This window comes from Pseudomonas sp. UME65 (assembly GCF_014170225.1).
In the GTDB taxonomy this organism is placed as follows: domain Bacteria; phylum Pseudomonadota; class Gammaproteobacteria; order Pseudomonadales; family Pseudomonadaceae; genus Aquipseudomonas; species Aquipseudomonas protegens.
The window spans coordinates 573,325-630,995 of the sequence record NZ_LZZQ01000016.1; the positions used below are offsets into that span (position 1 = coordinate 573,325).

The 57,671-nt window shown below is 66.4% G+C and carries 47 protein-coding genes and 1 pseudogene (2 of these 48 only partly in view); 21 read left to right on the plus strand and 27 right to left on the minus strand.

All coding sequences use genetic code 11. The annotated features are described in order from the left end of the window. Window positions 1-1,413, plus strand: partial view of a phenylacetic acid degradation bifunctional protein PaaZ gene (gene paaZ, locus A9971_RS27720; RefSeq protein WP_183000230.1) — the 3' portion only. The gene continues 642 nt to the left of window position 1, outside the view; only the last 1,413 of its 2,055 coding nucleotides appear in the window; its start codon lies beyond the left edge, outside the window; it ends in the stop codon at window positions 1,411-1,413. Window positions 1,414-1,916: 503 nt separating this feature from the next. Beyond that, window positions 1,917-3,419 (plus strand): sodium/proton antiporter NhaB, encoded by a 1,503-nt coding sequence (gene nhaB / locus A9971_RS27725; protein ID WP_019093618.1) that lies wholly within the window; start codon window positions 1,917-1,919, stop codon window positions 3,417-3,419. Window positions 3,420-3,509: 90 nt separating this feature from the next. Here the strand turns inward: nhaB and A9971_RS27730 are convergent, their stop codons facing one another. From A9971_RS27730 to gnd, 3 genes are read right to left on the minus strand one after another with little or no spacing between them, the layout of a single operon-like run. After that, the gene (locus A9971_RS27730) at window positions 3,510-4,346 is read right to left on the minus strand and encodes an HAD family hydrolase (RefSeq protein ID WP_183000231.1); all 837 of its coding nucleotides are present in this window, start codon (window positions 4,344-4,346) and stop codon (window positions 3,510-3,512) included. Continuing rightward, window positions 4,328-5,845, minus strand: a complete 1,518-nt coding sequence (gene zwf / locus A9971_RS27735; RefSeq protein WP_183000232.1) for a glucose-6-phosphate dehydrogenase — start codon at window positions 5,843-5,845, stop codon at window positions 4,328-4,330. Before zwf ends, A9971_RS27730 begins: the two co-directional genes overlap by 19 nt. Then, window positions 5,842-6,822, minus strand: a complete 981-nt coding sequence (gnd, locus tag A9971_RS27740) for a phosphogluconate dehydrogenase (NAD(+)-dependent, decarboxylating) (protein WP_011061431.1) — start codon at window positions 6,820-6,822, stop codon at window positions 5,842-5,844. Before gnd ends, zwf begins: the two co-directional genes overlap by 4 nt. Before the next feature lie 407 nt (window positions 6,823-7,229). Here gnd and A9971_RS32795 point away from each other — a divergent pair, with 407 nt between their 5' ends. The 5 genes from A9971_RS32795 (at window position 7,230) to A9971_RS27760 (ending at window position 12,324) form a co-directional block, all read left to right on the plus strand. Then, on the plus strand, window positions 7,230-7,406 hold the full coding sequence (locus tag A9971_RS32795; protein WP_174395770.1) for a DUF6026 family protein: 177 nt from the start codon (window positions 7,230-7,232) through the stop codon (window positions 7,404-7,406). A 244-nt stretch (window positions 7,407-7,650) separates the two neighbouring features. Then, entirely contained in the window at window positions 7,651-9,393 is a 1,743-nt protein-coding gene (locus A9971_RS27745) for a phosphoethanolamine transferase CptA (RefSeq protein ID WP_053151775.1), read from the plus strand. A gap of 292 nt (window positions 9,394-9,685) precedes the next feature. Continuing rightward, a complete protein-coding gene (locus tag A9971_RS27750) occupies window positions 9,686-9,910 on the plus strand; it encodes a hypothetical protein (RefSeq protein ID WP_015635710.1) in 225 nt (74 codons plus the stop codon). Window positions 9,911-10,228: 318 nt separating this feature from the next. Further along, entirely contained in the window at window positions 10,229-10,903 is a 675-nt protein-coding gene (locus A9971_RS27755) for a heavy metal response regulator transcription factor (protein WP_011061434.1), read from the plus strand. Next, window positions 10,900-12,324 (plus strand): heavy metal sensor histidine kinase, encoded by a 1,425-nt coding sequence (locus A9971_RS27760; protein WP_183000233.1) that lies wholly within the window; start codon window positions 10,900-10,902, stop codon window positions 12,322-12,324. The genes A9971_RS27755 and A9971_RS27760 overlap by 4 nt, the downstream gene beginning before the upstream one ends. On the opposite strand, the gene chrA is transcribed toward A9971_RS27760, so the two are convergent. From chrA to A9971_RS27800, 8 genes and pseudogenes are all read right to left on the minus strand, one after another. After that, window positions 12,321-13,508 (minus strand): chromate efflux transporter, encoded by a 1,188-nt coding sequence (gene chrA / locus A9971_RS27765; protein ID WP_183000234.1) that lies wholly within the window; start codon window positions 13,506-13,508, stop codon window positions 12,321-12,323. The genes A9971_RS27760 and chrA overlap by 4 nt on opposite strands. Next, window positions 13,508-13,999, minus strand: coding sequence for a GNAT family N-acetyltransferase (locus tag A9971_RS27770; RefSeq protein WP_183000235.1), 492 nt, complete (start codon window positions 13,997-13,999; stop codon window positions 13,508-13,510). The genes chrA and A9971_RS27770 overlap by 1 nt, the downstream gene beginning before the upstream one ends. Before the next feature lie 158 nt (window positions 14,000-14,157). Continuing rightward, window positions 14,158-15,285: a cell division protein ZapE gene (gene zapE, locus A9971_RS27775; RefSeq protein WP_183000236.1), complete on the minus strand. Its 1,128-nt coding sequence runs from the start codon at window positions 15,283-15,285 to the stop codon at window positions 14,158-14,160. A 176-nt stretch (window positions 15,286-15,461) separates the two neighbouring features. Beyond that, the gene (locus A9971_RS27780; RefSeq protein ID WP_011061439.1) at window positions 15,462-15,791 is read right to left on the minus strand and encodes a ketosteroid isomerase; all 330 of its coding nucleotides are present in this window, start codon (window positions 15,789-15,791) and stop codon (window positions 15,462-15,464) included. A gap of 52 nt (window positions 15,792-15,843) precedes the next feature. Then, on the minus strand, window positions 15,844-16,560 hold the full coding sequence (locus A9971_RS27785; RefSeq protein ID WP_015635716.1) for a YafY family protein: 717 nt from the start codon (window positions 16,558-16,560) through the stop codon (window positions 15,844-15,846). Window positions 16,561-16,810: 250 nt separating this feature from the next. Then, window positions 16,811-19,288, minus strand: coding sequence for a TonB-dependent receptor (locus tag A9971_RS27790; RefSeq protein ID WP_183000393.1), 2,478 nt, complete (start codon window positions 19,286-19,288; stop codon window positions 16,811-16,813). A gap of 122 nt (window positions 19,289-19,410) precedes the next feature. After that, window positions 19,411-20,370, minus strand: coding sequence for a FecR domain-containing protein (locus A9971_RS27795; protein WP_183000237.1), 960 nt, complete (start codon window positions 20,368-20,370; stop codon window positions 19,411-19,413). Window positions 20,371-20,377: 7 nt separating this feature from the next. Further along, window positions 20,378-20,875 (minus strand): annotated as a pseudogene (locus A9971_RS27800) (RNA polymerase sigma factor); the annotation flags it as partial. 258 nt (window positions 20,876-21,133) lie between these two features. Here A9971_RS27800 and A9971_RS27805 point away from each other — a divergent pair. Both A9971_RS27805 and A9971_RS27810 read left to right on the plus strand, forming a co-directional pair. Continuing rightward, window positions 21,134-22,573 carry a nucleobase:cation symporter-2 family protein gene (locus tag A9971_RS27805; protein WP_011061444.1) on the plus strand — a complete coding sequence of 480 codons (1,440 nt, stop codon included), beginning with the start codon at window positions 21,134-21,136 and terminating at the stop codon, window positions 22,571-22,573. Between the two features lie 168 nt (window positions 22,574-22,741). Then, window positions 22,742-23,203: an LEA type 2 family protein gene (locus tag A9971_RS27810; protein ID WP_011061445.1), complete on the plus strand. Its 462-nt coding sequence runs from the start codon at window positions 22,742-22,744 to the stop codon at window positions 23,201-23,203. Here the strand turns inward: A9971_RS27810 and glsB are convergent, their stop codons facing one another. The 9 genes from glsB to A9971_RS27855 all read right to left on the minus strand — a co-directional run bounded on the left by glsB (window position 23,204) and on the right by A9971_RS27855 (window position 33,578). Continuing rightward, window positions 23,204-24,079: a glutaminase B gene (glsB, locus tag A9971_RS27815; RefSeq protein ID WP_183001985.1), complete on the minus strand. Its 876-nt coding sequence runs from the start codon at window positions 24,077-24,079 to the stop codon at window positions 23,204-23,206. Window positions 24,080-24,459: 380 nt separating this feature from the next. After that, window positions 24,460-24,918: an REP-associated tyrosine transposase gene (locus A9971_RS27820; protein WP_183000238.1), complete on the minus strand. Its 459-nt coding sequence runs from the start codon at window positions 24,916-24,918 to the stop codon at window positions 24,460-24,462. Window positions 24,919-25,104: 186 nt separating this feature from the next. Further along, a complete protein-coding gene (locus A9971_RS27825; RefSeq protein ID WP_183000239.1) occupies window positions 25,105-26,895 on the minus strand; it encodes an ABC transporter ATP-binding protein in 1,791 nt (596 codons plus the stop codon). Beyond that, window positions 26,892-27,737: an ABC transporter permease gene (locus A9971_RS27830; protein ID WP_052470412.1), complete on the minus strand. Its 846-nt coding sequence runs from the start codon at window positions 27,735-27,737 to the stop codon at window positions 26,892-26,894. Before A9971_RS27830 ends, A9971_RS27825 begins: the two co-directional genes overlap by 4 nt. A 23-nt stretch (window positions 27,738-27,760) precedes the next feature. Further along, window positions 27,761-28,822, minus strand: coding sequence for an ABC transporter permease (locus tag A9971_RS27835; protein ID WP_015635723.1), 1,062 nt, complete (start codon window positions 28,820-28,822; stop codon window positions 27,761-27,763). Then, window positions 28,815-30,386, minus strand: a complete 1,572-nt coding sequence (locus tag A9971_RS27840; RefSeq protein ID WP_183000240.1) for an ABC transporter substrate-binding protein — start codon at window positions 30,384-30,386, stop codon at window positions 28,815-28,817. Before A9971_RS27840 ends, A9971_RS27835 begins: the two co-directional genes overlap by 8 nt. A 10-nt stretch (window positions 30,387-30,396) precedes the next feature. Next, the gene (locus A9971_RS27845; RefSeq protein WP_011061451.1) at window positions 30,397-31,596 is read right to left on the minus strand and encodes an LLM class flavin-dependent oxidoreductase; all 1,200 of its coding nucleotides are present in this window, start codon (window positions 31,594-31,596) and stop codon (window positions 30,397-30,399) included. 179 nt (window positions 31,597-31,775) lie between these two features. Beyond that, window positions 31,776-32,507: a class II aldolase/adducin family protein gene (locus tag A9971_RS27850; RefSeq protein WP_123430718.1), complete on the minus strand. Its 732-nt coding sequence runs from the start codon at window positions 32,505-32,507 to the stop codon at window positions 31,776-31,778. A 15-nt stretch (window positions 32,508-32,522) separates the two neighbouring features. Then, a complete protein-coding gene (locus A9971_RS27855; RefSeq protein WP_123430717.1) occupies window positions 32,523-33,578 on the minus strand; it encodes an ABC transporter substrate-binding protein in 1,056 nt (351 codons plus the stop codon). A gap of 572 nt (window positions 33,579-34,150) precedes the next feature. On the opposite strand from A9971_RS27855, the gene A9971_RS27860 reads away from it, so the two are divergent. From A9971_RS27860 to A9971_RS27910, 11 genes are all read left to right on the plus strand, one after another. After that, window positions 34,151-35,398, plus strand: coding sequence for an acyl-CoA dehydrogenase family protein (locus A9971_RS27860; protein WP_183000241.1), 1,248 nt, complete (start codon window positions 34,151-34,153; stop codon window positions 35,396-35,398). A 241-nt stretch (window positions 35,399-35,639) separates the two neighbouring features. After that, complete coding sequence (locus A9971_RS27865) at window positions 35,640-37,421, plus strand: ABC transporter ATP-binding protein (protein ID WP_183000242.1); 1,782 nt, start codon at window positions 35,640-35,642, stop codon at window positions 37,419-37,421. Further along, the gene (locus A9971_RS27870) at window positions 37,414-39,321 is read left to right on the plus strand and encodes an ABC transporter ATP-binding protein (protein ID WP_183000243.1); all 1,908 of its coding nucleotides are present in this window, start codon (window positions 37,414-37,416) and stop codon (window positions 39,319-39,321) included. Before A9971_RS27865 ends, A9971_RS27870 begins: the two co-directional genes overlap by 8 nt. A gap of 271 nt (window positions 39,322-39,592) precedes the next feature. After that, window positions 39,593-40,750: an LLM class flavin-dependent oxidoreductase gene (locus A9971_RS27875; protein ID WP_183000244.1), complete on the plus strand. Its 1,158-nt coding sequence runs from the start codon at window positions 39,593-39,595 to the stop codon at window positions 40,748-40,750. Window positions 40,751-40,769: 19 nt separating this feature from the next. After that, window positions 40,770-41,822, plus strand: a complete 1,053-nt coding sequence (locus A9971_RS27880; RefSeq protein ID WP_011061459.1) for an ABC transporter substrate-binding protein — start codon at window positions 40,770-40,772, stop codon at window positions 41,820-41,822. 37 nt (window positions 41,823-41,859) lie between these two features. After that, a complete protein-coding gene (locus tag A9971_RS27885; protein WP_011061460.1) occupies window positions 41,860-42,918 on the plus strand; it encodes an ABC transporter substrate-binding protein in 1,059 nt (352 codons plus the stop codon). A gap of 503 nt (window positions 42,919-43,421) precedes the next feature. Then, window positions 43,422-45,692 (plus strand): TonB-dependent receptor, encoded by a 2,271-nt coding sequence (locus A9971_RS27890; RefSeq protein ID WP_183000245.1) that lies wholly within the window; start codon window positions 43,422-43,424, stop codon window positions 45,690-45,692. A gap of 189 nt (window positions 45,693-45,881) precedes the next feature. Next, window positions 45,882-48,353 (plus strand): TonB-dependent siderophore receptor, encoded by a 2,472-nt coding sequence (locus tag A9971_RS27895; RefSeq protein ID WP_174395782.1) that lies wholly within the window; start codon window positions 45,882-45,884, stop codon window positions 48,351-48,353. A gap of 365 nt (window positions 48,354-48,718) precedes the next feature. Continuing rightward, window positions 48,719-49,486 carry an ABC transporter permease gene (locus A9971_RS27900; protein ID WP_019094960.1) on the plus strand — a complete coding sequence of 256 codons (768 nt, stop codon included), beginning with the start codon at window positions 48,719-48,721 and terminating at the stop codon, window positions 49,484-49,486. A 10-nt stretch (window positions 49,487-49,496) separates the two neighbouring features. After that, entirely contained in the window at window positions 49,497-50,258 is a 762-nt protein-coding gene (locus A9971_RS27905; protein ID WP_015635737.1) for an ABC transporter permease, read from the plus strand. Window positions 50,259-50,267: 9 nt separating this feature from the next. After that, window positions 50,268-51,065 (plus strand): ABC transporter ATP-binding protein, encoded by a 798-nt coding sequence (locus tag A9971_RS27910; protein ID WP_011061466.1) that lies wholly within the window; start codon window positions 50,268-50,270, stop codon window positions 51,063-51,065. A 165-nt stretch (window positions 51,066-51,230) separates the two neighbouring features. On the opposite strand, the gene A9971_RS27915 is transcribed toward A9971_RS27910, so the two are convergent. The 5 genes from A9971_RS27915 to A9971_RS27935 are packed head-to-tail and all read right to left on the minus strand — an operon-like array spanning window position 51,231 to window position 55,676. Continuing rightward, window positions 51,231-51,995 (minus strand): ABC transporter permease, encoded by a 765-nt coding sequence (locus A9971_RS27915; protein ID WP_011061467.1) that lies wholly within the window; start codon window positions 51,993-51,995, stop codon window positions 51,231-51,233. Continuing rightward, entirely contained in the window at window positions 51,995-53,194 is a 1,200-nt protein-coding gene (locus tag A9971_RS27920) for an ABC transporter substrate-binding protein (RefSeq protein ID WP_183000246.1), read from the minus strand. Before A9971_RS27920 ends, A9971_RS27915 begins: the two co-directional genes overlap by 1 nt. Continuing rightward, window positions 53,160-53,999 carry an ABC transporter ATP-binding protein gene (locus A9971_RS27925; protein ID WP_011061469.1) on the minus strand — a complete coding sequence of 280 codons (840 nt, stop codon included), beginning with the start codon at window positions 53,997-53,999 and terminating at the stop codon, window positions 53,160-53,162. Before A9971_RS27925 ends, A9971_RS27920 begins: the two co-directional genes overlap by 35 nt. After that, a complete protein-coding gene (locus tag A9971_RS27930; protein ID WP_183000247.1) occupies window positions 53,996-55,066 on the minus strand; it encodes an acyl-CoA dehydrogenase family protein in 1,071 nt (356 codons plus the stop codon). Before A9971_RS27930 ends, A9971_RS27925 begins: the two co-directional genes overlap by 4 nt. Window positions 55,067-55,115: 49 nt before the next feature. Further along, on the minus strand, window positions 55,116-55,676 hold the full coding sequence (locus tag A9971_RS27935) for a carboxymuconolactone decarboxylase family protein (RefSeq protein WP_125062341.1): 561 nt from the start codon (window positions 55,674-55,676) through the stop codon (window positions 55,116-55,118). A gap of 104 nt (window positions 55,677-55,780) precedes the next feature. Between A9971_RS27935 and A9971_RS27940 the strand changes: the two genes are divergently transcribed. Further along, window positions 55,781-56,692 (plus strand): AraC family transcriptional regulator, encoded by a 912-nt coding sequence (locus tag A9971_RS27940; protein WP_053151810.1) that lies wholly within the window; start codon window positions 55,781-55,783, stop codon window positions 56,690-56,692. Between the two features lie 18 nt (window positions 56,693-56,710). On the opposite strand, the gene A9971_RS27945 is transcribed toward A9971_RS27940, so the two are convergent. Together A9971_RS27945 and A9971_RS27950 are read right to left on the minus strand one after the other, a co-directional pair. Continuing rightward, on the minus strand, window positions 56,711-57,382 hold the full coding sequence (locus A9971_RS27945; RefSeq protein ID WP_015635740.1) for a methionine ABC transporter permease: 672 nt from the start codon (window positions 57,380-57,382) through the stop codon (window positions 56,711-56,713). Further along, a protein-coding gene (locus tag A9971_RS27950; RefSeq protein WP_011061473.1) for a methionine ABC transporter ATP-binding protein crosses the window boundary here: on the minus strand, window positions 57,379-57,671 show its end. 685 nt of this gene lie beyond the right edge of the window; 293 of the gene's 978 nt are visible here — the last part of the coding sequence; its start codon lies beyond the right edge, outside the window; its stop codon occupies window positions 57,379-57,381. The genes A9971_RS27945 and A9971_RS27950 overlap by 4 nt, the downstream gene beginning before the upstream one ends.

The window sequence follows — 57,671 nt, forward strand, 5'->3', positions numbered from 1 at the left end:
GGCGCTACCGGCGACCTGCTGGACCGCCTGCAAGGCCAGGACCTGGTGACCTTCACTGGCTCTGCCAGCACTGCCGGCAAGCTGCGGGCCAACCCCAACCTGATCCGTCATTCGGTACCCTTCAATGCCGAGGCCGACTCGCTGAACTGCGCGATCCTGGCCCCGGACGTAAGCCCGGACGACGAGGAATTCGAGCTGTTCATCAAGGAAGTGGCACGGGAAATGACGGTCAAGGCTGGGCAGAAGTGCACCGCCATCCGCCGCGCTATCGTCCCTGCCAAACAACTGGATGCGGTGGCCACCAGGTTGCGCGAACGCCTGTCGAAGGTGGTGGTGGGCGACCCGGCGGTGGAAGGCGTGCGCATGGGCGCCCTGGCCTCCCATGAACAGCAGCGGGACGTGGCCGAGCGCCTGCAAAGCCTGCTGCACAGCAGCGACCTGCTGTTCGGTGCCCGGGACGGCTTCGAGCCCCGAGGCACAAACGTCAGCCAGGGCGCGTTCTTCGCCCCGACCCTGTTGCTGGCGCGCGATCCCATGGCCGAGGGCGGCGCCCACGACATCGAAGCCTTTGGCCCGGTCAGCACCCTGATGGCCTATGACGACCTGGACCAGGCACTGGAGCTGGCCTCTCGCGGCAAGGGCAGCCTGGTGGCCAGCCTGGTCACCAAGAGCCCGGCCATTGCCGCCCAGGTCATTCCCCGGGCTGCGGCCTGGCACGGTCGCTTGCTGGTGCTGGACCGCCACTGTGCTGGCGAATCCACCGGCCACGGCTCGCCCCTGCCACAGCTCAAGCATGGCGGCCCGGGCCGCGCCGGGGGTGGCGAAGAGCTGGGGGGCCTGCGGGCGGTCAAGCATTACCTGCAACGGGCGGCGATCCAGGGCTCGCCAAGCATGCTGGCGGCGGTAACCGGCGAGTACGTGCGCGGTGCCCAGGTGATCGAAACCGAGGTCCACCCCTTCCGCCGGCACTTCCAGGACCTGCGGATCGGCGAATCCCTGCTGACCCACCGGCGCACTGTGACCGAGGCCGACCTGGTGAACTTCGGTTGCCTGTCGGGGGACCATTTCTATATGCACTTCGACGAGATTGCCGCCAGGGAGTCGCAGTTCGGCAAGCGCATCGCCCATGGCTACTTCGTGCTCTCGGCGGCGGCCGGGCTGTTCGTTTCCCCGGGCCCCGGCCCGGTGCTGGCCAACTACGGCCTGGACACCCTGCGCTTCATCACCCCGGTGGGCATTGGCGACACCCTGCAGGCGCGCCTGACCTGCAAGCGCAAGATCGACCAGGGCAAGCTCAGCCCCCAGGGCACGCCGCAAGGAGTGGTGGCCTGGGATGTGGAAGTCAGCAACCAGCTGGGCGAGGTGGTGGCCAGCTACGACATCCTGACCCTGGTGGCCAAGCGTACTGAGTGAAACCGTTGAAGACCGCGCAAGACTCGAGGCCCTCTTCGCCGGCAAGCCGGCTCCTACAACAGTTTCGCGCCGCCAGCCCCCCGTAGGAGCTGGCTTGCCAGCGAAGGCGTGCTTGAGGACTGCGCAAGACTCAAGGCCCTCTTCGCCGGCAAGCCGGCTCCTACAACAGTTTCGCGCCGCCAGCCCCCCCGTAGGAGCTGGCTTGCCAGCGAAGGCGTGCTTGAGGACTGCGCAAGGCTCGAGGCCCTCTTCGCCGGCAAGCCGGCTCCTACAACAGTTTCGCGCCGCCAGCCCCCCCGTAGGAGCTGGCTTGCCAGCGAAGGCGTGCTTGAGGACTGCGCAAGACTCGAGGCCCTCTTCTCCGGCAAGCCGGCTCCTACGGAAGGTCGTGCACTGGCGGCCGCTGGGGCGCTGGCGAAGTTTGTCGCAAAAGATTTCATCAATTCTTGATTCTCAATCCGCCATGGGGCAAGTTGCGCGCTTCTCACTACAAGGAGCCGCCAATGTCCGGTTCAATGGCCCAGGCGTTCGCCCACAATTTTCTCGGCCAATCACCCCGCTGGTACAAGGCAAGCATTGTCGCGTTCCTGTTGCTCAACCCTCTGCTGTTCTTCGCTGTCAGCCCGGCCGCCGCCGGCTGGTGCCTGGTGATCGAATTCATCTTCACCCTGGCCATGGCCCTCAAGTGCTACCCCTTGATGCCCGGCGGCCTGCTGCTGGTGCAGGCACTGGTGCTGGGCATGACCACGCCCCAGGCGCTGTATGACGAGCTGGTGCACAACTTCCCGGTGATCCTGCTGCTGATGTTCATGGTGGCCGGCATCTACTTCATGAAGGAGTTGCTGCTCTACCTGTTCTCCCGGCTGCTGCTGGGGGTGCGCTCCAAGGCGCTGCTGGGCCTGCTGTTCTGCTTTCTCTCGGCCTTCCTCTCGGCCTTTCTCGACGCCCTGACCGTCACCGCGGTGATCATCAGCGCCGCGGTAGGCTTCTATTCGGTGTATCACCGGGTGGCGTCCGGCAATGACCCGCGCCAGGACAGCGCCTTCGCCGACGACCAACAGTTGCCTGCCCTGCATCATGACGACCTGGAACAGTTCCGCGCCTTCCTGCGCAGCCTGCTGATGCATGGCGCCGTGGGCACCGCCCTGGGCGGTGTGTGCACCCTGGTAGGGGAACCGCAGAACCTGCTGATCGGCCATGAAATGGGCTGGCACTTCGCCGATTTCTTCAGCAAGGTGGCACCGGTTTCGATGCCGGTCCTGGCGGCTGGCCTGGTGACCTGCGTACTGCTGGAGAAGCTGCGCTGGTTCGGCTACGGCACCCTGCTGCCGGACAACGTGCGCCAGGTGCTGGCCAACTACGCCGCCGAGGACGATGCCCAGCGCACCTCGCGCCAGCGCGCGGCCCTGCTGGTGCAGGGGCTGGCGGCACTGATCCTGATCGTCGCCCTGGCCCTGCATGTGGCCGAGGTCGGGCTGATCGGCCTGCTGGTGATCGTACTGATCACCGCCTTTACCGGGATCACCGACGAGCACCGCCTGGGCAACGCGTTCAAGGACGCCATGCCTTTCACCGCCCTGCTGGTGGTGTTCTTTGCCGTGGTGGCGGTGATTCACCAGCAGCAGCTGTTCACCCCGCTGATCCAGTGGGTGCTGGCGCTGCCGGCGGACCAGCAGCCGGGCATGCTGTTCATTGCCAATGGCCTGCTCTCGGCCATCAGCGACAACGTGTTCGTGGCCACCATCTACATCACCGAAGTGAAACAGGCCTTCATCTCCGGGCAGATGAGCCGCGAGCACTTCGAAACCCTGGCGATCGCCATCAATACCGGTACCAACCTGCCGAGCGTGGCCACGCCCAACGGCCAGGCGGCCTTCCTGTTCCTGCTGACCTCGGCGATTGCGCCGCTGGTACGCCTGTCCTACGGACGGATGGTGTGGATGGCCCTGCCCTACACCGTGGTGATGGGGCTGCTGGGCTGGTACGCGGTGAGCTACTGGTTGTAACCGCCGCTTGGGGCGCCCCGGGACTGCAGATGGGGCGCAATGGGTGCAGGACTGGGGGCCGTGGCCCGGCGCGATGCCGGGCCACGGCCCTCAGCGCATGAGGATATAGCGCTCGATGGCTTCGGCGGCGCCGTCTTCCAGGTTGCTGCCGGTGATCACATCAGCCTGGCGCTTGACCTGTTCTTCCGCCTGGCCCATGGCAATCGACAGGCCGGCACGCTGGAACATCGCCGGGTCGTTGCCGCCATCGCCCAGGGCCGCGGTGCGCTCCAGCGGCACCCCCAGGTATTCGGCCAGGGTCACCAGGGCCTGCCCCTTGTCCGCCTGCAAGGCAGTGAGATCGAGGAACCTGGGTTGGGAACGGGACGCCTGGGCCTGCCCTGCAGTGGCGGCCTGCAAGCGGGCCTCCAACTGCACCAGCAAGCGGTGATCGCTGCTGGCGGCGACGATCTTGTCGATGCGCGGCAGGTATTCCTCGAAGCTGTCCACCACCTTGGGGGCGTAACCCAGCGCCTGGCGCTCCAGGGGCATCAGGGCACCGTCCAGGTTGCGCAGCAGCCATTCGTTGTCGGCAAACACCCAGGTCTCGACCTGTGGGCAGGGTTCGAACAGCAGCAAGGCGGTGACCGCCGCTTCCACCGGAACATGGTAACGAGCCAGGAAGCTGCCATCGGGCTTGACGATGCTGCCGCCGTTGAAGCCGGCAGTGGGCAGGTCGACGCCCAGGGCCTCGATCTGCTGCAGCATGGCCCGCGGCGGCCGTCCGGTGGCCAGGCTGAAGGCCACCCCGGCCTCGCGCAGCGCACGGACCGCATCCAGGGTGCGGGGGCTGAGGCTGTGGTCGGGGCGCAACAGGGTGCCGTCCATGTCACTGAGGAGGAACTCGATAGGCCGCGCCTGCACGCCACTCACCCCAGGGGTCGCCATACGCGGCCATCCCGGGCCAGCAGTTCATCCCCGGCTGCCGGGCCATCCACGCCCGCCGGGTAGCTCTGCAAGCTGGCGTCCTGTTGCCAGGCATCGAGGAAGGGTTGCACCGCGCGCCAGCCGTTCTCGATGTTGTCGGCGCGCTGGAACAGGGTCTGGTCGCCGATCAGGCAATCGTAGATCAGGGTTTCGTAGCCGGTGGAGGGCTGCATCTCGAAAAAGTCGCGGTAGGCAAAACCCAGCTCGATGTTGGCCATGTCCAGGCTCGGCCCGGGCTTTTTCGCCAGCAGGTCGAACCACATGCCTTCGTTGGGCTGGATCTGGATCCGCAGGTAGGTCGGCAACAGGCGCTCGACCTCGGTATCGCGGAACTGTGCATAGGGCGCCGGCTTGAAGCAGATGACGATCTCGGTGTCACGCACACTCATGCGCTTGCCGGTGCGCAGGTAGAACGGCACCCCGACCCAGCGCCAGTTGTCGATCATCACCTTCAGCGCAACGTAGGTTTCGGTGCTGCTGTCCGGCGCCACGTTGGCTTCCTCGCGGTAGCCCGCCAGGGCCTTGCCGGCCACTTCACCGGCGCTGTACTGGCCGCGCACCGAGTTGGCCCGGGCCTCGTCCACGGACCAGGGGCGGATAGCCCCCACCACCTTGGCCTTTTCGCCACGTACCGCATCGGCGCCAAAGGCAGCGGGCGGCTCCATGGCCACCATCGCCAGCAACTGGAACAGGTGGTTGGGCACCATGTCCCGCAGGGCACCGGTGTGTTCATAAAAGCTGCCACGGGTTTCCACGCCGACGGTTTCCGCCGCGGTGATCTGCACGTGGTCGATGTAATGGTTGTTCCAGAATGCCTCGAACAGGCTGTTGGAAAAACGGCTGACCAGGATGTTCTGGACCGTTTCCTTGCCCAGGTAATGGTCGATGCGATAGATCTGCTTCTCGCTCATGACCCTGAGCAGGCAGCCGTTGAGGGCTTCGGCGGTCTGCAGGTCGGAGCCGAAGGGTTTTTCGATCACCACCCGGCGAAAAGCCTGCGGCCCCTCCTCCAGCAACCCGGCACTGCCCAGGCGGCGCACCACTTCACTGAAGAAGCGCGGTGCGGTGGCCAGGTAGAACACCGCGTTGCCGGTGCCGCTGGCAGCAATCCGCGCCGCCAGTTCGGCATAGGTGGAGTCGTCGAGAAAATCGCCCTGGACATAGCTGATGCCCCGGGTCAGGCGGGCCCAGACGGCGGCATCCACCGCCGCCCCCTGGCCTTGCTTGTTGAGCACTTCATCGCGAAGGAAGTCTTCCAGCAGGGTGGCGAACTCGGCGTCGCTCACCGCGTTGTGGTCAACGCCGACAATCCGCAGCCCCTCATCCAGCAAACCGTCGCGGCTGAGGTTGTACAGCGCCGGCATCAGCAGGCGCTTGACCAGATCACCGCGGGCGCCGAACAGGAACAGCGTGGTCGGCGGCGCCGGCAACGCCTTGGACTTCTTTCGCGTGGTGGTCATTTTTTCCCGGTCTCCACATGGCCGCCAAAGCCGAAGCGCATGGCCGAGAGCAGCTTGTCACCGTAGGTGCCCTGGCCGCGGGAGCGGTAGCGGGAGAACAGCGAGTTGGACAGTACCGGCACCGGCACCGATTGCTCCATGGCCGCTTCGATGGTCCAGCGCCCTTCGCCACTGTCGGCCACCGAGCCGGAGAAGCCGTCGAGCTTCGGATCGCCCGCCAGGGCATCGGCGGTCAGGTCCAGCAGCCAGGAGGACACCACGCTGCCACGGCGCCAGACTTCGGCGATATCGGCGACATTGAGGTCGAAGCGCTGGTCTTCCGGAAGGCTTTCCGAGGCCTTGGTCTTGAGGATGTCGAAGCCCTCGGCGAAGGCCTGCATCATGCCGTACTCGATGCCGTTGTGGATCATCTTGACGAAGTGCCCGGAGCCGGCCGGGCCGGCGTGGATGTAGCCGCGTTCGGCACGGTCGTCATCGGCGACCCGGTCCTTGGTCCGCGGGATGGTGCCCATGCCGGGCGCCAGGGCGGCGAACAGCGGGTCCAGGCGCAGCACTTCGGCGGCATCGCCGCCGATCATCATGCAGTAGCCACGCTCCAGGCCCCAGACGCCGCCGGAGGTGCCGACGTCGATGTACTTCAGGCCCTTTTGCGCCAGGTCGCGGGCGCGGCGGATGTCGTCTTTATAGTAGGTGTTGCCACCGTCGATGATCACATCGCCCGGCTCCAGCAACTGGCTGAGGGTGTCGATGGTGTCTTCGGTGGGTGCGCCCGCGGGCAGCATGACCCAGACCGCCCGGGGCTTTTCCAGGCCCGCCACCAGGGCCGGCAGGTCGGCGACGCCCTTGGCGCCTTCAGCGGCCAGGGTGCTGACGAAGTCGGTGTTGCGGTCAAAGACTACGGTCTCGTGCCCATTGAGCATCAGGCGCCGTGCAATGTTGCCGCCCATGCGGCCCAGTCCAATAATCCCCAGTTGCATGTGCTGATGCTCCTACTGCAAAAATTCTGATCAAAAAAAGTTATAGCCCAGTGGGCCGGGGCAAAATCCCGAGGGGCGCAACTATACAAGGCAAGAAGCCCCAAGACAGCGCAATCTTCAGGTAGATTCCGAGTTTTTACCCCCGACGGCGCGAATTACCCATCGACCGGCCCCAGCCAATTCCCCTGACGGGCAGCAGAGCAATGAAGATTAGTCCTGTGCCAGCCCCTGAAGTTTCCCTGGCCCTGGGTGGATAACGCTGCAAATCTGCGCGAAGACACAGCGACCGCGAAAAATAAAAAAGTTCCCTTTGCCCGAAAAAGAAATAAAATTGTCACCGATAGTGTTTTGCGCAGGGATGCGGCCAGCGAAGCATAGTTGAGACACGCCATTTGCGAGGTGAAGCAATGGGCACAGTACTACCGGCACGACCAACACAAACTCTGTACGTCAGCATTCGTCGTGACGAATTGCGTCAACTCAAAGACGAACGCGATCAACTGCAACGGGAGCTCGCACAATTGCGCCTGCAGTTGCAAAGCCAGGGTCAACCGGCGCCGCTACACCTCTCCTCCGCGAGCTGAGCCTCGCCCCTGAACGCAGGCCCGACCTGCGTTCAGCCCCGCTGTAGGTCCCGGGCCAAGCCGCCTTCCCTCGCCATACCGCCATAGCCCCCCGTTGCAGACCACAAAATAGCGACGTTCAGCTGACAAAGTTTTCACACTTGCCTGTCGATACTCCCGGCCATTGTGGCCGTCTTGTTACAAGACGGCGCTCATTCGCGACGCCCTTGGCGCGCAATGAATCTGGATCCCTGGGGAGCGCTCAATGGCATTGTTCAAACGCAGTAGTGCATCTGCGAAAGGTTTTGACTGGATGGGGCTGCTCTGGCTGTTCCTGTTCTTCTGGTATTTCTCCGGCATCACCCAACTGCTGATCCAGCTGACCGACACCTCCGGCTTCACCGGTTTCCGCCAGGCGTTCTTCATGAGCGCCATCTGGCTGGCACCGATGCTGCTGTTCCCGGCGCGCACCAAAGTCATGGCCGCCGTGATCGGCGTGGTGCTCTGGGCCTGTTCCATGGCCAGCCTGGGCTACTTCTTCGTCTACCAGCAGGAGTTCTCGCAAAGCGTCATCTTCATCATGTTCGAGTCCAACCCCTCGGAAGCCGGTGAATACCTGACCCAGTACTTTGCCTGGTGGATGCTCCTGGCGTTCCTCGCCCACAGCGCATTCGCCTTCTTCCTCTGGACCCGCCTGCGCCCGGTCTACCTGCCTCGGGGCCAGGCCCTGGTGGCGGCGACGGCTATCCTGGTGGCCATCGTCGGCTACCCGCTGGTCAAGCAGATCTCCCGCGCCGATACCCTGGCCGCCGGCCTGGAGAAATTCGAAACCCGCATCGAGCCCGCCGTGCCCTGGCAGATGGTGATTGCCTATCGCCGCTACCGCGAGCAACTGGACGGCATGCAGGGCATGCTCGCCAGCGCCAGCAAGATCGCCCCCCTGACCAACCTCAAGGACAGCATGGCCAACCAGCCGGCGACCCTGGTACTGGTCATCGGCGAATCCACCAACCGCCAGCGCATGAGCCTGTACGGCTACCCGCGCCAGACCACCCCGGAGCTGGACAAGCTCAAGGACCAGCTGGCGATCTTCAACAACGTCATCACCCCGCGCCCCTACACCATCGAGGCGCTGCAGCAGGTACTGACCTTCGCCGACGAAGAAAACCCCGACCTGTACCTCAAGAGCCCGTCCCTGGTCAGCGTGATGAAGCAGGCCGGCTACAAGACCTACTGGATCACCAACCAGCAGACCATGACCAAGCGCAACACCATGCTCACCACCTTCTCCGAACAGGCGGACGAGCAGGTGTACCTGAACAACAACCGCAACCAGAACGCCCGCCAGTACGACGGCGACGTGCTCGAACCGTTCTCCAAGGCCCTGGCCGACAGCGCACCGCGCAAGTTCATCGTGGTCCACCTGCTGGGCACCCACATGAGCTACCAGTACCGCTACCCGCCCAGCTTCGACAAGTTCAATGATCGCCAGGGCGTACCGGCCGGCGTGCGCGACGACCAGTTGCCCACCTACAACAGCTACGACAACGCCGTGCTGTACAACGACTTCGTGGTCTCGAACCTGATCAAGAACTACGCCAAGACCGACCCCAACGGTTTCCTGCTGTACCTCTCGGACCACGGCGAGGACGTCTTCGACTCCGCCGGCCATGACACCCTGGGGCGCAACGAAGCCCGGCCGACGGCGCCGATGTACACCATTCCGTTCATGGCCTGGGCCTCGCCGAAATGGCGGGAAACCCATGACTGGAGCTTTGCCTCGGACCTCAGCCGCCCCTACATGAGTTCCCAGCTGATTCACACCTGGGCGGACCTGGCGGGCCTGAGTTTCGATGAGCTGGACCACAGCCGCAGCCTGGTGAGCGACAGCTTCAAGCCACGCCCGCTGCTGATCGGCGACCCCTACTCGCGCCAGAGCAGACCCTTGATCGACTTCAGCCTGATGAAACCCAAGGCCCCGGTCGAAGCCACGGTGGTACAGAAGTAAGCCCCCCGCCACGCCCGCAGGATCCGGCTTGCCGGCAAACAGCCCCGAGAACCCTGGCCGGTTCCCGGGGCTTTTTTTTGCACCAGGCCGCGTCCGCAGGCGGCGCCTTCAAGGAGGTGCCCTTGCCGGCCAGCGCGGCCAAGCGCCGGCAAAGACACATGATGTCGAAATTGTAATCAGCACTTCAGGCTGACGTTAACCCTCGCTTAATACACTTCGGTGAAACTTTCGCCCATCACTTCTTGTGCAGGGACGTAACAAGTACCGAACATTCTTAAGCAGGAAAAACAGCATGAAACTTTCAACTTTGGTATTAAGCGGCCTGATTCTGGTAGGTTCCAGCGCGGCCTTTGCCGAAGGTGGCTCGGAAAATATGCAGCGCTTCTATGACAACTTCCGCGTTAGCCAGCAGCAACTTCACGGCGACAAGACCGAAAACACTGCAAAAGCCGAAAAGCAGAAATCCGAGCCCAACTATTCCGCCTCGGATGCCAAGCAACAACAGCCTGGTGCCTGACCCCCAGTTCCAGCGATACCCCTTCCCGGCAATCTGCTCCTTTGCCAGAAGTGGATGTTTGGCGCCCTTGCGGGCGCCTTTTTCATAGGGGCTGCCCTCCTTCTCTTGCACCCGCATGACAGACAGATGACAACCCGGTCATCTGCCGCCCGCAGTGCCCCGGCTCAATTAGTATCGCCGCACCATGCCACTCGCCACTGATCGGACAGCCTGGTTAATCAGTTGAATTAGCTGGGTTATTTTATTGACCCTATAGCTACTACAGACTTTAACCTGCGCTCGCTCGACAGCCCCGACAGCTTTGAAGAGGATATTGCAATGCGCATTCTGGTGATTGAGGACGAACCCAAGACGGCCGACTACCTGCATCAGGGCCTGAGTGAAAGTGGCTATGTGGTGGACCGGGCGAACAATGGCGTGGACGGCCTGCACCTGATTCAACAACAGCCCTATGAATTGGTAATCCTGGATATCAACCTGCCCGGCAAAGATGGTTGGCAAGTTCTTGAACAACTGCAGGGAAACTATCCCGCACGGGTCATGATGTTGACTGCCCGCGGGCGCCTGGAAGACAAGGTCAAGGGCCTGGATATGGGCGCCGATGATTATCTGGTCAAACCGTTTCAATTTCCCGAGTTGCTGGCCCGGGTTCGTACCCTGATGCGTCGTAGTGAAGTCATTGTCCAACCGGAAGTTCTGCAAGTTGCCGACCTGCAACTTGACCCGCGCCGTCACCGGGCTTATCGCGGCAGTCGGCGTATCGACCTGACGACCAAGGAATTCACCCTGCTGCATGTATTGATGCGCCACAGCGGAGAAGTACTGACCCGCACCCAGATCATTTCCCTGGTCTGGGACATGAACTTCGACTGCGACACCAATGTGGTGGAAGTCTCCATCAGCCGCTTGCGGGGCAAGATCGACGACGCCAGTGACGTCAAGCTGATCCATACCCTGCGCGGTGTCGGTTATGTCCTGGAAGCACGCCCATGACAGCGCGCCCCGCCGCCGCGGCCAGCAGCCTGTCCATGCGCCTGGGGCTGACCGTCGCCCTGATGGGCGCGGCACTGGTGGTGCTGCTGGCAACCCTGGCCTACCTGGCGTTGAACCATGAGCTGGACAACCTGGCGCGCAAGGGCCTGGACAGCAAGCTGGAGCAGATCCGGCACAGCCTCACCAGCGACCTCAAGAGCAGTGACTTGGCGGCCCGCCCCCATTCCCTGCTGGACCTGGTGATGGGCCACGACAACCTGCAATTGAGCATCCTCGGCAGCGATCCGCTGGCCGAACCCCTGCTGATTGTCGGCGGCATGGCCCAGGAGTCCCTGCCCGAGCCCCTGGGCAATATCGGTGGCGATGGCTATGTCGACTGGCGCGACAGCCGCGGCAACCCCTTGCTCAGCGCCCTGCAGCAGATGAGCCTGCGCAACGGCGAGCAGGTCCAGGTGGTACTGACCCTGGACCGCAGCAACGATCAGGCGCTGCTCAGCGCCTACCTGCGCTCCACGGTGATCGCCCTGCCCCTGTTGCTGCTGCTGATCGGTTTCGGCGCCTGGTGGCTGGTGCAACGGGGCCTGCTGCCGCTGCAGCAGTTCAGCCGGGTCGCGGCGCGGGTGACCACCCAGGACCTGACCCACCGCCTGAAGCTGCAGGGCCTGCCCCGGGAGCTGGCGGAGCTGGGCCAGGGCATCAATGTCATGCTGCAACGCCTGGACGGCGGCGTGCAGCGCCTGTCGCAGTTCTCCGACGACCTGGCCCACGAGTTGCGCTCGCCCATCAGCAACCTGATGGGCAAGGCCCAGGTGACCCTGTCCCGGGAACGCCCGCCAGAGGAGTACAAGGCGGTGCTGGAGGCCAGTATCGAAGAGCTGGAGCGGGTCACGCGGATCGTCGCCGACATGCTGTTCCTGGCCCAGGTCAGCCAGCCGGCGTCCCAGGCCCGGTTCGCCCGAGTCTCGCTGGGGGAAGAAGCGCGCCGGGTCATCGACCTGTTCGCCCTGAGCGCCGAAGAGAAGCAGCTGCAACTGCAGCACAGTGGCGATGCCTGGGTGCTGGGGGACCGGCTGATGATCCAGCGGGCCATTTCCAACCTGCTGTCCAACGCCATTCGCCACAGCCCGCCGCGGGGGCAGATCAGCCTACGGGTGGAGCAGACCATGGAGGCCGTGAGCCTGAGCGTGGGCAACCCCGGCCCGGGCATCGCTGCCAGCCACCTGCCCCATCTGTTCGAGCGCTTCTATCGGGTCGACAGCAGCCGCACCCGGGCCGAAGGCGGCACCGGACTGGGCCTGGCCATCGTCCGTTCGATCATGAACCTGCACCAGGGGCGCACCGAGGTCAGCAGCATCCCGGAACTCCTGACCGAGTTCCGCCTGGTATTCCCCCGGCTCGACCCGGCGCAGCACGACCTCTAGAGCAGCCAGGCACCGGCACCGGCCCCCAGCAGCACCAGGGCCCAGGGCGGCACCCGGCCGCTGCGCAACAGCAGCAGCGCCAGCAACACCGCCACCAGTTCCGGCGCGCCGGTCACGCTGCTGGTCCACAGGGGTTGGTACAACGCTGCCGCCAGCAGGCCCACCACTGCGGCATTGACCCCCGCCAGGGCCGCCTGGATGCCCTGGCGGTGGCGCAGCCGCTGCCAGAAGGGCACCACGCCGATCACCAGCAACAGCCCCGGCAGAAAGATCGCCAGCAGGCACACCACCGCCCCACTCCAGCCATCGATGGCCGCGCCGAGAAAGGCCGCGACGCTGAACAGCGGGCCGGGCATCGCCTGGGCGCTGGCGTACCCGGCCAGGAACAGCGGGCTGCTGACCCAGCCGGGCTCCACCACCTGCGCCTGCAACAGCGGCAGCACCACATGGCCGCCGCCGAATACCAGAGCGCCGACCCGGTAGAAACCATCGAACAGGCTCAGCAGGCGCCCCGGCCAGAGCAGCACCAGCCCCGGCAACAGCACCAGCAGCAATAGCGCCAGCCCCAGGCAACACGCCCCCAGGCGGCGACTCGACCCAGAGGGAGGGCTCTGGACCTGCACCTGGAACACCGGCCTGATCAGCCAGCGGCCCAGCAGCGCCGCCAGCAGCATCACCAGCAACTGCCCGCCCAGGCCCGGCCAGCGCAGCACCAGCGCCGCGGCCAGCACTGCAATGACGATCTGCAAGGCGCCCCGGCACAGGCTGCGGGCCATGCCCCACAAGGCCTGGGCCACCACCGCCACCGCCACCAGTTGCAAGCCCTTGAGCGCCCCGGCCGGGACCCCGCCCCCCAACCCCAGGGCCAGCAGTGCCAGGGCCAGGGCCGAAGGCAAGGTAAAGCCGGCCCAGGCACACAGGGCCCCGGGCAGGCCACGGCGAGACAATCCCAGGGCGATGCCGACCTGACTGCTGGCAGGTCCGGGAAGAAACTGGCACAGCGCGACCAGCTCGGCATAGGCCGCCTCCCCCAGCCAGCGCCGGCGCTGGACGAATTCCTGGCGAAAGTAGCCCAGGTGCGCCAGCGGCCCGCCAAACGAACTCAGGCCCAGGCGCAGAAACACCAGGAAGATCCGCCAGGGTGTTTCTACCGGGACCGGCGCGCAGGGGCTGGGGGTGTGCATTACAAGGCTTTGCTCCAGAACAGCATGCGCCCGTGAGCCGGGTCGAGCATGGCATTGGCGAAACCGCAGGCGCGATAGGCGGCCTGGGCCTGGGCATTGCCCTCCAGCACTTCCAGAGTGACCTTGCAGCAGCCCCGTTGCCGGGCGATGTCCTCGACCTTCTGCAGCAGGCGCTTGCTCAGGCCCTGGCCGCGGTAGCTGTCCAGCACCACCACGTCATGGATATTCACCAGGGGCCGGCAGGCAAAGGTGGAGAAGCCTTCGAAGCAGTTCACCAGGCCCACCGGCTGCCCGCCGGCAAAGGCCAGCACGCTGAACGCCTGGGGCCGCTTGGCCAGCTCCGCTGGCAACTGCTGGAGCCGGTCTGCGTCCAGGGGCTGGCCGCCGCCCATGGGGTCCTCGGCATAGTGGTTGAGCAACACGCCTATGGCTTCGGCATGCACCGGGTTGCTGTAACTGGCTTGCAACACCACGATATCGGCAACGTCCATGTTCATCCTCGATCAACGTATTGAAAGTGAGCGCTCAGGGCTCAGGCAGCCTCGATTGTAGGCTGGGGGATTTGACCAAACGAAGATTTTTAACCCGCGCACTACAGAAAAAATCCTAAGCAGCGGCCGGGATCCACGGCAGCCGGAAGGGTTTCCCTTCAGGCCGCGGGCCCACCGGCAAAACGCTGCAACTGCATTTCCTGCAGGCGGCTGAGGGTGCGGCGGAAAGCGAACTCCAGGTAGCCCTCGGTGTACAGCTGTTCCATGGGCACCCGGGCTTCCAGGTACAGCGGCACCTTGCGGTCGTAGCACTCGTCCACCAGGGCGATGAAACGCCGCACCGCGTCATCATGTACCGACAGCTGCGGCAACTCACGATCCCCGGCCACCACCCGCTCGGCACCATCCTCGGTGCCCCGGGCAATGCGTGCGGGGCGCTGGCAAGCGCTGAGGTTGGGCACATCGCTCAGGAGAATGGCCTGGAAGCGGTCGCACAGGGCCATGAAGTCCATGGCGGAAAACGGCTGTTCGCACAGTTCGACGAAGCTGCACCAGGCCACCGTCCCGCACGCCTTGACCACCTGCAACGGGCGATAGCCGAGCAACAGCGGCTCGCTGCTCGCCGGCTGCCCGGCACTCAAGCGCTCGAACACCGGCCCCAGGGCGCTCGGCCGCCCCTCGGCGCCAAGCCAGTAGCGTTGCTCGGCGGCGCCCGGGTGCAGGCGGTGATCCTGCTCGCCGTCCACCGCCACCACCTGCATGTGCTGGCGGATGGCGCTGATCGCCGGAACGAAGCGCTCGCGGTTGAAGCCATCGGCATACAGCTGCTCCGGGGGCTGGTTGGAGGTGCAGACCAGCACCACGCCCTGGTCGAACATCACCTGGAACAGGCGCCCGAGGATGATCGCGTCACCGATGTCATTGACGAACAGCTCATCGAAACACAGCACCCGCACCTCTTCGGCCAGCTCCCGGGCCAGGGCCTGCAAGGGGTCGGCAATACCGGTCAGCTGGAACGAACGCTGGTGCACCCAGCCCATGAAATGATGAAAGTGCTGGCGCCGCGCCGGGACCCGCAGGCTCTGGTAGAACTGGTCCATCAGCCAGGTCTTGCCCCGCCCAACCGCCCCCCACAGATAGACCCCGGGCACCGCCGTGCGCCCTTGATGCAGGGCTTCATGGCATTGCTGCAAGGCCTGCACCGCCCGCGCCTGCGCCGCGTCGGCGACAAAGCCCTGCTGCTCCAGGGCGTATTGGTAGGCGCTCATGGGGGAATCGAATGGCATGGGGCTCGGGCCTCCTGGCAAAGAGCCGCAGTATGCCAGCATGAGCCGCTCCAGGCCGACCTGTAGCCGCTGCCGAGGCCGCGAAGCTGGGAAAGGGACCGCAGGGCCTTGCCTGGTGGCCTCCGGCCAATCCTTGAGCGCGCTCAGGTTTTTCGCAGCCTGCGCCAACGGCTACATCAGCGGGAAATATCCAGGCGTTCGATCCGCCCCTGGGCGTCCAGGCGGAAGGTATGGCGCAGGGCCTGGGGGCTGCCGGGGAAGTCACCGCACACCCGGCTGTCGAGCAGCACTTTGCCGGTGCGCTGCTGGACCCCGAGGATTTCCAGGCGGCACGCGCCTTTGCCCATCCAGCGGGCGATCTGCTGGGGCCCCACGCAGTGCTCGCGTTCATCGAAGACCTGGGCGCGGTCGGCGAAGATCGACGCCACCACTGCGCTGTCGCCGCTGTTGATGGCCGTGACATAAGCGGCGATGGCCGGGGCCAGGGAAGGGTCTGTGGCCGACATGACAAAAGCTCCTTGCTGTTGAATGAGCGGGCCATGCTAAAGCCCCCGCGTGTCATTTCCTGTCAGCAGTGAAGCGGCCCTGCTCATCGCTGTGCATGCGTTTGCGCCAGGCTCGCAGCCAGTCGCTGCGCCGCCCCGGATACCGCTCGCCCTGTTCCTGGGCGGCGGCAATGCGGTCGGTGCGGAAGGTGCGGTAATCCTCGCGCAATTCACACCAGGCCACGATCACCCGGGCCTCGTTGAGAAAGCCCAGGGCCAGGGGCCAGACCCGGCGCTGGCTGGGGTTCTGGTTGACGTCGGCATAGTCGATCAGCAGCTTGGCCTGAAGGCGGATCGCCTGGCGGAACACATTGAGCGACACCGGGTTGTCGGGGAAGCCGTAGCCCGCCGGGCCGGGCAACAGGGTCGGATTGCGCAGTGCGTCCTGGGCCGCGGGGGCCAGCACCGCAGCGATCTTGGCCATGGCATCGGCGGCGGCCTTGCTCAGTTCCTCGTCGCCGCGCTGATCAACGTAGCGCAGGCCCAGCACCACGGCCTCGGTCTCGTCGGCATTGAGCATCAACGGCGGCAGGAACAGCCCGCTGCGCAGCACGTAGCCTATCCCGGCCTCACCGTAGATCGGCGCGCCCAGGGCGGTCAGCTCGGCGATATCGCGGTACAGGGTGCGCTCGGAAACCTCCAGCTCCGAGGCCAGGGTCGCGGCGGTCACCGGACGGCTTTTGCCCCGCAGCATCTGCAGCAGGGTGAGTAAACGACTGGCTCGCGACACGCAGGTGCACTCCGGAAAAAACACCGGCGCAGATTACCAGAGCCTCCTGACAGTTTCTGTCAGGAGGCTGGGGTTTGGCGGGACATTGCCAGGCATGGTTCTGCCGGGCTCCTGTAGCCGCTGGCGCAGGCGGCGAAGGCACTGCGTCGCAGGGTTCGGCTGGGGGTGCCAAGCAAGGCCCTGCGGGCCTTTGCGCAGCCTCGCTGGGGCTCGGCAGCGGCTACAGGGGCCGCAAGAGCCCCCCGGGGCGTCAGTAGGCCATGGTCCAGGTCAGGGTGTAGGTGCGGCCACGGCCCTGGTAGTCGTAGAGGTAGTCCGGGCCGTAGGTCGGCGAGTAGAACAGCTTGGCGCGCTGGCCCCAGACGGTGCTGTACTGCTTGTCCAGCAGGTTCTGGATGCCGCCGCTGAAGGTGCCGAACTCGGTGTCGTGGCTGCCCAGCAGGTCGAAGGTGGTGTAGCCGTCGATGGTGTTGGGCGCATCCACGCTGTGGGTGGCGTCGATCTGCTTGACTGCGTCGTCCTTGAGGGTGAAGGCGTGGTTGCCCTGCAGGCGCACGCTGCTGCTGTCGTCCTTCCAGCCGACGAAGGCGGTGAGTTTCGACAGCGAGGCATAACGGGCGTCGCGCTTGCTCCAGCCGCCGTTCTTGTTCTCCTCCTCGGAGCGCACGGCATGCAGGGTGCCGCCCAGCTCCCAGCCGTTCTGGAAGTGCCGGGTCAGGGCGCTTTCAAAGCCGTAGTCGCGGCTTTTCTGGTCCTTGACGTCGATGGTCAGGGTGGCCTGGTCGGTGGTGATCACCTTGTCCGACCAGATGTAGTACAGCGCCGCCTGGGCATCCCAGTCGCTATCGGAGAAGCGCCAGCCGGTCTCCACCTGGCGGCTCTTGATCCCGGCCAGCGGGTTGTCGTCCACGCTCAGGCCCGGCTTGCCGTAGAACTTGGCCGGGTCCGGCAGATCGAAGCCCTCGCCGTAGTTGACCCACAGCTGGTGGCCGTTCTTGAAGTCGTAGATGGTGCCCAGGTTGTAGAGGTTGACCGCATAGTCGTTGCTGCCGCCGGGTACGTTCTTGAACTGGCCCACGTCCACGTCCATCTGCTGGCGCCGGTAGCCGCCGGATACCGTCAGGTTGTCGGTGGCGTGCCAGTCCAGCTGGGCATAGCCGGACAGGCCGTCGACCCGGTAGCTGGGATAGCGCGGCGCCTTGCTCTGGGTCACCAGGTCGAGGCCGCCGCTGCCCGAGGAGATGCCCTGGTCGAAGGTGCTCTGCTGGGCATTGAAACGCTCGCGGTCCAGGTCCACGCCGTAGGTCAGCTTGAACGCCTCGAACTCCTTGGCGAACAGCGCCTTGAGGCTGGTGACTTCGAAATTCTGCTGGGATGCGGCGAAGTACACACCCTTGGAGCCTGCGGGGCTGCCGCTGTTGTAGTAGGGGAACGGGAAGAAGTTGTCGTCTTCCTTGCGGTACGAGGCCTGCAGGTAGAAATCCTGGCCCAGCACGTCGCTGTGGTGGTAGTTGGCGTTGAGCAGCAGGCGCTTGGTACGCGGTTCCAGGTCGGTGGAATAGCCGCCGCGCAGCTCGGCGTCTTCCAGGTTGGACGGCGCCTTGTACTTGAGGTTGGGGAAGTAGATCCCGGTGCTGCCATGGTTGCCGGAGTCGTAGTACTGGGCCAGCAGGTCCAGGCTCTGCTCTTCGTTGAACTGCAGGGCCAGGCTGCCCATCAGGTCCAGGGTACGGTTGTACTGCAGGTCGGTCTGGGTGTTGTCGATGAAGATCTGCTTGCCGGCACCGTCATAGAACGCCTGGTTCTGCTCCCCCGCCACCGCTAGCCGGCCGCTGATGGTCTCGTTGCCGCCGCTCACCGACTGGGCGATGCGGGTCGTCAGGTCGTCACTGTTGTTGAAGCCGCTGCTGGCCCCCAGCTGGGTCTCGAAGCGCGCCGGGCCCGGTTCGCCTTTCTTGGTGACGATATTGATGATGCCGCCGGTGGCGCCGCCGCCGTAGATGGCGCTGGCCCCGGACAGCACTTCGACCCGCTCGACGTTGAACGGCGAGATGCTGTCGAACTGCCGGGACAGGCCCCGGGAGCTGTTCTGGCTGACCCCGTCGATCATCACCAGCACGTTGCGCCCGCGCATGTTCTGGCCGTAGTTGGTGCGCCCTTCCGGGGCCAGGTCGAGGCCCGGCACCAGCTTGCCGATGGCTTCCTTGAGGCTGACCCCGGTGCTCAGTTGCTCGCGCAGCTGGCTCTGCTCCACCACCCACACGGTGCCGGGAATCTCGCTGATGGCGGCGCTGGTGCGTGACGCCACGGTGACCTGGGTCGGCTTGAGGTTGAGGCTGGCGGCCGGCACGCCAGCCCGACGCAGGATCACCGTGTGCCCGTCGCTGAACGACCAGCTCATGCCACTGCCGGCCAGCAGGCTTTGCAGGGCCTGGGCCACCGTGACCTCGCCGTTGAGGGCGGTGGATTGCAGGCCCTCGACATCGCTGGTGGTGTACAGCAGGCGCAGGTCGGCCTGATCGGCGAAGCGGGTCAGCGCCTGGTCCAGGGGCTGGGCCGGCAGGTTCAACGAGACCCGGCGCTCCTGGGCGCTGCCGGCCTGGCTGACCGTGGCGGCCTCCTGGGCCTGGGCCAGGACCGGGCTCAAGGCCCCGGCGAACAGGGCCTGGGCCAGTAATGTGCGGCGCATGATGTGGTGACCGCGCCCCAGTGTCGACAGCTTGAACATTGCTTTCACGTGTTCCTTCCCAGCCGGTTGAAATGACGTCAATGAGAATGATTGTCTTCTCAGTCTCACTACGACGATTTCCCCCAGGGGAACTTGCAGTGCCCAGGCAAAAAAAATTCGACTCAGTGCAGGACCGCCAGCCATGGCAGGTAGGTGACGTGCAGCGGGTAGCGCTGCTGCAGGGCGTTGAGCGAGCCTTGCGGATCATGCAGGTCGAACACACCGCTGATGGCCAGGGCCGCCAACTGACCGTCGGAAATCAGGATGCGCCCGTGCTGGTAGCGCTCCAGTTCACCTATCACCTCACCCAGCGGGCGGCCGTTGAAGATCAGCTTGCCGCGCTGCCAGGCGGTCAGGCTGGCGGCGTCCACGGTCTGCTGGGCCAGCAGCGGCTGGCCGGGCTGGTATTGCAGGCGCTGGTCGGCCTGGAGCAGCACTGGTGCGTGGTCACCGCTGAACTGCACCTGCCCTTCGCGCACCACCACCGTCAGTTGGTGGCCGTCGCGGCGCACGCTGAAGGCACTGGCAGCGCTTTGCAGTTGCTGGGCCTGGGCCTGGACCACGAAGGGCCGCTGCGGGTCGGCCAGCGGTTCGAACAGCGCTTCGCCGCTGCGCAGGATCACCCGGCGCTCATCCGCCGAGTAGGCCACCGACAGCGCACTGGCGCTGTTGAGGGTGACCCGCGAGCCGTCCGCCAGGGTGATGCTCTGTTGCTGGCCGACCCCGGTGTGGTAGTCCGAGGTCAAGGCCGGCCACTGCTGCCAGCCCAGGCCAGCCCCCAGCGCCAGCAGCAGCGAAGCGGCCAGCGCCGGCCAGAAGCGCCGTGGCCGGCGCACCATGACGGGCGGCGCCTGGTGTTGCCGCGCGGTCTCGGTCTGCCCCAGGTCACCCCACAGTTGCTGGGCCTCGGCGGCCGCTGCGGCATGGCCCGGGCTGCGCTGGCGCCATTGCTGGAAGGCCATGCGCTGGGCCGGCGTGGCGTTGCCGGAGTGCAGCAGCACCAGCCAGTCGATGGCGGCGTCTTCGAGGCTTTCGGGGTGGTCGGTCATGGCATCGGCGGCAGGCAAGAAGGAATCATTCATGGTGGACTTTCAGCCAGTCGCGGCAATGGCGCAGGGCCTGGCCGATGTATTTTGCCACCATGCTTTCGGAAACGCCCAGGCGCAATGCGATCTGTGCCTGGGTCAGGCCTTCCAGGCGATTGAGCAGCAAGGCCTGGCGGGCGTTGTCCGAGAGTTGCGCCAGGGCCTCGTCGAGCACCGCCAGGCGCTCCTTGGCCAGCAGCACGGCTTCCGGTGCCGGGGCCGGGTCCACCGCTTCGGCGTGCTCCTGGCCGTCGGCGAGGTTGGCCGCCAGGCGCTGCTCGCGGCGCAGGGTGTCGATGGCCAGGTTGCCGGCCACACGGAAAATGAAACCGCGATCGTTGTGCACCTCCACCGTCTGCGGATCGACCTTGAGCAACTTGAGGTAGGTCTCCTGGGCCACGTCCGCCGCCCGTTGGCGATCGCTCATGCGCCGGGTGAGAAACTTCAGCAGGTCGTCGTAATGCTCTTGAAAGCTGCGCAGCAGGCTGGGGGTCGGCAGCATCGGGGGGCGGTCCGCAGATCGGGGAGGCGGATTATTCCATAAAGGCAAATGAGAAACAGTATCTTTCGTATCCTTTCCAACTTGGCTTTTTCCGCCTGTTTGCCCTTCTGGCTGCGGCGCCTTTCTGGCATCCTGCGCCTCCTTTTTTCTGACCGGGTGCGCACGTCTTGTCCATGACATGGCGTTGCGGCCCAAGTCCCGTCCACTTTCCGACGTGTGCCCCCGTAGTTTTCACACGTCACTGGCAGGCCTTTTCCCATGACCGCACCCGACCGCTCCCCTCCCCGCTACAAGTCAGACCTGATCTACGGCCTCAACGACCGTCCGCATTTCAGCGCGGCGATCTTCGCCGCCCTGCAGCATGTGCTGGCCAGTTTCGTCGGCATCATCAGCCCGACCCTGATCTTCGGCGGGGTCCTGGGGCTGGAAAGCGAGCTGCCGTACCTGATCAGCATGGCGCTGTTCGTCTCCGGCCTGGGCACCTTCGTCCAGGCCCGGCGCCTGGGGCCCATCGGTTCCGGCCTGCTGTGCGTGCAAGGCACCAGCTTTTCCTTTATCAGCGTGCTGCTCAGTGCCGGCTTCATGGTCAAGGGCCGGGGCGGCGACACCAACGAAATCCTCTCCACCATCTTCGGCATCTGCTTTGTCGCAGCCTTTATCGAGATGTTCCTCAGCCAGTTCATCGGCAAGTTGCGCAAGCTGATCACCCCGGTGGTGACCGGCACCATCATCACCCTGATGGGCCTGTCGCTGATCAAGGTGGCGGTCACCGACATGGCCGGCGGCTACGGTGCCAGCGACCTGGGCGCGGCGAGCAACCTGGGGCTGGCGGCGCTGGTGCTGCTGACCATCGTGGTGCTCAACCGCTTCAACCACCCGATGCTGCGCCTGGGCTCCATCGTCATCGGCCTGACCCTGGGCTTCGTGGTGGCCTGGATGCTCGGCCGGGTGGACATGGCGGCCATGCCCGAGGTGCCCCTGGTGAGCGTGCCGGTGCCGTTCAAGTACGGCTTCTCCTTCGACCTGATCGCCTTCATCCCCCTGGCGGTGATCTTCCTGATTTCCCCCCTGGAAGCAGCCGGCGACCTGACGGCCAACTCGATGATTTCCCAGCAGCCGGTCAAGGGCCCGCTGTACATCAAGCGCATCAAGTCCGGGCTGCTGGCGGACGGTTTCAACTCGGCGGTGGCTGCGGTGTTCAACAGCCTGCCGATGGTCACCTTTGCCCAGAACAACGGGGTCATCCAACTGACCGGCGTGGCCAGCCGCTACGTGGCCTACTTCATTGCCGGGCTGCTGGTGCTGCTGGGCCTGTTCCCGGTGATCGGCGCGGTGCTGCAACTGATGCCCAAGCCGGTGCTGGGCGGCGCCACCCTGATCATGTTCGGTACCGTGGCCGTGGCCGGGATCAAGATCCTCGCCGAGGCCGGGCTGCACCGGCGCAACGTGCTGATCGTGGCCATCTCCCTGGGCATGGGCCTGGGCGTGGCGGCGGTGCCGGAAGTGCTGCGCGAGCTGCCCAAGGCGCTGCACAACATCTTCGAGTCGCCGATCACCGTGGGCGCCTTCTGCGCGATCTTCCTGAACATCTTCCTGCCGGAGGAATTCCTTGAGCTGGAAGAAGACGAGTTCGATCCGGAAGCGGCGACCCTCAAGGTCATGCAAGACCCGGACATGAGCGGCAAAGCGAACTCCTGAGGCTCGCAGGCGTCTATGCTGCGAGCGCTGGTGATGGGCCCTCGGCCGTGGAAGGCTGGCCGGGGGTTTGCCAGGCAAGGCCCTGCGGGCCTTGTCGCAGCCTCGCAGGCTCGGCAGCGGCTACAAGGTGCCGGCCAGCCATTCATTTCCATTGCCGACAGGTATTCCATGCGTAGATTGATCGCCTTGACCCTGGTACTGCTCAGCCTGAGCGCTTGTGCGCTGTTGCCCAATCGCGATCCACTGGCGATCAATGTGGTGGGCATCGAGCCACTGCCGAGCCAGGATCTGGAAATGCGTTTCGCGGTGAAACTGCGTCTGCAGAACCCCAACGAAAGCCCCATCGACTACAACGGCGTGGCCCTGGACCTGGAAGTCAACGGCCGCCCCCTGGCCTCCGGGGTCAGCGACCAGCAGGGGCATATCGGCCGCTACTCGGAAGACATCCTGGTGATCCCGGTCAGCGTCTCGGCCTTCTCGGTGCTGCGCCAGACCCTGGGCCTGAGCCAGACCCAGAGCCTGGACAACCTGCCCTACGTGCTGCGCGGCAAGCTTGCCGGCGGGCTGTTCGGCACCCAGCGCTTCATCGATCGCGGGCAGCTCAGCCTGAGCAACCCCGGCGCCTGGTAACTAGAACACCGACCAGCCGATACGCTGGCTGAGCAGTTCCAGGGCCGCCATGCCCACCAGCGAGTTGCCGGCGCTGTTGAGCTCCGGCGACCAGACGCAGACCGTGAACTGCCCCGGCACCACCGGCAGGCCGACCCGATAGGCGAAGTTGCCGGCCTCGTCGTACAGGCCGCTGGTGGCCATGATCGAGTTGACCTGCTGGGTCTGGCGCCGGGTGAGAATCTGCTCCCCGCTGTGCTTGCAGAAGCCGTCGTTGGCCAGGAAGCAGAAGGCCCGGGCCAGATCCACGCAGCTCATGCGCAAGGCGCAGTGGCTGAAGTAACTGCGCAGCACCGCCTCCACATCATTGTGAAAGTTGCCGAAGGACTGCATCAGGTAGGCCATGGCCGCGTTGCGGGCACGGTGCTGGTACTCCGACTCGGCCACCCGACCGTCCACCATCACCTGCAGGTTGCCCGACAGGCGCCGGACAAAGTCGCGCATGGACAAGGCCGGCGCGGCAAAGCGCGACTGGTTGATGTCGCAGATCACCAGGGCCCCGGCATTGATGAAGGGGTTGCGCGGCCGGCCACGCTCGAATTCCAGTTGCACCAGGGAATTGAACGGCTGCCCCGAGGGCTCGTGGCCCAGGCGCTCCCAGATCGCCTCGCCGGAATGACCGATGGCCTGCACCAGGCTGAAGACCTTGGAAATGCTCTGCACCGAGAACGGCGTATCGGCGTCACCGGCGCTGAACACCTGGCCGTCGTTGCCATACACGGCAATGCCCAACTGATTGGCCGGCACATCCGCCAGGGCCGGAATGTAATTGGCCACCTGGCCTTGGCCGATCAGGGGGCGGACTTCATCGAGAATCTGGTTCAACAGGTCTTGCATGTTCTGGCTCATTATCGATACGACTGCGGGGCTATGGCAGCTAGACGCACGCCAGGGCCGGCGCAGCACAGTCCACCGGCAAATGCCCCACCACCCCAGCCCCTGCAGGAGCTGGCTTGCCAGCGAAGGCGTCAGCAGATTCGCCACATGCCTTTCGGGCCCCTTCGCCGGCAAGCCGGCTCCTACGGTTGAGCGCTGGCCTTATAGGAGCTGGCTTGCCAGCGAAGGCGTCGGCAGATTCGCCACATGCCTTTCGGGCCCCTTCGCCGGCAAGCCGGCTCCTACGGTTGAGAGCTGGCCTTGTAGGAGCTGGCTTGCCAGCGAAGGCGTCGGCAGATTCGCCACATGCCTTGCGAGCCCTTTCGCCGGCAAGCCGGCTCCTACAGCCAGATGGCGTCCCAGAGGGGGTAATCGTGCACGCGGGTGACCAGGCCGGCGCGAATCGGGTTGGCGACTATGTAACGGGAGACCCCCAGCAGGTTCTCTTCCCGGCGCAGTGCGCGGTCGTGGTAACCCTTTTGCCAGACGCGACCGGTTCGCTGCAGGCAAGCATTGATGTCCCGTGCGCTGCGGGATTTGATGCCGCGCATCAGGGCCGATAGCGAGCCCGTCCCCAGCGCCAGCAGCCAGTGGAAATGATCAGGCATCACCACCCAGGCCAGGGAACTGGCACGACCTTCAAGCTGGGCCTGGTGCAGTTGTCGCACCAACAGGCGGCCGATACGCCAATCACCAAAGAATGGTTCGCGGTGGTGGGTCACAGCAGTGAGCAGGTAGACCTGGCCGGTTTGAGAGTAGCGCCCGGTACGCAGCCGGTTGCCGTGAAAGCGCTGGGGCATTGCGATGCCCTCCGTGTGACGGATACACAAGTCAAGGCTAACCCGGGGGTACGGGTGCGCCGAGGCATTGTGGATCCGGGTATTTCTGGGAGGGACTCTTCGCCGGCAAGCCGGCTCCTACGGGTGAGCTCTGGCCTTGTAGGAGCTGGCTTGCCAGCGAAGGCGGTGCAAGGGTTTCTGAAGATGTCACCCAAGCCGTGGCGAATTCTCCAGCAGGGTCCGGGTGTAGATGTGCTCGGGCCGGTCCAGCACGGCGTCCACTGCGCCCTGCTCCACCACCCGTCCCTGCTTGAGCACCAGCACCCGGTCGGCAATGGTCCGTACCACGCCCAGGTCATGGGTGACGAACAGCAGGGTCATGCCTTCGTCTTGCAACTGGCGCAGGAGCGCGAGGATCGAGGCCTGTACCGAGACGTCCAGGGCCGAGGTGACTTCATCGCAGATCAGCAGCTTGGGTTCGCACACCAGGGCCCGGGCAATCGCCACCCGCTGTCGTTCGCCCCCAGACAGGCTGTGGGGATAGTGGTCCGCCAGGGCCGGCGACAGCGACACCCGTTGCAGCACCGCATGGACCCGCGCCCTGGCCTCGGCCCCCCGGATGCCGAAAAAGTGCTCCAGGGGTGCGCTCAGGGTCTGGTACAGGGTGTGCCGCGGGTTCAGCGCCCGGTAGGGGTTCTGGAAAATGTACTGGATCTGGTGCCGCAGCCCTTTGCTCCGCTGCCGGGCCGACAGGCTCAGAGGCTGGCCGGCATACCGCACCCGGCCTTCGGCGTGCTCGCCAAGCCCGGCCAGGGCCCGGGCCAGGCTGGTCTTGCCGGAGCCGGACTCGCCCACCAGCGCCAGGCACTCCCCCGCCACCACTTGCAGACTGACGTCGAACAGCACCTGGCGGTCATAGGCCAGGTTCAGGCCCAGGACCTCCAGCAGCGGCCGTCGTTCGCTGCCGGACACAGCCGCTTGCACCGCCACCACGGGCGCCGGCATGGGCAACGCCTGCCGATAAGGGTCGATACAGGCCACCTGGACATCAGCTGCAAGCCCTTGCAGCAACGGCTCGCCCGCTGTGCATTGGGCACGCTGGCGCGGGCACCGGGGCGCGAAGGCACACCCCGCCGGCCGCTGCCCCGGCGCCGGGGCCTGCCCAGGTATCGCCAGCAGGGGCCGGCGCTGGCCGACATCGGGAATCGCCGCCAGCAGGCCCCGGGTATAGGGGTGGGCCGGCTGGCGAAACAGCGCCTCGCGGGAGGCGCTTTCGACGATCCGCCCGGCGTACATCACCAGCACCCGGTCCACCAGGTCCTTGATCACGGCCAGGTCGTGGGACACATAGATCGCCGCCACACCCAGGCTTTTGCACAGGTGGCGCAAGGTGCCGAGGATGTGCGCCTGGGTGGTCACATCCAGGGCCGTGGTGGGCTCATCGAGCACGATCAGCCGGGGCCGCAGGACAAAGGCCAGGGCCAGCATCACCCGCTGCTGCTGGCCGCCGGACAGCTGATGGGGAAAGCGCCGCAGGAACTCGCGATCCGCCGGCAAGCCCACATCCTTGAGGGTGTCGCGGATCCGCTGCTGCCGCCCGTGGCGGTCCAGGTGCGATGGATGCACCGCCAGGGTTTCCTCCAGCAGGTCGGCAATGCGCAGCGCCGGGTTCAGGGCGGTGGCCGGGTCCTGGGCCACATAGCCGATCAGGCCGCCCCGGGCCCGGCGCAGGTCCTGCGCCGAGAGGTCCAGCAACGACTGCCCGGCCACCTCGACCCGCCCTTCGACAATCCGCGCGCCCCGCCGGGCATGGGCCAGCAGGGCCGTGGCCAGGGTGGTCTTGCCCGAGCCCGACTCCCCCACCAGGCCAAGAATTTCCCCCGCGGCCAGGCTGAAGCCGACTCCGGACAACACCTCCACGCCACCCGCCAGCTCCACCCGCAATCCCTCAACCTGCAGCACCCGGGCCTCTCGGGTCACTTCCACCACGGCGTTCATGGGCCTTTCTCCCCGATCCGCGCCTGACTGCGCCCGATGCCCTCGGCGAGGATGTTGGTGCCGTAGGCGAACACCCCGATCAGCAGCGCCGGGGCCAGCACCGCCCAGGGCTGGACCAGCAGCCCGGCCTGGTTCTCGTTGATCATCAGCCCCCAGTCGGCGGCCGGCGGCGCCACCCCATAGCCGAGGAAGCTCAGCCCCGACAGCATGCCCACGCCCCAGGTCAGCATGTTGCCGAAGTGCACCAGCAGCGGCGTGAGGATGTTCGGCAGGATTTCCCCAGAGAGGATCCGCCAGCGCGAATAGCCCATCATCTGCGCCGCCTCGACGAACTCCTGCCCCGCCACCGCCACCGCGCTGCCCCGGGCCAGGCGCACCACCCCGGGGGTGAAGGCGATGGCCACGGTGAGCACGATCAACCAGGGCGCGCGCCCCAGCATCGAAACGATCAGCAGCACCAGGATCAGGTCGGGAAAGGCCAGGGACACATCCGCCAGCCAACTGATCAACGTGTCCAGCCGGCGCCGCGAAAGGCCGGCCAGCAACCCCAGGGCGCTGCCCACCAGCAGGGCGATGGAGGCCGCCGCCAGGGACATCCACAACACCGACAGGCCCCCGCTGAGCAACCGCGAAAGCACGTCGTGGCCAAGAAAGTCATGGCCGAGCCAGGCGCCGGCAGCGGGCGCGCCGTACACCGGGCCCAGCATGTCGGTGCTGCCATGGGGCGCCAGCCAGGGCCCGAACAGCGCCAGCAGGACCACCAGCAAGGTGATGAATGCGCCCTTGCGGGTTTGCGGTTCGCCCAGCCACAGGCGCCAGCGGGAAATGCGTAAGTCGTTCATGGATAGGTTCTCATGCCGCAGGTTCAGGGAGCCTTGGGCGCCGAGCGGCGCCACCAGGGCTGGAGGCCTCGTCGGTTGCGGCGGATCAGGCCGGCCCGCCGCGCCGTACGCAACTTGGGGGTCAGCAGCACCGTGGCCAGGTCTGCCAACAGGTTGATCAGCACCACCCCCAGGGTGATCACCAGCACGATGGCCTGGATCATCGGCAGATCGCGCATCTGGATCGCCGAGTTGAGGGCGGTGCCGATCCCCGGATAGCTGAACACCACTTCCGCCAGCAGGGCCCCGCCGATCAGGGTGCGCAGGGTCAGGGCCAGCCCCTGCACCGCCGGCACCAGGGCATTGGCCAGGGTGTGGCGCCAGACGATGCGCCACTCAGGGATGCCCCGCAGCCTCGCGGCGATCACATAGTCCGATTCCAGGGCCTCGATCATTGCCGCGCGCACCATGCGCGTCAGGTAGGGCAAGGCCGACAGGCTCAAGGCCAGCACCGGCAGTACCAGGAATTGCAGCTGGCGCCACAGTGCCAGCTGGGGGTCGAGGATCGACACCGCCGGCAGCAGGTCCATGTGGGGCATGGAAAACAGCAGCACCAGGCCAATGGCCAGGAGAAAGCCCGGGGTAGCCTTGAGGAAGATCAGCAACGACAGGCTCCAGCGGTCCAGGCGGCTGTCACGACGCAGGGCCAGGGTCACCCCCAGCAGCAGCGCCGCGGGCACCACCAGCGCGATGACCCCGGCCAGCAACGCCAGGGTGTAGCCCAGGCGCGCGAAGAGGACGTCGGCCACAGGCGCGCTGGAATCCAGGGACTGCCCCAGATCGCCTTCCAGGGTCTGGCCCAGCCAGTGCAGGTACTGCTCCAGCAGTGGCCGGTCCAGCCCCAGTTGCCGTTGCAGGGTGAGGATGCTTTCCAGGGGCGCGTCGGGGCCAAGGATCACCCGCGCCGGGTCCGAGGGCAGCGCCTGGGTGGCGATGAACACCACCAGGCTGATGACCCAGGCCGTGAGCAGGCCGTAGCCCAGGCGGCCGACGAACCAGGACAGCCAGGCCGGGGTACGGGGCGTGTTGCGGCAGGTGTCAGGCATGGTTCAACCACATTTCGTCAAAGCGCCAGGAGGCGAAGGTCGTCTGTTCCGGCACCAGCCCGCCAACCCGCACCGAGGCCGCGTCCAGCACATCGTTGAAGCCCCAGATCAGCAGCCCGCCGCGCTGGTGCTGGATGGCCTGGGCTTCGTGCACCCATTGCCGGCGCAGTTGCAGATCGGGCTGGGCCAGGGCCTGCTGGTACAGCTGGGTGAATCGCGGGTCGTGAAAGTTGCTGCGGTTGTAGATGGCCTGGGGGGCGTCGTTGTGCAGCGCCGAGGCAAGAAAGCCCCGGGCCGGCGTGGCCCCGGGCGACAGCAGCCACTGTTCGCGCTGGGGGCCGTTGAACACCGAAGCGTCAACCTGGGTCACCTTGACCTCGACCCCGGCCCTCTTCGCCTGCTGGGCGAACACCAGCGCCGCGTTCACCCCCGGGCCTGGGGTGGTGGTCAGCTCCACCCGCAGGTCGCTCTGCCCGGCCTGACGCAACAGCGAACGGGCCTGTTCCAGGTCATGGGGCCGCTGGGCAATGCCGCGGTTGTAGGTGGGGTCGTGGGGCGAATACAGGTCATTGGCGACTCGGCCGAAACCATTGAGCCCACGGTCCACCAGCTCCTGGCGGTCGGCCAGCAGGCGGAACGCCTGGCGCACCCGCACATCCTGGAACGGCGCCTTGGCCAGATTGAGGTTGAAGCCGGTGAAAGAAGTACTCGGCGAGGCGTAGAAGCGCAGCCGCGGATCGGCCTTGAGCAGCGCGCTGTGCTCGGCCTGTACGCCGCTGGCCACGTCGATCTGCCCGGCCCGCAGCGCCGCCGCCCGCGACACCTGGTCCTTGAACTCGATGATCTCCAGTTCGTCGGCGTAGGGCTGGCCGGGCTTGTAGTAGTTCTCGAAACGGCTGTACAGCGAGCGCTGGCCGGGAATGAAGCGCTTGAGCCGGTAGGGGCCGGCGCCCACCGGGTTGGTCTGCGGGTGGTAGTCGGTGGGCACTATGGCACCGAAGCTGATCAGGGTTTCGTCCAGGGGAAAGAAGCTCTGGCCCTGTTTGAAGCGGATTTCGATGGTGCGCTGATCGAGCTTGCGCAGGGCCTGGCGATCGATGGCCCCCACCAGCCCGGCAAAGGGCGAAGCCAGTTGCGGGTCGGTCAGGCGCAGGATGGAAAACAGCATGTCGTCGGCGCCGATGCTCTTGCCGTGGTGGAACTCCAGCCCCGGCTTGATGCGGATGGTCCAGACGCTGGCGTCGGCATTGGGCTCGGCGAACTCCGCCAGGGCCAGCCGGGTGCTGACGTCCGGGTTCCATTCCCAGAACTTGCTGTACAGCGCCCAGCCGCGAATGATCCCGCCGCCCACCGGTTTGTGGGCGTCGAGATTGCCGGACTGGTCGCCATCGATGATCCCCACCCGCAGGCGCCCGCCGCGCACCGGGGTGCCGGGCAGCAACGGCGCGGCACCGGGCGCCGCACCGTTGTCACAGCCGCTGAGCAGGCTGCTGCCCAGCAACAGGCCGCCACCGGCGGCCAGGGAATGGCCGAGGAATACCCGGCGGGAAAATGCCTCGCTCATCGCTCGCTCCTCAGGCCTGCTCGGTGGCCTTGGCCGGTTGCCGGGCCGCCAGCGTGGCGCCCAGGCGCGGCACCTCGAAACCGTGATCCAGCTCCAGCAGCGGGAACAGCAGGTCCGCCACCCGGTGGGCCTCGTCGATCAGCGGAAAGCCCGAAAGAATGAAGGCCGAGGTGCCCTGCTCTTCGTATTCGCGAATACGCTCGGCCACTTGCCGCGCGCTGCCCACCAGGTAGGTGCCGGCGGCGGGCCCGAGAATGTTGAAACCGAACAGGCTCGGGCCGAGCCAGACATTGGGGTAGATCTCCAGGTCCCGGGCCTTGGGCAGGCGGCCGGCGCGGATCGCCTCGACATTGCGCTGGATCTGCGGGTCGTCGCTGTGGAAGCTGTCCAGGGTTTCTCCCGGCGGCAACTGGCGTTCGATGGAAGCCCGGGCGGTCTGCAGCGAGGTGCGCTGCAGCAGTTTCTCGGCGTGGGCCCAGGCCTCCTCCTCGGTTTCCCGGACGATGATCTGCAGGCGCGTACCGAAGCTCAGCTCACGGCCGATCTTCGCCGCCTCGGCGGCCACCTTGCGGAATTTCTCGCCGAGTTTCGGCGGCGTGTCGGCAAAGCTCAGGTACACATCCAGCAACTGCACCGAATGGGCCACTCCCGGGCCGGAGGTGCCGGCGCCCCACAGCGGGATGCCGGGGCGTTGCCTCGGCGCGTGCCAGCCGCCTAGGGGATGGCCGGCCGCGGCCGGCGAGCGCGGCGCCAGCTTGACGTAGCGGCCGTCGTAGCCGTCGGTGTCCCCGGCATAGAAGCCCTGGAACGCCCGCCAGTACTCCAGGCTGAAGTCATAGCGCTCATCGTGGGGATAGTGCACCCCCAGGGTGGCCAGCCCGGCGTCACTGCCGTTGACCACGTTGAACAGCAGGCGGCCGTTGGAGAACTGATCGAAGGTCAGCGCCCATTTGGCCAGCACCGCCGGCGACAACTCCCCCGGGTGCTGTGCCACCAAAAAGCGCAAGCGCTGGGTGGCATCGATCAGCGCCGCCGAGACTGCCAGGCTTTCATTGGGGCTAGAACCCAGCAGCGAACCGTAGTAGCCCAGGCGATCGCTGGCCACCGCCAGTTGCTTGAGGTGCTGGAAATCGGTGTTCCAGCGCCCTTCCGGCTCCCAGGGATAGGGGCCGTCGGGGGTGGTGAGGTACCAGAGAATCTTAACTGCCATGTAGCTGTTCCTTGAATGATTGAAGCCTGTGCAGCCATCGCTGCCCCGCCCACCCCCACCGCGTAGGAGCCGGCTTGCTGGCGAAGAGGCCCTCAAGCCTTGTATCGCCCTTGCGGGCGCTTTCGCTGGCAAGCCAGCTCCTACAACAGCTCCGATAGCCGCAGCCAGGGGGCGGCAGGTCAGCTGCGACGGTCGATGGCGGGCACCAGGCCGAGCTCCGTGGCGCGCTCGTACAGGCCGCTCATCTTCCATTGCTGGGTCAGTACGCCTGGGCCATAAGGGCGGGAGCCACCCAGGGCGTCGGCCAGCAGTTGCAGTTGCGCGCCCTCTTCCAGCAACAGGATGAATTCCGCCGTGGCCCGCAGGCCCTGCTTGCCCCATACCGTGGAGCCGCCGTTGGCTTCGAGAATCGCCAGGTTGAAGGGGTTCTGGGCAATGCTGTCGAGGATGAAGTCCACCTCGGGCTGGCGCCGGTCGATGTACACCGGCAGCTCCCGGGCCAGCTGGTAGCGCTGCACCGGCACATAGTGGAACGGCAGCGTGCGGTGGGTCTGGGCCCAGGCGCCCAGGTACGGCGAGTGCACATGGGACACGGTGGTGATGTCGGCATGCTGCTGGAACAGCTTGGTATAGCGACCGAGGCCGCCCTTGCCCTGGCCCAGGATCACCTTGCCGGCAAAGTCGGTGACCGTGGCCTGCAACGGTTTGCGGTAGTTCCACGGGCCGCCGTAGTTCACCGAGACCAGCAGTTCCTGGCCCGGTACCCGCTCGATGAAGCCCACGGTGCCGTTGGCGGTGATGGTCTGGGTTTCGCGGAACACGGTGAACGCCTGTTCGGCCTCCAGCAGCACCTGATTGATGAAGGCCTGCAGTTCCTGGGTAATCGGGGTTTCGTTGATCAATACAGTCATGGCAATTCTCCGGGTTCAGGCGCGGCGCTGGGCCAGCAGTTCATGGGCGGCGTGCAAGGGACGTGGGTCGACCCAGTCGGCAATGGCGAAATCCCGTTCCAGGAAGCCATGGCGATAGAGGAAGTTTTTCTGGATATCGAGGAACTCCAGGCGCTGGGGCGACAGGTCCGGCGCCAGGGTGGTGTGGAAGTCGCCGCGGTAGGCCTCATTCACTCCGGCACTGCCGGCCCGGGTTTCCTCTTCCAGGATGGCGTTCAGGGCCGGCCGGTTGTGGGCCGCCCAGTCGGCGGCGCGCAGGGTCTGGGCGAGAAAGCGCACCACCAGGTCGAAGTGATTGTCCAAGAGGCTCTGGTGCACGGTGATCGGCCGTGGCGTGCCGTTGTTGATGCGGTAGCGCGGCTCGGCGATCAGGTCCAGGTCGATGCCCACCACCAGCCCCAGGCGCCGCGCGGCATCGGCGGCGGCAGCCCCCTTGACGTAGACCGCGTCCACCTCGCCGCGCACCAGGTAGTCCAGGCCGGACCACAGGCGCTGCAAACCTTCCTGGGGCGTCGCCGCACGCTCCTGGTCCTGCAGCGCCACTTCCACCAGCTCGACATCGTCGAAACCCAGGCCCGCCAGGCTCAGGGCGCCTTTGTAGCCGTGCAGGCTCATGGCCCGGGCGATGCTGCCCGGGCGGTTTTCGCCCCAGGCCGGGAGCGCCAGGCGCTTGCCCTTGAGGTGCTCGGGGCGGCTGATGCCGGAGTCCGGGCGCACCAGCAAGGTTTGCCATTCCTCGATCCAGGTCAGGCCGATCAGCCGGCTGGGGGAACCGGCGGCGCGGGCAGCCAGGGCCGGCACGTTGCCGCCCTCGCGAAACAGCCCGGGCAACTGATGATCGTAATGGTGATGGCCCAGTTGCCGGGCTTCCTGCAGGGTCGCGACCGGCAGGCCGTCGTCGGCAAACTCCTCGCTGAGCCAGCCCAGCTTGTAGGCGATCCCGGAAGCCGTGGGCACCGGGCAGCGGGTGAACCAGATCTGCTCCAGTTCAGGCTGGGCAGCGGACGTGGGCAATGTGGCGGCAAGCGTCATGAACGAGTTCCTGTGCAATGGCTGTTGCCAGGGCTATTGCAGCGCCCGTGCCAACCGGGCAAGGCCCCGGATTACGGGGCCGGGGCCGCTGCCCGCGAAACCGGCACCTCGCCGACTGCTGCCCGACCAGCAGCATTGCGCAGCGACTGCTGCTGATGGAGCAACGGGCCGACGAGCATTGCTGCTGGAGCAGCAGCAGGCGTTTTAGCACCCATTGCGCACCCGCCCGCCAGCCGTGTCGCACAAGGCCTGCAACGGATTTTCAGCACACTGAAAAGGCCCTGGCGCAGAACTTGCTCAAGCCTCCTCAAACCCAGCCCTTTTTCGTAGGAGCTGGCTTGCCAGCGAAGGCGTCGCCAAGACCGGCGCAAGGTTCAAGGGCCCCTTCGCCGGCAAGCCGGCTCCTACGGATCAGGTCGATACACACGCCCCTGTAGGAGCTGGCTTGCCAGCGAAGGCGTTGCCAAGACTGGCGCCAGGCTCAAGGGCCCCTTCGCCGGCAAGCCGGCTCCTACGGATCAGGTCGATACACACGCCCCTGGGGGCAGTTTTCTTCAGATAGAGGTACCAGCATGAGTAGCGTTCAAGCCCTTCCTGTCACTCCGGTCCGTGTCCTGGGCAGCGAGGCCGAAGCCATCGCCGTGGCCCGGGAAATCGCCACGGAAATCGCCGCCATCGCCGCCGACAGCCAGGCCAACGGCCAGTTGCCGCGGCGCCAGGCGCAGTTGCTGTCCGACAGCGGCCTGACCGCCATCGGTGTGCCCAAGGCCTTCGGTGGCCTGGGGGCCTCGGTGGCCACCATCGTCGAAACGGTGCGCCTGATCTCGGTGGCCGATGGCGGTGTCGGCCAGTTGCTGCAGATCCACAACGTGATGCTGTGGGGCATCTTCAACGGTTACCCGGATGCCGTGCGCGACCGCGTGGTCAGCGACGTGCTGGCCGGCAAGCGCCTGGGCAATGCCCTGGCGGAGGTCGGCGGCAAGAACAAGTTCGCCCTCAAGACCCGTATCGAGCGCCGCGCCGACGGCAAGCTGATCCTTAACGGCAGCAAGTTCTACTCCACCGGTTCCTACCTGGCCGAATGGATTTCCCTGACCGCCGCCAGCGAAGAAGGCGGCGCCGGGGTGCTGCTCAACCGTAACGCTCCGGGCCTGACCCTGGTGGACGACTGGCATGCCTTCGGCCAGCAGAATTCGGTCAGCGGCACGGTGCTGTTCGACAACATCGAACTGGACGAAGACTTTGTCTCGCCGCGCAAGGGCCCGATGAAACGCACCGGCCTGACCTTCCCGCAGATCCTCCATGCGGCCATCGACACCGGGATCGCCGCCGGAGCCCTGGGGGCCGCGGTGGACTACCTCAAGCAGCACGCCCGGCCCTGGGTGGAAAGCGGCGTCGACCACGCCAGCGAAGAGCCGCACATCATCAAGCAGATCGGTGAATACGCCGTGGCCCTGCGTGCTGCCGAATCCTTGCTGCGCGATGCCGCGCGGGTGTTCGACGAACACGAGCAGGACCCGGACAACAAGGAACTGCAAGATCAGTTGATCCTGTCCGTGGCCACCGCCCGGGCCCATTCCGACAGCGCCTCGCTGAAGATCTCCAGCGACATCTTCTCGCTGTTGGGGGCCAGTTCCTCCCTGAGCAAATGGAACCTCGACCGTTTCTGGCGCAATGCCCGGGTGCACACCACCCACGACCCGATCCGCTGGCGCCTGCACCACGTGGGCAACTACTACCTCAACGGCGTCGACCCGGGCGAATACACCGCGATCCTCAACGCCAAGGAGCAACAGGGCGCGACCCGCCCCGCACCATAACCCCAACCACCGCCATCCCTCGTAGGAGCTGGCTTGCCAGCGAAAGCGTCCTCAAGACCGACACAAGGCTCGGGGGCCTCTTCGCCGGCAAGCCGGCTCCTACCAATAACCATGGCATCACGCACACCGTAGGAGCTGGCTCGCCAGCGAAGGCGTCCTCAAGACCGACACAAGGCTCGAGGGCCTCTTCGCCGGCAAGCCGGCTCCTACGGGGGTGGCCGATTTTTTGAACGAGCCCTGCATGATCGAAAAACACCCTCTTTTGCGCGCGCTGGCGATCTACCGGGAAGTGCCCTGGCGCTTCACCCTGGTGGCGCTGCTCTATGTCGCCGTCAACCTCGGGCTGGTCTGGCAGCAGTGGCTGATCGGCCATGCGGTCAACGATGTCAGCAGCGGGCAGGCGGTAAAGCACCTGGCCGACGGCAGCCTGGATGCCAGCCTGGGCTGGTACTGGCTGTGGCTGCTGCTGGCGGTGGCCCTGGGCCGCGGCCTGTTGCAGTACGCCGCCACGGTGTTGTCCCTGGTGCTCAGCCAGGAACTGCTGACCCGCCTGCGCGAGCGCATTCTGCAGCAGGTCCAGGGCCTGCACCTGGGCTACCACTGGCAGCACGGCATGGGTGAAATGATCACCCGCACCACCCGCGATGCAGACAAGGTCCGCGATGCCCTGATCAGCTTCTGGCGCCAGGTGGTGGAAACGCCCCTGGTGGTGCTGGCCACGGTCGGCCTGCTGGCCTGGTACAGCCCCTGGCTGGCGGTGGTGCCGCTGCTGCTCACCGCCTGCGGACTGTGGATCTTCGTGCGCCAGACCGAGCACCTGGTGAGCCTCGACCGCGCAGTGGGCGCTGCCTACGACCGGGTCAACCAAGACCTCAGCGAGGGGATCGGCGGGGTGCGGGTGATCAAGTCCTTCGCCCTGGAGCACAGCCGCATCCAGGGTTTTGCCACCCAGGTCGGGCTGTTCGCCGAGCACGCGCGCCGGGCCCTGGCCTATTCCAGTTCGCGTATCCCCCTGCCCCAGGCCGTGGTCGCCCTCAGCCACGTGTGGATCCTGGTCTACGGAGCTCATCAGGTGGCGGCCGGGCAGCTGGGGATCGGCGAGCTGGTCAGCGCCCTGCTGATCGTCACCACCCTGGTGTTTCGCATCGAAGGCATCGGCCGGGTGATGCAGACCTTTGCCGATGCCCGCTCCAGTGCCGAGCGCATCTGGCAGTTGCTGGACGAGCCGCTGCACATCCGCAGTGGCAACGCCCGGCTGCCCCAGGCGCCCCTGGGGTTGCGCCTGGAGGGGGTCAGCGTCAGCGCCCACGGCGGTGGCCGGAAGATTCTCGATGACTGCACCCTGAGCCTTGAACCCGGCGAGGTGGTGGCCCTGGTGGGCGCCACCGGCACCGGCAAGAGCCTGTTGGCCAGCCTCCTGCCGCGCCTCACCGAGGCCGGTGCCGGCCGGGTGCTGCTGGGCTCGGAACTCAGCGGCTGGCAGGACGTGCGCGACCTGGACCTGCAACAGCTGCGGCGCCGGGTGCATGTGGTGCCCCAGGAAAGCTTCCTGTTTTCCAACACCCTGGCGGCCAACCTGCGCCTCACGGCCCCCGACGCCAGCCACCGGCAACTGCGCCAGGGCCTTGCCCTGGCAGCCGCCGAAGACGTACTGGAACGCTTGCCCCAAGGGCTGGACAGCCGCCTCGGCGATCGCGGGGTCACCCTCTCCGGTGGCCAGCGCCAGCGCCTGAGCCTGGCCCGGGCGCTGCTGGGGGAGCCGGACATTCTCTGCCTCGACGACGCCACCAGCGCCCTGGACGCCATCAGCGAACGCCAGGTGCTGGACAACATCCGCCAGTTGCGCCGAGACCAGGGCCGGGCCACCACCTTGCTGGTGATCTCCAGCAAGCTCTCGACCATTCTCCTGGCGGACCGGGTGTTGCTGCTGCAGGACGGGCGAATCCGCGCCAGCGGCCGCCACGCCGAGCTGCTCAAGACCAACGCCCACTACCGCGACCTGCTGGGAGTCGACCATGGCTAATCCAATCGCCGGCAAGGCCCTGAGCGATATCGAAATCGAGGAAATGCTTGCCCGCCAGGCCCTGGACCGCAGCATGCTGTCGCGCCTGCTGCCCCTGCTGCGGCCGATCCGCGGCCCGATCCTGACGGTGATCGGGATCGAGTTGCTGCTGGTGTTCACGGTGTTCCTGCGGCCCTGGTTCGTGCGCGAACTGCTGGACCGCGGGCTGGTCCCGGACCAGGGTCACTGGCTGCTGGACGAGTCCCTGGTGCTGTGGCTGGGCCTGGGGCTGGCGGCCAGCTGGCTGGGGCGCTTCGTCCTGGCCGGGCTGTCGCAGTTCGTCGCCGGCAGCGCGGCGATCCGGGTGCTCAACGACCTGCGGGTCAAGGTCTTTGCCCATATCCAGGCCCTGAGCGTCAGCTACTTCGACCAGACCCGCGCCGGGCGCATCATTTCCCGCGCCGACCGCGACGTCGACAGCCTGGAACCGCTGCTGATCCAGGGTCCGCCGGAGCTGCTGGGGGCCCTGCTGCGCTGCGGCCTGGCGGCGCTGATGCTGTGGCGCATCGACCCGCGCTTCTTCCTCAGCCTGGCGGCCACGGTGCCGCTGCTGGCGCTGGCGACCTGGGGCTTCAAGCGCATCTCCCAGCGCAACTGGGCCAGGGTCGCGGAGAACCGCAGCCGCTTCACCGCGCACCTGGTGGAAAGCGTCAGCGGCGCGCGCATGCTCCAGCAATGCGGGCAGCAGGAACCCAACCTGCAGCGCTATCGCGGCCTGCTGGATGACTTCAACCAGGCGCTGATCCGCGGCAGCCTGCGCTCCAGCTGGTTCGCCCCATTCACTGCGCTGCTCAGCACCGCCGGCATGGCCGCGCTGCTGCTGGTGGGCGGCTATGGGCTGGCCGATAACCAGATCAGCGTTGGCCAGATGGCGGAAAGCCTGTTCTACGTGTTTCTGTTTCTGGGCCCGTTGCAGGAACTCTCTGACCTGTTCGAACGCTACGCCACCGGCTCGGCCTCGGCGCAGCGGATCTTTCTGCTGCTGGACACCCGGCCCCAGGTCCTCGACCCGGCCCAGCCCCAGCGCATGCAGCGGGCCCGGGGCGAGGTCGGTTTCGAACAGGTGCGGTTCGCCTACGACCCCAGGAGCAAAAACGCGGTGATCCAGAACCTGGACCTGCAGATCAAGGCCGGCGAAGTGCTGGCGATTGTCGGCCCCTCGGGCCATGGCAAAAGCACCCTGGTGCAGTTGCTGACCCGTTTCTACGACGTTCAGGGCGGCGCCGTGACGCTCGACGGCGTGGACATCCGGCACCTGGCCCAGCACGACCTGCGCCGGGCCGTGGGCGTGGTGCTGCAGGACAATGTGCTGTTCAGCGGCACTATCCTCGACAACCTGCGCCTGGCAGCCCCCGGCGCCGATGATGCAACGCTGATTGCCGCGGCCCGGGAGCTGGGGGCCGACGAGGTGCTGGAACGCCTGCCCCACCAGTACCACAGCGAGGTCGGCCCCCTGGGTGGACACCTGAGCCATGGCCAGCGGCAACTGGTGTGCCTGGTACGGGCCTACCTGGCCAACCCGGCGGTGCTGGTACTGGACGAAGCCACCTCGGCGGTGGACATCCACACCGAGCGGCGCATCCAGCGCGCCCTGCGCCGGCTGTGCCAGGGGCGCACGGCGATCATCATCGCCCACCGCCTGGCGACCATCCGCGACGCCGACCGGATCGCGGTGATCCGCCACGGCCAACTGGTGGAACAGGGACCGCATCAGCAGTTGATCCGGCAGAACGGCGCCTATGCGGCGTTGTACCAGGCCTATCTGCGTAGCGCCGACCAACCCGGCGGCGCAAACCCCGCGGCCCCTTTCGCCGGCAAGCCGGCTCCTACACAAGCACCGCCGATATCGCGCCAGCTGTAGGCGCTGGCTTGCCAGCGAAGGCGTCCGCAAGGACAGCACAAGGCTCAAGGGCCTCTTCGCCGGCAAGGAGGCGCTGGGTTGTTGCGCGCTCAGCAGCGGTTGCTGCCGGGGTGCTGCTACAGCAGCACCAGGGCCCTGCGCTAGGCCGGCTGAAGCCCCCGAACCCCCGCCATGCTGGGCTGCGACGGCCATGGCATGGCCGTTGCAATTACCCCCTGACAGGCGTCTTCGCACCCGCGCGGCGCAACGCGTTACTGAATCAGGAGCACCCATGAGCACTGAATTTTTCTGGCGCCTGCCGCTGGGCACCGACGGCCCGCAGTTGAGCACCGACAAGCACAATCGCGGCAACCCCCACCCCCGCGCCGGGCATATCGCCCCCGGGCGCCTGGCCAACGGCGAGCCCGACGGTTTCACCTACATCGACTACATCGCCCAGGTGGCCAAGGCCGCCGAGCTGGCGGGCTTCGAAGGCGCCCTGCTGCCTACCGGCCCCGAGCCCTGGGTGGTGGCCGCGGCCCTGGCCCGGGAAACCCGGCGCATCCGCTTTCTGATCGCCTTCCAGGCCACCTGGACCCTGCCGGCCTACGCCGCCCAACAGGCGGCGATCCTGCAGAACCTCAGCCACGGCCGCCTGGACTGGAACATCATCACCGGCGGCAACCCGGTCAGCCAGCGAGCCAATGGCGATTACCTGGACCACGACCGGCGCTACCAGCGCACCGGCGAGTTCCTCGACATCATCCAGGGCCTGTGGCAGAACGAACGCTTCTCCTATGACGGCGATATCTACCAGCTGGAGAACGGCGCCCTGCCCCAGGGCCTGCAGCAGGAGCGCAAGCCGGGGGTGTATTTTTCCGGTTTCTCCGATGCGGCCCTGGACGTGGCGGCGCGGCACGCCGACGTCTACCTCAACTGGGCCGAGCCCATCGACCAGCTCAAGCCCCACATCGAGCGAGTTCGCGAGCTGGCGGACAAACAGGGGCGCACGGTGCGCTTCGGCCTGCGGGTCGATCTGTTCGCCCGGGAAACCGAAGAGCAGGCCTGGGCCGACCTGCGCCGCCAGTTCGACAAGCTCGAAGGCAAGGGCAGCCTGATCGCCAAGAACTTCACCAGCGGCTCGGATTCGGTGGGCGCTGCGCGGCAGACCGCCTACCACCAGAACGTCGACCGCTTCGACGACCTGATCCTCGGCCCCAACCTCTGGGCCGGCTTCGCCAAGGCCAAGCCGGGGCCCACCGTGGGCCTGGTGGGCAGCCACCAGAACGTTGCCGAGCGCCTGGCGGAGTACCGCGATGCCGGTTTCTCCACCTTCATCCTGGCGGGCAACCCGCACCTGGAAGAAGCCCTGCGCATCGGCCAGGAAGTCCTGCCCCTGGTGCAGCAACGCCCCGTCGCCCAGGCGACGCCGCTACAGGCCCGCGCCTGAGCCTATAAGGAGCCCGTTCATGTCCCATCCTCTGGATACCCTCTGGTACACCCGCTGCCCGGTCCCCACGGGCCTGGGCATTGCCGTGCAGAAAGGCTGGCTGCAAGACAGCCTCGGCGCCCTCGGCACCCAGGTGCAGTCGCTGCGCGAGTCCAGCGACCAGGCCGTGCGCGAGTCGCACTTCGATCACAGCCTGCGCAACTCGGTGCGCCACGGCGGCAGCATCCCGGCCCTCTGGGCCCGGGCCCAGGGCCGGGAAACCCGGCTGATCGGCCTGTCCTGGGCCGATGAGGTGCAACTGATCCTGACCCGTGCCGACAGCGGCATCCACCGCATCAAGGAGCTCAAGGGCCGACGCTTCGGCCTGCCGGACTGGGCCGGCGCACAGATCGACTTCACCCGCGCCCAGGCCCTGCGCGGCCTGGAAAACGCCCTGGGCCTGGACGGCCTGCAAGTGGGCGACCTGCAACTGGTGAACTACCGCTACGGCGGCACCTTCAGCGACCCCCAGGTGCAGACCCTGGCCGACACCCCGGTCAGCGCCCAGCCCAGCAGCGGACGCAACCTGGAACTGCAGGGCCTGCTGCGAGGCGAAGTCGACGCGATCTTCCTCAAGGGCGCCAGCGCCGCCCGCCATGCCCACGAGTTCGGCCTGCGTACCCTGATCGACACCGGCGCCCACCCCGACCCGCTGATCCGCTGCAACAACGGCACACCGCGCACCCTGACAGTGGACAGTCATCTGCTGGAGCAGCACTTGGACGTCGCCACCGGGATTCTCGGCGCGGTGCTGCGGGCCGAAGACTGGGCCCGCCACCACCCGGAAGACACCCGCCGCTACCTGGCCCGGGAAACCAACAGTAGCGAGTACTGGACCAGCGCTGCCTATGGCGAGGATGCCCACCTGCGCCTGCGCACCGGCCTGGAAGAACAGGCCATCGACGCGCTGCAGGATTTCAGCGCCTTCCTGCGGCGCTGGCGCTTCATCCCGCAGCAGGTGGATGTGCGCCAATGGATCGACCGCCGGCCGCTGGATGCGCTGCTGGCTACCCCTACCGCTCTGGCCGGCTGACCGCGCCAGGTTTCATGGATTCGAACTGAAGACCCTTATGAGCAAATCACTCGATACCCTCTGGTACACCCACAGCCCGGTGCCCACCGGGCTCGGCATCGCGGTACAGTCCGGACGCCTGGCAGAGGCCTTCCTGCCGTTCGGCACCAATATCCAGTCCCTGCGCGAATCCAGCGAACGCGAAGTGCGCGAGGCCCACTACGACCACCACCTGCAGAACTCGGTGCGCCACGGCGGCAACATCCCGGCCATCTGGGCCTACTCCAGCGGCGTGCAGACCCGGGTCCTGGGCTTGTCCTGGAGCGACGAGGTGCAGTTGATCCTAACCACCGCGGAAAGCGGCGTGAAGAGCATCCGCGACCTGAAGAACCGTCGCTTCGGCCTGCCCAAGTGGGCCAACGTGCAGATCGACTTCACCCGGGCCCAGGCCCTGCGCGGCCTGGAGAACGCCCTCAGGTTAGAAGGCCTGGAAGTGGCCGACGTGGAACTGGTGGACTACCCCTACGGCGGCACCTACAGCGACGAGCAGAAGCAGCACCTGTACGGTTCCGAAGTGAGCCTCGGGGTGACCCGCTTCAGCCGGCGCAACAACGAACTGATCGGCCTGCTGCGGGGCGACATCGATGCGATCTTCCTCAAGGGCGCCCACGCCGTGCACCTGGCCAACGAGTTCGGCCTGCAGGTGGTGGTGGACACCGGCTCCCACCCCGACCCGCTGATCCGCTCCAACAACGGCACCCCGCGTACCCTGACCGTGGACACCCACCTGCTGCGCGAGCACTTCGACGCCAGCGTGAAGATCGTCGACACCGTATTGCGCACCGAACAATGGGCCTGGGCCAACCCCGAGGAAACCCGGCGCTTCCTGGCCCGGGAACTGAACACCAGCGAGTACTGGGTGGCGGCCGCCTATGGCGAGGATGCCCACCGACGCCTGCGCACCACCCTGGATGCGCGATCCATCGAGGCCTTGCAGGACTTCACCGATTTCTTGCATCGCTGGCAGTTCATTCCACGGCGTTTCGACGTGCGCGAGTGGATCGACTTCAGTGTGCTGGAGACGGTCATCGGCTCCACCTCCCGCGTGGCGGTATAACCCCACGAACTGACGGTGGAACCCGTAGGAGCTGGCTTGCCAGCGAAGGCGTCAGCCCAGGCGATGCATGTCTCGCGGGCCTCTTCGCCGGCAAGCCGACTCCTACATAAGCAGGTACACCGCATCCCTGCGTAGGAGCTGGCTTGCCAGCGAAGGCGCCAGCCCAGGCGATGCATGTCTCGCGGGCCTCTTCGCCGGCAAGCCGGCTCCTACGGGCTGGGGAGCCGGTGTTGGTGCAGCAACAGTCCAGCGGGCAATCGGTGCTGCTCCAGCAGCACCAGCCAAGCAACTTCTGCTGAATCCTGCGCAGGATGTTTTAAACCTCTGGCCCGCAACTTTTCACGCCTGCCAAACCCCTCTCTAAAACACTCAAACGAATTTAAATTAAGCCTTGTTTTTCAATGAGTTGATCAAACTAACGCTTACCCATAAAACCCACTAAGCCTCTTGGCACGTTCTCTGCTCTAGCCCTCTTAGCGAAACTTTAAATGGGGGAGTTCAACATGCATAAGCTTAATCCGATCACCAAGAGTCTATGGCTGGCACTGGCGCTCACCGGGGGCACATTCAGCCAGGGCCTGCTGGCCGCCGAAACCACAGACACCGACACCACCGGGAACAGCAGCGAACCCGCCCTGAAGACCGTCACCGTCACCGCCCAGCACCGGGAGGAAACCCTGCAAGAGGTTCCGGTGGCGGTGTCCGCCGTACAGGGCACCAGCCTGGTGACCGACGGGGTGCGCAACATGGGCGACATCACCACCTTCATCCCCAACGCCTCGGCCAAGAACCCCGACGGCGACGGCCGCCCACGCTGGTACATACGCGGCCTGGGCACGGGCGACACCGGGGCGGCCACGGTGTTCCCGGTGGGCATCTACGCCGATGATGTCTACCTCAACGCGCCCATCGCCGGCGGCGGGCCGCTGTTCGACCTGGAGCGCATCGAGATCCTGCGCGGGCCCCAGGGCACCCTGTACGGCAAGAACACCACTGCCGGTGCGGTCAATGTGATTTCCAAGAAGCCGACCTTCGACACCGACGGCTACGGCACCCTGGGCATCGGCAGCAAGAGCGAGCGCATCCTCAATGGCGCCATCGGCGGTGCCCTGGTGGATGACAGGCTGGCGGCGCGGCTGTCGCTGTATTCGGAAGAACGCGACGGCTTCCAGAAGAACCTCACCGACGACCATACCTACGGCGACGTCGACAAGAAGGCCGTGCGCCTGCAATTCCTGGCCAAGCTCAACCCGGACCTGGACGCCCTGCTGAAGATCCACGCCCGGGAATACAAGGGCGACGGCAGCAACGGCTCGCTGCCGGTGGGCCGTTACTACAACGTCGGCTACCAGCGGCCCGACGGACGCAACATCGCCCTCAACGTCAACGAGGATGCCAAGCTCGATCACGACGGTACGTCCCTGACCCTGAACTGGCACCTGGGGGACTACACCCTGACCTCCATCAGCGCCTACGACTACATTCGCGGGCAGTCCACCAGCGATGCCGACTACACCCCCTACGAAGTCAACGGCGCGGCCATCAGCGACAACCGCTACAACCAGTACTCCCAGGAACTGCGCCTGGCCTCGCCGCAGCAGGAAACCCTGCGCTGGCTGGCGGGGGTGCACTACTTCCATGAGGACCTGAACAGCTCGGCCAAGCGCCTCATCACCCCGGGCCCCACGCCCAACGGCACCGGCTCCAACCAGACCGGCGGCGCCACCGACTTTCGCGACCTCAACTACCAGCACACCACCGACAGCTACGCGCTGTTCGGCAACCTGACCTACGACTTCACCGACAACTTCACCGTGACCGGCGGCCTGCGCTGGACCCAGGAAAAGAAAGACATCGACCTGGACCTGACCCAGCTCACCCGCGCCACCGCCAACGGCCCGCTGATCCCCCTGGGCGCCGCCGGCAGCAATGGCAGCCGCGACGAGAGCAAGACCTGGGAAGCCTGGACCTACGATCTGACCCCGGAATACCGGATCAACGACAACGTCCGGGTGTTCATGCGCTACGCCCACGGTTTCCGCTCCGGGGGCTTCAATACCGGGCTGTCCACCAGCCTGGCGCAGTTGACCACGGTGGACCCGGAGAAACTCGACGCCTACGAGATCGGCCTCAAGTCGGAATGGTTCAACCATCGCCTGACCGCCAACGCCAACGTCTTCTACTACGACTACTCGGACATCCAGGTGAACCTGCTGACGGTCAACAACGGCGTGCTCACCACGGCCCTGACCAATGGCGCCAAGGGCAAGGTCAAGGGCGCGGAACTGGAGCTCGAAGGCCAGCCCACCGACTATCTGCACCTGCGGGCGGCGATCTCGTTCCTGGATACCGAGTACACCGACTTCAAGAACACCAACCCCAACACCGGCGCGGTCACCGGCGACTACAGCGGCAACAGTTTCGTGCGCTCGCCGCGCAACGTGGTGTCCCTGGGGGCCGACTACACCATTCCCCTGGAGATCGGCGGCAAGCTGGTGGCCGGCGGCGACGTGAGTTTCCGCGACAAGGAATACTTCCTCGCCGACCGCCAGAGCAGCGCCGACAAGACCCTGAGCCAGCCCCACTACACCCTGGCCAACACCCGCCTGACCTGGTTCAGCCCGGATGAAAAGCTCAGCGTCACCGGCTTCGTCAACAACCTCACCGACCGCCGCTACCAGGTCCATGGCCGGCCCAACGGCACCCTGGGGCAATACGTCATCACCTACGGCGACCCGCGCACCGTGGGCCTGAGCGTCACCAGCCGCTTCTGACACCCGCGGCAGGCCACCCGAACCCTGATTTCCGGGCCGCCGGTATCGCCCACCACCGCACCCACCCTGTAGGAGCCGGCTTGCCGGCGAAGAGGCCCGCAAGCCTTGCGCCGTCCATGACGACGCCTTCGCTGGCAAGCCAGCGCCTACAGGGGCGGTTGGGGTCATTCATTTCAGAAGGAATCAAAGATGTTCCATCGCAATCCGTTGGCCGGCGCCGTGGCGCTGGTCGTCGGCAGCCTTGCCGTGCCCGCGTTCGCTGCCCAGACCTCAAGCAATGCCCCCGGCGCCAGCGCCGATCACCTGGACACGGTGGTGGTGCTGGGCACCCGGCGCAGTGATGTAACGGCCCTGGAAAGCGCCGCACCGGTGGACGTGCTGTCCGCCCAGCAGTTGCAGCAGACCGGGGCCAGCGACCTGTCCGGCGCCCTCACCGCCCTCTCGCCTTCGTTCAGCTACCCGCAGTCGCCCCAGGGCGCCTTCGCCGGCTCCATCGCCCAGGGTGCTTCCCTGCGCGGCCTGGCGTCGGACCAGGTGCTGGTGCTGGTCAATGGCAAGCGCCGCCACACCAGCGCCAACGTCACCCGCCAGAGCCTGGTCAACGGCCGCGGCGCCGCCGCGGTGGACCTGAGCCTGATCCCCCTGAGCGCCATCGAGCGAGTGGAGATCCTGCGCGACGGCGCCGCCGCCCAGTACGGCTCCGACGCCATCGCCGGGGTGATCAATATCGTGCTCAAGGAAAAGGACGACGGCGGCAACCTCGGCTACCGTTTCGGCGGCTACGACAAGGGCGACGGCCTGCAGCGCAAGCTCAGCGGCTGGAAGGGCTTGAGCCTGCCCAACGACGGCTTTTTGACCCTGAGCTTCGATGCCGGCAGCCAGGACCCGGCCAGTGACACCAACCCCGACAACCGGATCTTCTACCCCGGCTCCACCAGCACCAGCACCCCCCGGGAACAGAACAACCGCTACCGCACCTGGCGCTGGGGCTCGGGCAATGTCTCGGACCAGTACAACTTCGCCGCCAACAGCGAGTTCGGCCTGGGCGAGGGGCTGACCGCCTACGGTTTTGCCACCTACTCCCACAAGAACACCGACGCCGAAGGCTTCTTCGACCCGCCCACCACCTTGCGCAACAACTACGGCAGCGACGCCCTGCAACGCTACCCCGACGGCCGCCTGCCGATCACCCGCTACTCGCTGGAGGACTATGCCCTGACCGGTGGCCTGCGCTACGAGGACGAACGCCTGGGCAAGTTCGACCTGGCGCTGAACCACGGTGACAACAGCCTGAAATCCGCCGACCGCAACGCCATCAACCCCAGCTGGGGCGAGGCCAGCCCGGCGAAGATCTACACCGGCAAGCGCGAGGCCGACCAGACCAACCTGACCCTGGACTGGGTGCGGGACTTCCCCACCGACCTCCTGTTCAAGCCCCTGACCCTGTCGGCGGGCCTGGCCTGGCGCCAGGAGAACTACGAACTCAGCGCCGGCGAAGCGGCGGGCTGGCAGAACGGGCCGCTGTTCAATACCGTGGACCCGGTCACCGGGCGGCGCATTCCCGGCTACTACTCGGGCATTACCCAGGTCGACGCCGCATCCCTTGAGCGCAAGGTCTGGGGCGCCTATATCGACGTCGAAGGCCAGGTCACCGAGAAATTCCAGGCCGGGGTGGCGGTGCGCACCGAGCACTACTCGGATTTTGGCGACACCACCAACGGCAAGCTGTCGCTGCGTTACGACTTCACCCCGCAGCTCGCCGCGCGGGCCACCGCCAGCACCGGCTACCGGGCGCCGTCCCTGGTGCAGAGCGGGTTGTCCTCGTTCAGCGTGCAAGTGGTGGAGCAACCGCCGGGCAGCGGCAACTACGTCGAGGTGCAGCAACGCACCCTGCGCGCCGACAGCCCGGAAGCCAAGCTGCTGGGGGGCAAGGCGCTGAAGCCCGAGGAGTCCACCAACTACTCCCTGGGCCTGGTCTGGCGGCCCCTGGCCAACGCCTCGGTGACCCTGGATGCGTACCGGATCAACATCGACAACCGCATCACCCTGTCCGACCAGTTGCCGGCCTCGGTGGTCACGCCGATCTTTGCCGGCACCCCTTACGCCAACATCCAGAGCGCAGCCTTCTACACCAACGTCGCCGACACCCGCACCGATGGCGTCGAGCTGACCGGCAACTACCAACTGGACCTGCAGCAATGGGGGCGCCTGAACCTGTCCAGCGGCTACAGCCAGAACAACACCCGGATCACCGCCCTGCGGGACGTGGGCGACATCGCCGGCTCGCAGATCGTCGGCCGCACCACCCAGGGCCTGATCGAGGACGGCACGCCGAAGAACAAGCTGACCCTGAGCGCCAACTGGCTGTACGACAGCTGGGGCCTGACCCTGGCACAACGCAGGTACGGGCAATGGAAGAGCCTCAACGCCAGCAACCCGACCCTGGACCAGACCTTCAGCGCGCAATGGGTCACTGACCTGGACATTTCCTACAGCTTCGACAAGTCGCTGAAGCTGTCCGTGGGGGCCATCAACCTGTTCGATACCCACCCGGACAAGGCATCCGGGGCACAGTTGTATGGCGTGCCGAAATACTCCATCACCAGCCCCGAGGGGGCCCAGGGCGCGTTCTACTACACCAGCGTCAGTTACGACTTCTGAAACCTGACTGCTGCCGGGGTGTTGCCCTGGCAGCAGTGGCTGCTGCCCAGGCATCAGTTTCGCTGGCACGCCAGCGCCCACAACCCACCCACACGCCGCTCCTCCCGTAGGAGCCGGCTTGCCGGCGAACAGGCCCGTAAGCCCTGCATCGCCCCGACCGACGCCTTCGCTGGCAAGCCAGCTCCTACAGCCGCCAGATACATCCCGCAGGCCCGCCCGCCCCGTAAGCCGGCTTGCCGGCGAACAGGCCCGTAAGCCTTGCACCGCCCCGGCCGACGCTTTCGCTGGCAAGCCAGCTCCTACGAGCGCGCGATGGCACAGGTCTTGCGATAGGCATCGGGTACTTCGCCGATATAAGAACCGCCATGGCTCATTCCTTGCGCTGCACGCTCACCTCCCTGACCTGGCTGGTCTCGCCCCTGGCCCTGTTGCTGCTCTGGACCCTGGTGGCCCAGGCCGGGATCTTCCCGCGCAACCTGCTGGTACCGCCGGCCCAGGTGCTGCACACCTTCGAAACCCTGCTGGCCAGCGGCGAGTTGCTGGAGCATTTGCACAACAGCCTGTCGCGCCTGGGCCTGGGCTTTGCCCTGGGGGCCCTTGGCGGCCTGGTGTTCGGGGTGCTGATGGCCCTGTCCAAGACCGTCGAGGCGTACTGCGCGCCGCTGTTCCATACCCTGCGGCAGATCCCCAGCATCGCCCTGATCCCGATGTTCGTGCTGCTGTTGGGCATCGATGAAACCTTCAAGATCGTCATCGTCGCCAAGACTGCGTTCTTCCCCGTGGCCCTGGCCGCCAGCGAGGGGGTCAAGGCCATTCCCCGCAGTTACTTCGAGGTGGCCGACGTCTACCGCCTGCGCTGGCCGACCCTGGTGCGCCAGATCGCCCTGCCCGCCGCGGCACCACCGATCATCACCGGCCTGCGCATCGGCCTGACCCGCTGCTGGGTGGTGCTGGTGGCCACCGAGCTGCTGGCCGCCGACAGCGGCCTGGGGCAGATGATCGAGATGGCCCGGCAGATGCTGCGCATCGATGTGGTGATGGTGGGGATAGTGGTCACCGGCGTGATCGGCTTTGCCCTGGACTTCTCCTTCCGCCGCCTGGAACAGCGCGTGCTGCGCTGGCAAACCCGCTAGGAGCCCTTGCATGACGACTCTACTGGCCAAGTTTCGCGGCCTGCTGCTGCCCCTGCTGCTGATCGGCGGCTGGGAATACCTGTCCCGCCAGGACGCCGCCGGGGCCTACGCCTTCGTGCCGCTCTCCACCATCGCCAGCGCCTTGCTGGAGCTGCTGGGCAACGGCGAATTGCCGGTCAACCTGCTGGCCAGCCTGGGCCGGGCCAGCGGCGGCCTGCTGCTGGGCACCCTGGCCGGGGTCATGCTGGGAGCCCTGATGGCCCTCTCGACCCTGGCCAACCGCCTGATCGGCCCGCTGTTCCATTCGATCCGCCAGGTGCCGATGCTCGGCTGGATTCCGCTGATTGCCATGTGGTTCGGCAACGGTGAGTTTTCCAAGATGCTGATCGTCAGCCTCGCGGCCTTCTACCCCATGGTGCTCAACACCTACCAGGGCTTTTGCCAGGTGGAACGGCGCTACCGCGAGGTCGGCCAGGTGCTGGTGCTAAACCCGGCGCAGCGGCTGCGGCACATCCTGCTGCCGGCGGCCCTGCCGAGCATTGCCACCGGCCTGTTGCAGGCCCTGGCCTTTGCCTGGGTGACAGCGGTGGGCAGCGAGCTGTTCCTGTCCTCCGGGGCCGGCCTGGGCAACCTGATGATGAACGCCGAAGCCGGCTCACGCATGGAAGTGATAGTGCTCTGCGTGCTGTGCATCGGCCTGTGCGGCTACCTGATGACATTGCTGCTGACCCTTCTGAGCCGCCGCCTGCTGCGCTGGCGCCCTACCCGTTAAGGCCTCCCCATGAATGCGATCGCCCAACACGCCCCGCTCCCCACTCATCTCCACGCCCGGACCGGGGCGTTACAGATCCGCGGCCTGAACAAGAGCTACCGGATCCAGGGCCAGGCCCTGCCGGTGCTGCAAGGCATCGACCTGGACGTCCAGCCCGGAGAGTTCGTCAGCATTGTCGGTGCCAGCGGCTGCGGCAAATCCACCCTGCTGCGGCTGATCGTCGGCCTGGAGGGTGACTATCAGGGGCAGATGCTGCTGGACGGCAAGCCAGTGACCGGCACCAGCCTGGAACGGGGCATCGTGTTCCAGGACCATCGGCTGTTTCCCTGGATGACCCTGGCCCAGAACATCGCCCTGGCACTGAAGAACCACCCCTTGTCCGAAGCCGAGAAACAGCGCCGGGTGGCCGAGCATATCGCCCTGGTCAACCTGCAAGGCTTCGAGCAGGCCTACCCCCATCAGCTCTCCGGCGGCATGGCCCAGCGCGGCGCCATTGCCCGGGCGCTGATCAACCAGCCCAAGGTGCTGTTGCTGGACGAACCCCTGGGGGCGCTGGATGCCCTGACCCGGGTGCGCCTGCAGCACGAACTGCAACGTATCTGGGTGCAGCAGCGCTGCACGGTGATCATGGTCACCCATGACATTGAAGAAGCCCTGTACCTGGGGGACCGGGTAATCGTCATGGACGCGCATCCGGGGCGGATCAAGCATGAGATCCGCGTCGACCTGCCCCATCCCCGGGACCGCTCTTCACCCGTGTTGCAAGGCTACAAAGAGCAGTTGCTGGAGGAACTGGTGGGGCATTGATCGTCCCGGCACCCCGGCGCTGCGCCGGCTCCTACGCAGGTAGCGCCGCGATTACGCTGGGCCGTAGGAGCTGGCTTGCCAGCGAAGGCGCCCGCAGGGGCGGTGCAAGGCTTGAGGGCCTATTCGCCGGCAAGCCGGCTCCTACGGGGGTTCCACCGGCGGGCCTCAGGCGTGGGACCAGCGGCGATGCAGGCCACGGGCCAGGGCGTCGAGGGCAAAACCCAACACGCCGATCAGCAGCACCATGGCCATCAGTTCCGAATAGGCCAGGCGGTCCCGGGTGTCGAGGATGAAGTAGCCCAGGCCGGCGCTGACCCCAAGCATTTCGCAGGGCACCAGGACGATCCACAAGATGCCGATGGACAGCCGTACCCCGGTCAGCACATGCCCCAGCACCCCGGGCAGGATCACCTTGCGCAGGGTCTCCCAGCGGGTGGCGCTGAGGCTGCGGCTCAGTTGCAGCCAGCGCGGGTCCAGCTGGCGCACGCCGGCCGCGGTGTTGAGCAGGATCGGCCACAGCGCGGCGAACGCCAGGAGGAAGTAGATCGGCTGGTCCCCTACCCCCATCAGCATCACCACCACCGGCATCCAGGACAGCGGCGAGATCATCCGCAGAAACTGGAACGCCGGGGTGGTGGCTGCCTCCAGGTGCCGGTAGCTGCCCACCAGCAGGCCCAGGGGCACGCCGATCAGCAAGGCCAGGAGCAAACCCACCAGGATCCGCTTGAGGCTCACCAGCACATGCTCGTACAGCTCGCCACGCCCCAGCAGTTCCAGCAGGCTGGCGAAGGTCGCCTCGGGGGAGAAACGCGCAGCCAGGCCGTTGCCATCGCCCAGCAGGTGCACCCCCAGCCACCAGCCCAGCAGCAGGCTCGACAGCCCGGCAAGCCCCAGGAGCCAATGGCTCAGGGAAGAAGGTTGCTTGCCCATCAAAGACCGAACTCCTCGCTGCGCTCGAAGCTGTCCGCCAGGCCGAAGGCCTTCAGCCCGCCCACCGAGGCGATGGCGTTGCGCACGAAGCGATCGTCCACCAGGTCCTTGGCGGTGTGTGCCGGGTCAAGGCCGGCCAGAAAGCCCTTGTCGCCCTCGATCAGGGTGTCCTTGAGACGCTTGACCAACTCTTCGGTGTAGCTGGGGAACGGATACGGCTGGAAGTCGATGCGCTGCTCGTCCCAGTGGCTGTGCTGGATCGCGCCGCTGGCCAGGTAGGCCTCGCGGTCGGCCGCCGCTGGCGCCAGCACCCGGTTGAGCACCTGGGGCGCATGGGGCGTGTAGCGGTTGGCGCCATCCTTGGACAGCAGTTGCGCGGCCTCGGCGCGGTGGTCGCAGGTCCACAGCTGGGCCTTGACGATGGCGTTGACCACCTTCTGCGACCATTCGGGACGGTTGTCCAGGTCATGCTCGTGCATGAACACCACGCAGCAGGCGTGGTTGCGCCACACGTCCCCGGTAAAGCGCTGCACCCGGCCCACCTTGAGTTCCTCGGCCAGGGCATTGAACGGCTCGGCGACGATGTAGCCGGCAATCCGCTTGCTGGCCAGGGCTGGCGGCATGTCCGAAGGCGGCAGCACCACCAGGTTGACCTCGTTGGCCCCCAGGGCGCTGCCGGCGGCCTTGCTCACCGGCACCAGGCCGTTGTCGCGAAACAGTTGCTGCACCACCACGTTATGGATCGAATACCAGAACGGGATCGCCACCGACTGCCCCGCCAGTTGCTTGACCTCGGTAATGCCCGGGGCCACGGTCAGGCCGGAACCGCCGACGTGGTTCCAGGCCACCACCTTGGCCGGCACCCGGCTGCCGTAGCGGGCCCAGACGGTCATCGGCGACAGCAGGTGAATCACGTTGACCTGCCCGGAAATGAACGCCTCGATCACCTGGGCCCAACTGCGCAGCAGCACCGGACGCTCGGCCTTGATGCCCTCGGCCTCGAACAGGCCGTTGTTGTGGGCCACCAGCAAGGGCGTGGCGTCGGTGATCGGCAGGTAGCCGATGCGCACCGGCGCGTCCGGTTCCTGGGCGGCGCGGGCCTGCAGGCTGTTGAGCAGCGGCAAGGCGCCGCCGGCAGTCAGCAGCGCGCTGAGCTTGAGAAAGTCACGACGGGTATGAGTGAAGTCGTCCAGGCACATGGTCAATCTCCGACGGTGCAGGCAAAGGGGAAGTGTGGGGGTTGCGGCTCGCCCGCCGAAGGGTCTTGAGAATCTCGATGCGCAGCGCGCCCAGTTCCTCGATCCGCTCGGCGCGCGGCGCCGGCAGCTCGATGTGCCACTGGCCGAGGGTGCGCGCCGGGCTGTTACCCAGTAGCAGCACCCGATCGGACAGCAGCAGGGCTTCGTCGATGTCGTGGGTGATCAGCAGCGCCGCGGTGCGGTGCTGGCCGATCACCTTGAGCAGCAGTTGCTGCATGTCGGCGCGGGTCACTTCGTCCAGCGCGCCGAAGGGTTCATCCAGCAGCAGCACCTGGGGCTGGCGCGCCAGGCAGCGGGCCAGTGCGGTGCGCTGGGCCATGCCGCCGGACAGTTGGGCCGGATAGCGCTGGCGGGCGTGTTCCAGGCCCACTGCGGCAATCGCCTGGTCGATGCGCTCCTTGCGCTGGCGCGGGCTCAGGTGCGGCTGGCGGGCAAAATCCAGGCCGAAGGCGACGTTGTGCTCCAGGTTCAGCCAGGGCAGCAGGCTGGGGTCCTGGAATGCCACCGCGACCCGCGGATGAGGGCCGTCGAGGGGCTCGCCCAACAGGCTGACCTGCCCGGCGTGGGGCTTCTGCAGGCCGGCCAGGACCCGCAGCAGGCTGGACTTGCCGACCCCGCTGGGGCCGAGAATGGACACCACTTCGCCGGCCTGCAGGTGCAGGTCGAAATCCTCCAGCACCGTGTGCCAGCCTTGCGCCGCGGGGTAGCCGAGGCTGATCGCCTGTGCGTTCAACAGGCCGCTCATGCTGCCGCATTCCGCGCCTGGCGTTGCAGTTCGGCGCGCAGTTGCACCAGGCTCGGAGTGACGATGGGCACGAAGGCCGACTCCCGCCAGCGCCGGGCAAAGCCGCTGCCGAACTCGCTGAGGTAGGCCTTGCCGCCGCTGGCCTGCAGCTCCAGTTGCACGGCGTTGGCGGTGGCTTCCGCCAGGGCGATGCGCACCCGGAACAGCACCCCGGGTTGGCTCAGGAAGCGCCCGTCGAGCAGGCCGCTCTTGAGTTCGCCGACGGTCTGTTCCAGGTGCTGGCGTTGTTCCAGCAAGGGTTCGTGGAGGATCGAACGGGCGCCCTCGACGTGCTTTTCCACCTCGCTCAGGGCCCGGCGCGCCAGGCCGATGGCCAGGGCGCATTGCAGGCCGAGAAAGGCCGGGCGCACCGCCGGCAGGAACACTCGGGCATCCTCGTGCAGCAGCCAGTCACGGGCCACCGCCACCTGGTTCAGTTCCAGGGCCGCGGTGTTGCTCGATTGCAGGGCCATCAGTTGCAGGTCATCGGAGCGCTGCAACCCGGGCAAGGCATCCGGGATCGCCAGGATGAACGGCGCGCCGCCCTCCTCGCGCTCGATGGCCGCCGCCACCACGAACCCGCTCTTGCGCAGGTTGGTGACCCAGTGCAAACGACCGTTGAGGCTCCAGCCCTGCTCCTGTTCCCGGGCCCGGACCTGCAAGGCCTCGATTCCCGAGAGAAACTTCATGGCATTGGACAGCCCGGTGGCACCGGCCAGCTCGCCGCTGAGCAACGAGGGCAGCAGGCGCTGGCGCAAACCGGCATTGGGGCTGTGCAGCAGGTATTCGATAAAGGCTCGCTGGCCCCAGCAGACAAAGGCCGCCGCCAGGGAATGGCTGGCCACGCTGGCCATGACTTCCAGAGCATCGGTCAGGTCGCCGCCGCTGCCGCCCTGAGCCGGGTCGATACCGACCCGCAGGACCTCGGCGCCCGCCAGCCGGGCGAGGACCTGCTGCGGGTCGCACTGGCCCTGGTCGAGTGCCTGGGCCTGGGCATCCAGCCATTCACTCAATTGCGCATCGAGCATGTGGTTTTCTCCTTGAAAGGGGGCGCCGCGCAACCGCCGGCGCCCTGGCTCATTGACCTTGCACTGACCAGCGATACTTGGCCAGCTCGGGGTTCAGTTCAGTGCCGGCGAACACGTTGGCGAAGTTGCACAGGGTGGCCAGGCTGATGCCCAGGATCACTTCCAGGGCATTGCCTTCGCTGTATCCTGCCGCCTTGAACTGGGCATAGCCGGCGTCGCTGACCTTGCCCCGGGTGGCGATCACTTCCCGGGCAAATGCCGCCAGGGCTTCCAGCCGGGCTTCGGGCAAGGTGCTCTGCTCGCGCAGGGCGCTGACCACCGGGTCCGCAAGTTTGGCCTTGTTCAGGGCCACCGAGGTATGACCTGCGACACAGAAATCGCAGCCATGGGTGGTGGCGGCCACCAATTGCACCACTTCACGCTCCGCCAGGCTCAACTGGGCCTTGCCGTTGAGGGCGGACACCGTGACGTAGGTTTCCAGGGCCGCCGGGGCATTGGCCAGGATGCCCAGCAGATTGGGGATAAAGCCCGAGTTCTTCAGCGCGTTCTCAAGAAAGGGCCGAGCGGCTTCTGGAGCCGTGTGCAAGGTGTGTAGAGTGACGCGGGACATGGAGTGGACTCCTGCTGTGTAGGTGTGCGTCAAGTCTGTTGGTTATAAGAATTCCGATCCATATTCTAAAGTAGCGATTACTTGCTTCTGAGTGTTTCCCTTAGATGATTTCGTCAAGCCCACTGGTTGATTGGTTATTAGAAGGCCTGGAACTCGATGCCAGCCTGTTTCACGTCGGACGCTACTGCGGAGGCTGGCACGCCAGCACCCAGGGCCTGGCCCGGGCCAGCTTCCACCTGATCGTCCAGGGCCATTGCTGGCTGCATATCGACGGCGCGCCCCAGGCCCTGCGCCTGGATGCCGGGGACGCGGTATTCCTGCTGCAGGACCTGGGCTACCGGCTGTCCAGTGCCCAGCAGGCTGAAGCGGCGCAGCAACTGCCGCGCACGCCCATGGCGCCCCTGGAGCCGGGAGCCCAGGACGGTGTGGGGCTGGTCTGCGGCTTTTTCCATTTCAAGCCCGGGCTGTCCTCGCTGATCATCGACAGCCTGCCGGGCTGGCTCATCCTGCGGGCCGGCGACCCGTCCCTGAGCGCCGCCCGGGCGCTGTTCCAGCTGATTCTCGAAGAATGCCAGCGCACCCCGGCGCCCTCCTCGGCGCTGCTGGAACGCCTGAGCCATCTGCTGTTTTTGTATGTGCTGCGCCAACAGGTCAACGCCAACCAGGACCTCGGCGGCCTGGTGGCCCTGGCCCGCCACCCGGGGTTTGCACCGCTGCTGGAGCAGTTGATCCAGCGCCCCGGAGAAGCCTGGCCCCTGGAGAGCATGGCGGCCCTGACCGGGCTTTCGCGCTCGGCGTTCTTCAAGCGGTTCAATGAACTGGCCGGGCAATCCCCGGGGCAGGTACTGCTGGCCCTGCGCATGCGCCACGCCTGCCAGTTGCTCAAGGCCAACCAGACAGTGGAGCAAGTGGGCGCCGCCGTGGGCTATCAGTCGATCGCCGCCTTCACCCGGGCCTTCACCAAGGCCGTGGGCCTGCAGCCCGGGGCCTATCGCAAGCAACACGAAGGGCGCTGAAACGCGCCCCGAATGTACTTAGCGGCGATGGGCCAGGGCCCGCACCAGGCGGTCGCCGCAGCTCTGTACCCCCTGTACCAGCAGCACCAGGACCAGCACCGTGGCCACCATGATCTGGTTGTTGAACCGCTGATAGCCGTAGCGGATCGCCAGGTCCCCCAGGCCGCCACCGCCGATGACGCCGGCCATGGAGGAAAAACCGATCAGCATCACCAGGGTCAGGGTCAGCCCTGCCAGCAGGGCCGGCAAGGCCTCCGGCAGCAAGGCCTTGAAGATCACATGGCCGATGTGCCCGCCCATGGCCAGGATCGCCTCGACCCGACCGCGGTCCACTTCATCCAGGGCGTTCTCGACGATTCGCGCAAAAAACGGAAAGGCGCCGATGGTGATGGGCACCACCGCCGCAGTGCTGCCCAGGGTGGTGCCCACCACCAGCCGGGTCAGGGGGATCAGCGCAATCAGCAGCACCACGAAGGGCAGCGAGCGCCCCAGATTGACCAGCCCGCCCAACAGCCGGTTGAGCCTTGGCATGGGGTACAGGCCGCCCTTGCGGCTGATGAACAGCAGCACCCCCAGGGGCAGGCCGATCAACAGGGTGAACAGCGAGGCCAACAGCACCATGTACAGGGTTTCACCCGTGGCAGTCAGCAGCAGCTGCGCCAGTTCCTGCCAATCGAGGCTGCGGTTCACAGGCGTTCACTCCGAATTCCTCGCTGGGCCAGGGCCGTCAGCAGTTGTTGGAATTTGCCGGCGTCGGCGGGGGCGGCGGCGATGCGCAGGCGCCCTACCCGCCGGCCGCCTACCGCTTCGACACCACCGGCCAGGACCTTGAGCTCCAGCGCCTGCTGGCGGCTCAGTTGTTCCAGCAGCGGCGCCGCGCGCTGGTTGTCGAAAAAGGTCAGTTCGGCCTGGGGCTGGCTGCCGTTGAACGGCAGGTTGTAGCCCGGCAATAGCGCCCGGCCCAGGGCCGACTGCGGGT

Bases quoted from the DNA above. Each gene is read 5' to 3' on its own strand.
- nhaB (WP_019093618.1), top strand. From the start codon at position 1,917: ATGTCCGGTTCAATGGCCCAGGCGTTCGCCCACAATTTTCTCGGCCAA.
- A9971_RS27730 (WP_183000231.1), bottom strand. From the start codon at position 4,346: ATGGCGACCCCTGGGGTGAGTGGCGTGCAGGCGCGGCCTATCGAGTTC.
- zwf (WP_183000232.1), bottom strand. From the start codon at position 5,845: ATGACCACCACGCGAAAGAAGTCCAAGGCGTTGCCGGCGCCGCCGACC.
- gnd (WP_011061431.1), bottom strand. From the start codon at position 6,822: ATGCAACTGGGGATTATTGGACTGGGCCGCATGGGCGGCAACATTGCA.
- A9971_RS32795 (WP_174395770.1), top strand. From the start codon at position 7,230: ATGGGCACAGTACTACCGGCACGACCAACACAAACTCTGTACGTCAGC.
- A9971_RS27745 (WP_053151775.1), top strand. From the start codon at position 7,651: ATGGCATTGTTCAAACGCAGTAGTGCATCTGCGAAAGGTTTTGACTGG.
- A9971_RS27750 (WP_015635710.1), top strand. From the start codon at position 9,686: ATGAAACTTTCAACTTTGGTATTAAGCGGCCTGATTCTGGTAGGTTCC.
- A9971_RS27755 (WP_011061434.1), top strand. From the start codon at position 10,229: ATGCGCATTCTGGTGATTGAGGACGAACCCAAGACGGCCGACTACCTG.
- A9971_RS27760 (WP_183000233.1), top strand. From the start codon at position 10,900: ATGACAGCGCGCCCCGCCGCCGCGGCCAGCAGCCTGTCCATGCGCCTG.
- chrA (WP_183000234.1), bottom strand. From the start codon at position 13,508: ATGCACACCCCCAGCCCCTGCGCGCCGGTCCCGGTAGAAACACCCTGG.
- A9971_RS27770 (WP_183000235.1), bottom strand. From the start codon at position 13,999: ATGGACGTTGCCGATATCGTGGTGTTGCAAGCCAGTTACAGCAACCCG.
- zapE (WP_183000236.1), bottom strand. From the start codon at position 15,285: ATGCCATTCGATTCCCCCATGAGCGCCTACCAATACGCCCTGGAGCAG.
- A9971_RS27780 (WP_011061439.1), bottom strand. From the start codon at position 15,791: ATGTCGGCCACAGACCCTTCCCTGGCCCCGGCCATCGCCGCTTATGTC.
- A9971_RS27790 (WP_183000393.1), bottom strand. From the start codon at position 19,288: ATGTTCAAGCTGTCGACACTGGGGCGCGGTCACCACATCATGCGCCGC.
- A9971_RS27795 (WP_183000237.1), bottom strand. From the start codon at position 20,370: ATGAATGATTCCTTCTTGCCTGCCGCCGATGCCATGACCGACCACCCC.
- A9971_RS27805 (WP_011061444.1), top strand. From the start codon at position 21,134: ATGACCGCACCCGACCGCTCCCCTCCCCGCTACAAGTCAGACCTGATC.
- A9971_RS27810 (WP_011061445.1), top strand. From the start codon at position 22,742: ATGCGTAGATTGATCGCCTTGACCCTGGTACTGCTCAGCCTGAGCGCT.
- glsB (WP_183001985.1), bottom strand. From the start codon at position 24,079: ATGCAAGACCTGTTGAACCAGATTCTCGATGAAGTCCGCCCCCTGATC.
- A9971_RS27820 (WP_183000238.1), bottom strand. From the start codon at position 24,918: ATGCCCCAGCGCTTTCACGGCAACCGGCTGCGTACCGGGCGCTACTCT.
- A9971_RS27825 (WP_183000239.1), bottom strand. From the start codon at position 26,895: ATGAACGCCGTGGTGGAAGTGACCCGAGAGGCCCGGGTGCTGCAGGTT.
- A9971_RS27830 (WP_052470412.1), bottom strand. From the start codon at position 27,737: ATGAACGACTTACGCATTTCCCGCTGGCGCCTGTGGCTGGGCGAACCG.
- A9971_RS27835 (WP_015635723.1), bottom strand. From the start codon at position 28,822: ATGCCTGACACCTGCCGCAACACGCCCCGTACCCCGGCCTGGCTGTCC.
- A9971_RS27840 (WP_183000240.1), bottom strand. From the start codon at position 30,386: ATGAGCGAGGCATTTTCCCGCCGGGTATTCCTCGGCCATTCCCTGGCC.
- A9971_RS27845 (WP_011061451.1), bottom strand. From the start codon at position 31,596: ATGGCAGTTAAGATTCTCTGGTACCTCACCACCCCCGACGGCCCCTAT.
- A9971_RS27850 (WP_123430718.1), bottom strand. From the start codon at position 32,507: ATGACTGTATTGATCAACGAAACCCCGATTACCCAGGAACTGCAGGCC.
- A9971_RS27855 (WP_123430717.1), bottom strand. From the start codon at position 33,578: ATGACGCTTGCCGCCACATTGCCCACGTCCGCTGCCCAGCCTGAACTG.
- A9971_RS27860 (WP_183000241.1), top strand. From the start codon at position 34,151: ATGAGTAGCGTTCAAGCCCTTCCTGTCACTCCGGTCCGTGTCCTGGGC.
- A9971_RS27865 (WP_183000242.1), top strand. From the start codon at position 35,640: ATGATCGAAAAACACCCTCTTTTGCGCGCGCTGGCGATCTACCGGGAA.
- A9971_RS27870 (WP_183000243.1), top strand. From the start codon at position 37,414: ATGGCTAATCCAATCGCCGGCAAGGCCCTGAGCGATATCGAAATCGAG.
- A9971_RS27875 (WP_183000244.1), top strand. From the start codon at position 39,593: ATGAGCACTGAATTTTTCTGGCGCCTGCCGCTGGGCACCGACGGCCCG.
- A9971_RS27880 (WP_011061459.1), top strand. From the start codon at position 40,770: ATGTCCCATCCTCTGGATACCCTCTGGTACACCCGCTGCCCGGTCCCC.
- A9971_RS27885 (WP_011061460.1), top strand. From the start codon at position 41,860: ATGAGCAAATCACTCGATACCCTCTGGTACACCCACAGCCCGGTGCCC.
- A9971_RS27890 (WP_183000245.1), top strand. From the start codon at position 43,422: ATGCATAAGCTTAATCCGATCACCAAGAGTCTATGGCTGGCACTGGCG.
- A9971_RS27895 (WP_174395782.1), top strand. From the start codon at position 45,882: ATGTTCCATCGCAATCCGTTGGCCGGCGCCGTGGCGCTGGTCGTCGGC.
- A9971_RS27900 (WP_019094960.1), top strand. From the start codon at position 48,719: ATGGCTCATTCCTTGCGCTGCACGCTCACCTCCCTGACCTGGCTGGTC.
- A9971_RS27905 (WP_015635737.1), top strand. From the start codon at position 49,497: ATGACGACTCTACTGGCCAAGTTTCGCGGCCTGCTGCTGCCCCTGCTG.
- A9971_RS27910 (WP_011061466.1), top strand. From the start codon at position 50,268: ATGAATGCGATCGCCCAACACGCCCCGCTCCCCACTCATCTCCACGCC.
- A9971_RS27915 (WP_011061467.1), bottom strand. From the start codon at position 51,995: ATGGGCAAGCAACCTTCTTCCCTGAGCCATTGGCTCCTGGGGCTTGCC.
- A9971_RS27920 (WP_183000246.1), bottom strand. From the start codon at position 53,194: ATGTGCCTGGACGACTTCACTCATACCCGTCGTGACTTTCTCAAGCTC.
- A9971_RS27925 (WP_011061469.1), bottom strand. From the start codon at position 53,999: ATGAGCGGCCTGTTGAACGCACAGGCGATCAGCCTCGGCTACCCCGCG.
- A9971_RS27930 (WP_183000247.1), bottom strand. From the start codon at position 55,066: ATGCTCGATGCGCAATTGAGTGAATGGCTGGATGCCCAGGCCCAGGCA.
- A9971_RS27935 (WP_125062341.1), bottom strand. From the start codon at position 55,676: ATGTCCCGCGTCACTCTACACACCTTGCACACGGCTCCAGAAGCCGCT.
- A9971_RS27940 (WP_053151810.1), top strand. From the start codon at position 55,781: ATGATTTCGTCAAGCCCACTGGTTGATTGGTTATTAGAAGGCCTGGAA.